At 48.9% G+C, this 57671-nt stretch carries 38 protein-coding genes and 1 pseudogene (2 of these 39 cut by a window edge); 19 read left to right on the forward strand and 20 right to left on the reverse strand.

Annotated features, from left to right (window positions below):
- From tkt to BUB81_RS20370, 5 genes and pseudogenes are all read left to right on the forward strand, one after another.
- A protein-coding gene (gene tkt / locus BUB81_RS20350) for a transketolase (protein ID WP_073325195.1) crosses the window boundary here: on the forward strand, window positions 1-176 show its final stretch. 1846 nt of this gene lie to the left of the window's left edge; only the last 176 of its 2022 coding nucleotides appear in the window; its start codon lies beyond the left edge, outside the window; its stop codon occupies window positions 174-176.
- A complete protein-coding gene (locus BUB81_RS20355) occupies window positions 169-1164 on the forward strand; it encodes an aldo/keto reductase (RefSeq protein WP_073325196.1) in 996 nt (331 codons plus the stop codon). The genes tkt and BUB81_RS20355 overlap by 8 nt, the downstream gene beginning before the upstream one ends.
- Window positions 1165-1352: 188 nt before the next feature.
- Window positions 1353-4076: a glycoside hydrolase family 3 C-terminal domain-containing protein gene (locus tag BUB81_RS20360; protein ID WP_073325197.1), complete on the forward strand. Its 2724-nt coding sequence runs from the start codon at window positions 1353-1355 to the stop codon at window positions 4074-4076.
- A 3-nt stretch (window positions 4077-4079) separates the two neighbouring features.
- A pseudogene (locus tag BUB81_RS22435) lies at window positions 4080-5198 on the forward strand (endo-1,4-beta-xylanase).
- A 105-nt stretch (window positions 5199-5303) separates the two neighbouring features.
- A complete protein-coding gene (locus BUB81_RS20370; protein ID WP_073325198.1) occupies window positions 5304-5732 on the forward strand; it encodes a hypothetical protein in 429 nt (142 codons plus the stop codon).
- On the opposite strand, the gene BUB81_RS20375 is transcribed toward BUB81_RS20370, so the two are convergent.
- The 11 genes from BUB81_RS20375 to xylB form a co-directional block, all read right to left on the reverse strand.
- Window positions 5725-6492 (reverse strand): hypothetical protein, encoded by a 768-nt coding sequence (locus tag BUB81_RS20375; protein WP_073325199.1) that lies wholly within the window; start codon window positions 6490-6492, stop codon window positions 5725-5727. The genes BUB81_RS20370 and BUB81_RS20375 overlap by 8 nt on opposite strands.
- Window positions 6493-6625: 133 nt before the next feature.
- A complete protein-coding gene (locus BUB81_RS20380; RefSeq protein WP_073325200.1) occupies window positions 6626-8122 on the reverse strand; it encodes a tryptophan halogenase family protein in 1497 nt (498 codons plus the stop codon).
- Entirely contained in the window at window positions 8119-8871 is a 753-nt protein-coding gene (locus tag BUB81_RS20385; RefSeq protein ID WP_073325201.1) for a SapC family protein, read from the reverse strand. Before BUB81_RS20385 ends, BUB81_RS20380 begins: the two co-directional genes overlap by 4 nt.
- A 74-nt stretch (window positions 8872-8945) precedes the next feature.
- Window positions 8946-11999, reverse strand: a complete 3054-nt coding sequence (locus tag BUB81_RS20390) for a TonB-dependent receptor (protein ID WP_073325202.1) — start codon at window positions 11997-11999, stop codon at window positions 8946-8948.
- Between the two features lie 323 nt (window positions 12000-12322).
- Window positions 12323-12985, reverse strand: a complete 663-nt coding sequence (locus tag BUB81_RS20395; protein WP_073325203.1) for a DUF6445 family protein — start codon at window positions 12983-12985, stop codon at window positions 12323-12325.
- On the reverse strand, window positions 12982-14484 hold the full coding sequence (locus tag BUB81_RS20400; protein WP_073325204.1) for a tryptophan halogenase family protein: 1503 nt from the start codon (window positions 14482-14484) through the stop codon (window positions 12982-12984). Before BUB81_RS20400 ends, BUB81_RS20395 begins: the two co-directional genes overlap by 4 nt.
- 75 nt (window positions 14485-14559) lie before the next feature.
- Window positions 14560-17889: a TonB-dependent receptor gene (locus BUB81_RS20405; protein WP_084526769.1), complete on the reverse strand. Its 3330-nt coding sequence runs from the start codon at window positions 17887-17889 to the stop codon at window positions 14560-14562.
- A gap of 356 nt (window positions 17890-18245) precedes the next feature.
- Window positions 18246-19982, reverse strand: coding sequence for a glycoside hydrolase family 9 protein (locus BUB81_RS20410; protein ID WP_084526770.1), 1737 nt, complete (start codon window positions 19980-19982; stop codon window positions 18246-18248).
- Between the two features lie 56 nt (window positions 19983-20038).
- Window positions 20039-21943 (reverse strand): sialate O-acetylesterase, encoded by a 1905-nt coding sequence (locus BUB81_RS20415; RefSeq protein ID WP_073325205.1) that lies wholly within the window; start codon window positions 21941-21943, stop codon window positions 20039-20041.
- Between the two features lie 100 nt (window positions 21944-22043).
- Entirely contained in the window at window positions 22044-23366 is a 1323-nt protein-coding gene (xylA, locus tag BUB81_RS20420; RefSeq protein WP_073325206.1) for a xylose isomerase, read from the reverse strand.
- A gap of 110 nt (window positions 23367-23476) precedes the next feature.
- Window positions 23477-24934 (reverse strand): xylulokinase, encoded by a 1458-nt coding sequence (gene xylB, locus BUB81_RS20425; RefSeq protein WP_073325207.1) that lies wholly within the window; start codon window positions 24932-24934, stop codon window positions 23477-23479.
- Between the two features lie 174 nt (window positions 24935-25108).
- Between xylB and BUB81_RS20430 the strand changes: the two genes are divergently transcribed.
- From BUB81_RS20430 to BUB81_RS20445, 4 genes are all read left to right on the forward strand, one after another.
- Window positions 25109-26314: a XylR family transcriptional regulator gene (locus BUB81_RS20430; protein ID WP_073325208.1), complete on the forward strand. Its 1206-nt coding sequence runs from the start codon at window positions 25109-25111 to the stop codon at window positions 26312-26314.
- A 206-nt stretch (window positions 26315-26520) separates the two neighbouring features.
- The gene (locus BUB81_RS20435; protein ID WP_073325209.1) at window positions 26521-28188 is read left to right on the forward strand and encodes a glycoside hydrolase family 43 protein; all 1668 of its coding nucleotides are present in this window, start codon (window positions 26521-26523) and stop codon (window positions 28186-28188) included.
- Between the two features lie 11 nt (window positions 28189-28199).
- Window positions 28200-31064 carry a glycosyl hydrolase 115 family protein gene (locus BUB81_RS20440; protein WP_073325210.1) on the forward strand — a complete coding sequence of 955 codons (2865 nt, stop codon included), beginning with the start codon at window positions 28200-28202 and terminating at the stop codon, window positions 31062-31064.
- Between the two features lie 347 nt (window positions 31065-31411).
- Window positions 31412-32320, forward strand: coding sequence for a LysR substrate-binding domain-containing protein (locus tag BUB81_RS20445; protein WP_073325211.1), 909 nt, complete (start codon window positions 31412-31414; stop codon window positions 32318-32320).
- A 119-nt stretch (window positions 32321-32439) separates the two neighbouring features.
- On the opposite strand, the gene BUB81_RS20450 is transcribed toward BUB81_RS20445, so the two are convergent.
- Window positions 32440-33063, reverse strand: coding sequence for an ATPase (locus BUB81_RS20450; protein WP_139241648.1), 624 nt, complete (start codon window positions 33061-33063; stop codon window positions 32440-32442).
- Window positions 33051-33305 (reverse strand): hypothetical protein, encoded by a 255-nt coding sequence (locus tag BUB81_RS20455; protein WP_073325213.1) that lies wholly within the window; start codon window positions 33303-33305, stop codon window positions 33051-33053. The genes BUB81_RS20450 and BUB81_RS20455 overlap by 13 nt, the downstream gene beginning before the upstream one ends.
- A gap of 212 nt (window positions 33306-33517) precedes the next feature.
- Here BUB81_RS20455 and BUB81_RS20460 point away from each other — a divergent pair, with 212 nt between their 5' ends.
- The gene (locus BUB81_RS20460) at window positions 33518-34315 is read left to right on the forward strand and encodes a hypothetical protein (protein ID WP_073325214.1); all 798 of its coding nucleotides are present in this window, start codon (window positions 33518-33520) and stop codon (window positions 34313-34315) included.
- A 219-nt stretch (window positions 34316-34534) separates the two neighbouring features.
- On the opposite strand, the gene BUB81_RS20465 is transcribed toward BUB81_RS20460, so the two are convergent.
- From BUB81_RS20465 to galB, 3 genes are all read right to left on the reverse strand, one after another.
- Complete coding sequence (locus BUB81_RS20465) at window positions 34535-35797, reverse strand: glycoside hydrolase family 5 protein (RefSeq protein WP_217653486.1); 1263 nt, start codon at window positions 35795-35797, stop codon at window positions 34535-34537.
- A 168-nt stretch (window positions 35798-35965) separates the two neighbouring features.
- Window positions 35966-37150: a helix-turn-helix domain-containing protein gene (locus BUB81_RS20470; RefSeq protein WP_073325215.1), complete on the reverse strand. Its 1185-nt coding sequence runs from the start codon at window positions 37148-37150 to the stop codon at window positions 35966-35968.
- A 27-nt stretch (window positions 37151-37177) separates the two neighbouring features.
- Entirely contained in the window at window positions 37178-39895 is a 2718-nt protein-coding gene (gene galB / locus BUB81_RS20475) for a beta-galactosidase GalB (protein ID WP_073325216.1), read from the reverse strand.
- Window positions 39896-40085: 190 nt separating this feature from the next.
- Here galB and BUB81_RS20480 point away from each other — a divergent pair, with 190 nt between their 5' ends.
- A complete protein-coding gene (locus BUB81_RS20480; protein WP_073325217.1) occupies window positions 40086-41078 on the forward strand; it encodes a Gfo/Idh/MocA family protein in 993 nt (330 codons plus the stop codon).
- 76 nt (window positions 41079-41154) lie between these two features.
- Here the strand turns inward: BUB81_RS20480 and BUB81_RS20485 are convergent, their stop codons facing one another.
- Both BUB81_RS20485 and BUB81_RS20490 read right to left on the reverse strand, forming a co-directional pair.
- On the reverse strand, window positions 41155-42567 hold the full coding sequence (locus BUB81_RS20485; protein ID WP_073325254.1) for a sugar porter family MFS transporter: 1413 nt from the start codon (window positions 42565-42567) through the stop codon (window positions 41155-41157).
- 17 nt (window positions 42568-42584) lie between these two features.
- Entirely contained in the window at window positions 42585-43703 is a 1119-nt protein-coding gene (locus BUB81_RS20490) for a glycoside hydrolase family 43 protein (RefSeq protein WP_073325218.1), read from the reverse strand.
- A gap of 260 nt (window positions 43704-43963) precedes the next feature.
- Here BUB81_RS20490 and BUB81_RS20495 point away from each other — a divergent pair, with 260 nt between their 5' ends.
- From BUB81_RS20495 to BUB81_RS20505, 3 genes are all read left to right on the forward strand, one after another.
- Window positions 43964-44497: an RNA polymerase sigma factor gene (locus BUB81_RS20495; protein ID WP_162359764.1), complete on the forward strand. Its 534-nt coding sequence runs from the start codon at window positions 43964-43966 to the stop codon at window positions 44495-44497.
- A gap of 69 nt (window positions 44498-44566) precedes the next feature.
- Window positions 44567-45562 (forward strand): FecR family protein, encoded by a 996-nt coding sequence (locus tag BUB81_RS20500; RefSeq protein ID WP_073325219.1) that lies wholly within the window; start codon window positions 44567-44569, stop codon window positions 45560-45562.
- 202 nt (window positions 45563-45764) lie between these two features.
- Window positions 45765-48518, forward strand: a complete 2754-nt coding sequence (locus tag BUB81_RS20505) for a TonB-dependent receptor (RefSeq protein WP_175555843.1) — start codon at window positions 45765-45767, stop codon at window positions 48516-48518.
- 84 nt (window positions 48519-48602) lie between these two features.
- Here the strand turns inward: BUB81_RS20505 and BUB81_RS20510 are convergent, their stop codons facing one another.
- Together BUB81_RS20510 and BUB81_RS20515 are read right to left on the reverse strand one after the other, a co-directional pair.
- A complete protein-coding gene (locus tag BUB81_RS20510; RefSeq protein WP_073325221.1) occupies window positions 48603-51353 on the reverse strand; it encodes a TonB-dependent receptor in 2751 nt (916 codons plus the stop codon).
- On the reverse strand, window positions 51350-52441 hold the full coding sequence (locus BUB81_RS20515) for a Ca2+-dependent phosphoinositide-specific phospholipase C (protein ID WP_073325222.1): 1092 nt from the start codon (window positions 52439-52441) through the stop codon (window positions 51350-51352). Before BUB81_RS20515 ends, BUB81_RS20510 begins: the two co-directional genes overlap by 4 nt.
- Window positions 52442-52670: 229 nt before the next feature.
- Between BUB81_RS20515 and BUB81_RS20520 the strand changes: the two genes are divergently transcribed.
- The 5 genes from BUB81_RS20520 to pspA all read left to right on the forward strand — a co-directional run.
- Window positions 52671-54449 (forward strand): metallophosphoesterase, encoded by a 1779-nt coding sequence (locus BUB81_RS20520; RefSeq protein WP_073325223.1) that lies wholly within the window; start codon window positions 52671-52673, stop codon window positions 54447-54449.
- Window positions 54450-54582: 133 nt separating this feature from the next.
- Window positions 54583-55629 carry a tRNA dihydrouridine(20/20a) synthase DusA gene (gene dusA / locus BUB81_RS20525; RefSeq protein ID WP_073325224.1) on the forward strand — a complete coding sequence of 349 codons (1047 nt, stop codon included), beginning with the start codon at window positions 54583-54585 and terminating at the stop codon, window positions 55627-55629.
- A gap of 190 nt (window positions 55630-55819) precedes the next feature.
- Window positions 55820-56098 carry a hypothetical protein gene (locus BUB81_RS20530; RefSeq protein WP_073325225.1) on the forward strand — a complete coding sequence of 93 codons (279 nt, stop codon included), beginning with the start codon at window positions 55820-55822 and terminating at the stop codon, window positions 56096-56098.
- 592 nt (window positions 56099-56690) lie between these two features.
- Window positions 56691-56969, forward strand: coding sequence for a hypothetical protein (locus BUB81_RS20535; RefSeq protein WP_073325226.1), 279 nt, complete (start codon window positions 56691-56693; stop codon window positions 56967-56969).
- 626 nt (window positions 56970-57595) lie between these two features.
- Window positions 57596-57671 carry the beginning of a phage shock protein PspA gene (gene pspA, locus BUB81_RS20540; RefSeq protein WP_073325227.1) on the forward strand. The gene runs 593 nt beyond the window's last position, so 76 of the gene's 669 nt are visible here — the first part of the coding sequence; the start codon lies at window positions 57596-57598; its stop codon lies beyond the right edge, outside the window.

The following is a 57671-nucleotide window of genomic DNA, read 5'->3' on the forward strand; positions in this document are numbered from 1 at the left end:
ATAAAGACTTCTGGTATAAGTATGTTGGGACAGAGGGCGCAATAATTGGGATGGACCGATTCGGTGAATCCGCACCGGGTGGCGTATTGTTAACGCACTTTGGTTTCACGCCCGAAAACGCAGTGCATACAGCACAGGCGCTATTGGCAACGACGAACGGAGATAGCAATGGGTAACACATTGGTAACGACACGACAATTGGGCCGCACGGGCATGGCCGTCAGCGAAATAGGATTAGGCTGTTGGCAACTGGGGGGCGATTTTGGCCCGGTATCGGCTGCCACTGCAGAAGCGGTGATTGAGCAAGCGGTAAAGGAGGGTATTAACTTCTTTGATACCGCCGATGTGTATGGTGACGGGATCAGTGAGCAGTACCTGGGTAAACTGGTAAATCAACTCATGCCTGAGGCTGTCATTGCCACTAAATATGGCCGCGCGGCCGGCACCTACCCGGATGGTTACAGCCTCACCGACTTACGCGACAGTGTTCGTCGAGCGCAGGATCGCCTGCAGCGCGATAGTCTCGACTTATTGCAACTGCACTGCGTACCAGAACGCGTGTTGGCTGAGCAGCATATCTTTGACTGGCTCCGCGAAGTGCAGCAGGAAGGGCTTATCAAAGCCTTTGGCGCCAGTGTCGAGACCCACAAAGAAGCAGAGATATGCCTTGAGCACAGCGACCTGCAGTCACTGCAGATTATCTTTAACCTGTTACGACAGCGCCCAATTGAAGCGCTATTCGACAAAGCACTGGCGCAGCAGGTTGGGATCATTGTGCGATTGCCACTGGCCAGTGGCATGCTAAGTGGAAAATTCAGCAAGGATACTGCGTTTGCCGAGACCGATCACCGCAATTACAACAAAGACGGTGAAGCCTTCAGTGTGGGAGAAACGTTCAGTGGTATCGCCTTCGACAAAGGCCTCGAAATAGTGGAAACCCTGAAGCAGTCAGTGCCGGAGGGCATGACCATGGCGCAATTTGCTATGCGCTGGATACTGGATCACGAAGCCGTGACCACCATTATTCCCGGTGCAAGCTCTGCGTCACAGGTGACACAAAACGCCAGGGTAAGCCAACTACCGGTGGTCGACAAGGCAGTTCACGAGACACTGTTTGCATACTACGAGTCAGACATTGAAAAGCACATTCGTTGTCCACTGTAACCCTGCCTGTTTGACTCAAAAATTATAGTTTTATCATACATTAAGGTGCGTCGAGTCGGCGCGCCTTCGCTTTACTAAATCCTGCCTGATAGCTTTTTTTTACATCTCATTTACGTTTTGCCGTAGGCGAATTGTACCTGTCTGAAGTTGCGGTATCGTGCTCTCATACTTCCCAAGGTGATTCAACTATGAAACAACACACGTTTGTAACTCCCGTGGCCACTGCAGTAAAAAAAGGCCTCGCATTAACGCTTTTTCCCGTAGCACTGATGCTAACAGGCTGTTCGCAGTCGCAAGCTCCGGCGAACCAGGCTGAGCAGTCGGTTCAGCAACAACAAGCCGATTACCTGAATACAGCGTTACCCCTAAAAGACAGGGTAAAAGCGTTAGTAGACAGCATGACACTGGAAGAAAAAATAGCGCAAATGTACAACGATGCACCGGCTATCGAGCGCTTAGGTGTCCCCGCTTATGATTATTGGAATGAGGCGCTGCACGGTGTCGCGCGCGCCGGTGAAGCCACCGTGTTTCCCCAGGCGATTGGTATGGCAGCTATGTGGGACCGTGAGTTTCTGAATGACATCGCAACGGTTATCTCTGACGAAGGGCGCGCTAAACATCACGCGTTTAAGGCACAGGGGATTTCTTATCGCTATGCCGGGTTGACGTACTGGTCGCCGAACATCAATATTTTTCGCGATCCACGCTGGGGCCGGGGTCAGGAAACCTACGGGGAAGATCCGTATTTAACCGGCGAATTGGGTGTTGCCTTTATTAACGGTCTGCAGGGGGACGATGACACTTACCTGAAAACTGCCGCCACTGCCAAGCACTTTGCGGTACACAACGGCCCGGAAATTACCCGTCACTCAGACAACTACGTTGTATCAGACAAAGACCTTTACGAAACCTATCTGCCTGCCTTTGAAAAAGCGGTCGTTGATGCGGATGTGGAAGCTGTCATGTGCGCGTATAACCGGGTTAACGGCATGCCGGCCTGTGGCTCTGACATGCTGCTGAAAGATATACTGCGCGCAGAGTATGGCTTTGATGGCCACGTTATGTCCGATTGTGGCGCGATTGCCGATTTTTATGATCGCAAAGCCCACGCCTCAACACGCTCACCGGCTGCGGCTGCAGCGTGGGCGGTGAACAGCGGTACCGACCTCAACTGTGGGGTTGGCACCTTAAGCAGCTTTGCGAATCTGAGCTTTGCTGTGCAAAAAGGTTTCATAGATGAGTCGTTAATTGATCAGGCGGTAACCCGCTTATTTATGACTCGCTTCAAGTTAGGCATGTTCGACCCGGATACCAGCGTGCCTTACGCCTCAATTCCTCTGGATAGCGTGGGGTCACAGGAACATCTGTCGATGACACAACAAGCCAGTGAAAAGTCTCTGGTACTGCTTAAAAACAATGGCGTACTGCCGCTCAAGCCGGGTGTTAAGGTGGCGGTGATTGGCCCCAATGGCGACAACCAGGATGTACTGCTTGGCAATTACAACGGTTTGCCAGTCAATCCGGTAACGGTACTTGATGGGATTGAAAACGCAGTAGGACCGGAAAACGTAACCTATGCACCAGGCAGCGCGCTGATTGCCGATATCTACGGTCATTGGCAAACTCTGGACAGCGACGTGATATTCCACCGCGACGAACAGGGGCAGTTACAGCCGGGCGCACAGGTGTCCTACTTTGCCGTTGAGCGCAGCAAAATGACCGACTTTTCCCACCCGCATTTCCCCGCCACTATGACCGGTAGCGCCGCGGCGACAGAAACGCTGAGTGAGCTAACGATACGCAACATGCATTCGCCGGTGAGCGGCAACATGCTTGAAGATTACGGTATGGTAGTAAAGGCAGAGGTGGTGCCGCGTGAAAGTGGCAGTTACCTGTTCGACGGAAAAGGCACAATTACGTTAAATGGCAAAGCCGTTGAAGGTGCGGTCGCGCTTGAAGCCGGACAATCTTACTCACTTGAGATTCAGCACATCTTCGCCACCGATCCTGTATCAAATACGGCAGACAATCTGTTGAGAGAGTGGCAGCTGCGTTGGGTAAACCAGAGTACGAGCCTCTTGGCAGACGCTAAAAAAGCCGCTCAGAATGCTGACGTCATTGTAATGGCTGTGGGTATATCTCCGCGTATTGAGGGCGAGGAAATGCCCGTTAAGCTGGATGGTTTTGACTATGGAGACCGTTCCAGCATCGCGCTGCCAGCTGAGCAACAGGCACTGATTAAAGCGATGCATAAGCTGGGTAAGCCAGTGGTATTGGTGAACTTCAGTGGTAGTGCCATGGCGTTGAATTGGGAACAGGACAATGTCGATGCGATTGTTCAGGCGTTTTATCCGGGAGAAGCTACCGGTACTGCATTGGCCCGGGTATTATGGGGTGAGGTAAGTCCGTCAGGTCGCCTGCCCGTTACCTTTTATCGCAATTTAGAGGGCTTTGCGAAGTTTGATGATTATGACATGACGAATCGTACCTACCGGTATTTCGAAGGGGAGGTGCTGTACCCATTTGGCTATGGCCTGAGCTATACCGATATGCAGTACAGCGCCCTGCAGGCACCATCATCGCTGACGGCGGGTGATGACCTGTCACTGTCGGTAACACTGAAAAACGCGGGCAATTACGATGCAGAGCAAGTAACGCAGTTGTACGTCCGTATGCCTGATGCGCCGGTACGCACGCCGAATGTGAGCCTGAAAGGCTTTACCCGTAGTGCGCTAAAATCGGGGCAGGAAGTAACAGTAAAACTGAGTGTCCCTGCTGACGAGCTAGTCTATATCGACAATGACGGTAAGAAAGTCCCATACCAGGGGCGTCTTGAGGTCTTCGTCGGCGACGGCCAGCCGGGGTTTGCTAAAGGGGATAAGATCACTGAAACAATCGTGGTGGTGAAATAGCGGATGGCTACAAAAATAACCCCTTTTGCGATATCTGCGTTATTGGTTGTGCTTTCAGGTTTCGCCAGTGCGGCACCTGAAGGTATCGCCTCTGTTTATGAAGACAGCTTTCTGGTGGGGACGGCCATTAAATCCAGTGACCTAAGAGGAAACCTGCCTGCAAAAAACTCGCTGCCGTGCTCGGAGTTTAATGCGCTTACGGCAGAAAATGCCATGAAGTGGCAGCATATTCAGCCTGCCCCCGGACAGTTTAACTTTGCGATGGCTGACCAACTCATTGCACTGGCGCAGCAATGTGATGCCCGGGTGATCGGACATACCTTGTTATGGCATCAACAAACACCCGCTTGGGTGTTTGAAGATGAGCAAGGCAACCCTGTGAGTCGTGAGGTGTTGCTGGCACGATTGCGTGAACATATTCATACGCTGGTAGGGCGCTATAAAGGCAAGGTGTACGGGTGGGACGTCGTCAACGAAGCGTTGAATGAAGATGGCAGCCTGCGCGATACGCCGTGGCGACGCATTCTTGGTGATGATTTCTATGTCCATGCCTTTCGCTTTGCTAAGGAAGCAGATCCTGAAGCCCAGCTGTATTACAACGATTTCAACATGTAGAAGCCCGCTAAAGTGGCAGGCGCGGTGAAATTGGTAAAGCAGTTGGGTGACGCAGGGATTAAGGTAGATGCGGTGGGTATGCAAGCGCATTATTCGTTGTATTACCCGTCTTTGTCTGACATTGAACAAAGCATGAAAACACTGCGTAATGCGGGTGTACGCATTGCGATTACTGAATTGGATATCTCGGTATTGCCGCTGCCAGATGACGCTTTCAGTGGGGCCGATATTACTCAGAGCTTCGCTGCGCATCCGGTTTATGATCCGTATGTAGAGGGGTTGCCCGCCACACAGCAACATCAGCTTGCCGAATTGTATCAACAGTTATTTGCTTTGTTTCTCAAGTACGCCGACAGCGTAGACAGAGTAACTTTTTGGGGCACAACGGATGCCGATTCCTGGCGCAACAACTGGCCAATACGCGGACGTACCGATCATCCTCTGTTGTTCGACCGCAATGGTCGCCCTAAGGCGGCCTATGAGGCGATAACCCGGCATATTGACTAGACAGCAAGCGAGTAGCAGTCAATTGGGGCATAAGCGCAATTTTGTTTACGTCCTGTTGATTTGCTACTCTGTTGCTAACGCTTAGCAAGGAAGCCGAATCAACCAATGTCTGAGTTAAATCCCAAGTACATCGTTGCCGTTGCAGAGCAATTGTCTTTTGTCAGTGCGTTTTTAGGCGGTATCTCTGCCACCATCCTTATTACCATTGTGGTATTTGTGTCGTCGAAGAAATCCGTTAGCTGGATGATTGCCGCGTCGGCGCTGGCCGCCTGTAGCTTGCTGGTGGCCGTTATTGCATCCTGGCGGTTGATTATCTTGCTACATCCCGAACTTCCCATCGCCGTTGAGCCATTCATTATTAAAATACTCTGGTCAGGGATGTTGCTGGGGTACAGCCTTGGATTTTTGTCGCTGCTTGCATGTATTGGTTTATCTGGCTGGCTGCGCTCTAAAAGAAGCGGGTTAATTACCTCGGGCACCGCGTTAGTTGCCGTGGTGTTTTTTGTGCTTGCCACGCCATTTGGTGCTAATTAAACGTCAATATCAAATAGAGCCAATAGCTATCATCTTCTTTCACGAAGAAAATGGGAGAGGAATTGTTTAAGTCAAACGGCTTTTGTTTCATGAACTCAATATGTAGCTCAATCGCAGATTGTTGTGCCGGGCCTGTTAGCGTCGCTTCGCACATTTTCTGAATACACATGACCTGCAATATTTCAGTTGCAGGGTCGTTGATGTTGGTATTTATGAAATCAGTCACTATTTGCTCGGCCTGATATCGCCAAGCGATATCTGTTTCTAGGGGTGTTTCAGCCGTTGGTTTAGTCAGGAGTGGGCTCTCAGATGATACTTTGTCAAACATAAAATCACTGGCTTCCCCCAGAACGTCTTGCATGCGGGCTTTTAAATCTTCTGAGTATCTTTCTTGCCACTCTTTTAACTCACGCCGGGCCAATGAGTCGGTAGTGATAGGAGTGGGCTTTGTGGTGGCTTCCTGTGGTGAATTGGTGCGAGTAGTCGATGTGGAATCAGGATTTGAATATTCGCTTTCAGCGAACATGTCAGAGCCGTTATTTGACAATGGTTTTACAGGTTGCAAACCGTCAGCGTCATAATGCTCATTCTTCCGTGTTTGGGGCGATACGGACGGTGCTTCAACATCTTGTTGAGTTAACGCATTAGGTTTGTCCTGTTTAGTATTGCTGTCGATGTCGGACGCCGCTTGATTTGTGCCAGTCCAATACCCTAAAGAAAAAGCGCCAAGTATTAAGATTAAAACTAAACCATATTTCATCGTTATTGCCTCCTGCATTGATGTACTCGTACTTTACTTATCGTTCAGATGAAAATCGCCAGCTAATAGCGCAGACTGGTGCTCATCTGGTTCAAGTGGGCCGAACAATCTTAGATAAAGTCTTAATATAAGTTTAACGGTTTTGCCCACAATACTGCGCGACGAACGCTTCGTGATCGGGAAGCTGCGCCACGCGCTGACTGATTTCCATCTGGCCTTTTTTCAGTGCCCCGGCTAACTGTTCGTCACTCATCATTTTGGCTGCAGGGTGCCAGTTTTTGGGCAGGAGTCCCTGACCTAACATGACCTGCGACCAAGAGTCGACCCGAAACAGTTCGTTGGCTTTCTGAAACGCATGACCGTGTTCTTTGAACAGCTCTATGCGCTCAGACAGTGAGTCGGGGATGACCATGTCTTTACAGGCCCGCCAAAACGCGGAGTCATCGCGTTGTGTAACATGGTAGTGAAGCACAATGAAGTCGCGAATGCGCTCGAGTTCGATTTGTGTCTGCGCATTGTATTCGTCCTGCAAATGTTGGTAGTCACCGGAATACGGGAATAACTGCATGAGCCGGGTAATACCCATCACGATTAGGTGAATGCTGGTGGATTCCATGGGCTCTACAAAGCCGCTGGACAAGCCAATTGCCACACAGTTTTTATGCCAGGCTTTTAACCGTCTGCCGGTGGTAAATTGCAATGAGCGAACATCCTGTAACGGTGTATTGCGCAACAACGCGGTAAACGTATCGTGGGCAGTTGTTTCGTCGAGGTACTGGCTGCTATACACAAAGCCATTGCCCATGCGATGCTTCAGCGGAATTTCCCAGCGCCAGCCGGCACTGTGGGCACTGGCTATGGTGTATGGTTTTAGCGGTGGGGTCAGTTCGGTTTGCACTGCCAGCGCGCGATCGCAAAACAGCCAGTGAGACCAGTCTTCATAACCCACGTCGAGGGATTCGCCCAAGAGACGGGCACGAAAACCGGTACAGTCGACAAATAAATCACCGTGTAGATTGCCGGTCTGCCTGAGCTGCAGCGCGTCAATATGACCGGCGTCGTTTAGCGTTACCTGCTCAATCGTGTCTACTACATGGTTCACACCAGCTTGCACAGATATGTGCTTCAGAAATGTGGCGTACGCGCCGGCGTCCAGGTGATAGGCGTAATTCAGCGGTGCATTTTGCGCAGAGGTATAAAACTTATTGGCTTTGGCCGCTTCCAGCTCCAGACAGTAACTGCCGTAATCGGTGGCGATACCGCGGTCCAGTCCTTCACGCCAAAAGTGAATAAATTCAGCCAGCCAACTCGATTGGCCTGTTTGCCCGAAGGAGTGAATATAGCGTTGATTTAACTGACCAAAGTCCGCAAATTCAATGCCCAGTTTAAACGTGGCGGATGTGGCGCGCATAAACTCTGCTTCGTTTATTCCCAGTAATTGGTGAAATACCCGCAGTGGGGGAATGGTCGCTTCGCCCACGCCAATCGTCGGTATGTCCGACGATTCAACGAGTGTAATGCGTACCAACGGACCGAGCTTTCTGGCTAGCGCAGCTGCCGTCATCCAACCGGCGGTGCCGCCTCCGGCAATGACGACATGGGGTTTGGTTGCGGGCTGTGTGCTGTTCATGTGCGACTGTGCTCCAGAGCATTTTTCATATCAATTAACCAAGACAGATTGTGCAAAGAGGATTGAATAGCGTATACGTGAGCCAGCCAGCCTTTTTGATGCAGCGCTGCTAGCGTGTCAGCAGGTAAATTGGCAAAGGTCTCTTTGCAGATAGTCTCGTGTCCTTGAATTTCCAGCTTGTCGCCATTGTTTAACGTGATGGCCAGATTAATCGGCGTAAGCAGGGACAGCTTGTCCAGTTCCGCGTAAAACGCGCTGGCTTCATCCTGACCTAAATGCAGACGGTTTAGCGTTGCAGCCACTTGTTGCAGGTAATCACTCTCTCCGCCTTTTTCAAGGAAGACAGCTTTGCTGCCGGTATTGTCGGTGGCTTGCATGATCCTTGGGTGGTCCATATCAACGTGAATGACGGCGTCGTTACCGCCATGTTGTTGATAGCCAATCATGAACGGGCCTTTGGCCAACAAGCCTGGTACATAGCGTGCCATCCAGCTTCCGGCCATGGGCGGCTGAGGGTAGTGTTCATTTAAAAACAGGTTCTCACCGCTCACGAGGCCCAGCAAAGCCACTGCCTGCAGGCCGTGTTCAGCATGACGGCGAAACAACACGGGGTATTCTTTGTGAAGCGCGTCGAATTCGGTTGGAAATACCAGGACGCTGCTGATGTTGTCACCAAAGTCAGCGCTGTAATGCGTCTGCACGCGAAGGTCTTTATGCGTAATATTATTGAGTAATTGTAAGGTAGCCATATCGTGTCCAGGCAAGTAATGAACAAACAACGAAGCCGGGCAAGAGCCCGGCTGCGTGTTTACAACACAAGATATCAGAAGTTATAGCGTACACCCAGCTGATAGCGGGCCCCTAAATCTTCCAGATACCAAAGTTGATTGCGGGTACGGCCGTGCTCACGACGGTCTTCTCCCGTGATGTTGATACCTTCAACAAACACGGTGAGCTGCTCGTTAACCGCGTAGCTGACGTTGGCATCGATTTGCGCATAGCTTTCAACGTATGTGGGGTTATTCGAGCCGCGGTAGTTGATGCGGTTCAAATACTCATCACGCCAGTTGTAGGCTACCCGGGCAGTCAGGCCATCCTTGTCGTAAATAAACACGAAGTTGGCGGTATCGCTCAAGCCTGCAAGTGCAAACTGAGAAACGTCCGGGCTGCCAGTGTTGTCGAAGCCGATGTCACCGCGAACCAGCGTGTAGTTTGCCTGGAAGCCAAATCCGGTTTCACCAAAGAAGTGTTGCAGTGCAAGCTCGGCACCGTACAGTTTGGCTTCTTTGTTGTTTTGCGGCAGGCTGGTGCGGAATACCATTTCCGGATCGCCCGCTTCCGGTACAATATCCCATCCGGGAGTTTCACCCAGTTGCAGCAATTGTTCAGCCGAACCTGTGTAGTCGTCTGCGCCGTTCGGGAATGCTTCCGGTTGCTCCAGCAGCACCATCATCGCGAACAACGACGTATCGTCTACCGCGAAACCTCGCTCTCTTAATGCTTCGGCCGCTGCAATAGCGCGTGGGCCATTGGTTTGGTCAAGAATACCAAAGAAGGTGCGATCTTCCTGGCCGGTACCAATAAAGTTGGCTACGCGTTTCTCGAAGAAACCAACAGACGCATAGCTGTTTTCCTCGAAATACCATTCGGCAGACACGTCAAAGTTGTCTGACTCCAGCGGTAGCAGAGCCGGGTTAGACGAGCTGGCTGTTGCACGGGTACCGTTGAGCGTTGAACCTGAGGTGCCAAAGCCACTTGGTGAAACGCGCAGATCGCCATAGCCTGCCCGGGCAATCGTTTTGCTGTAAGAGAAGCGGGCTTTTACATCGTCGGTCAGCATGATGTCAAAGTCCAGGCTGGGCAGCAGGTGATCGTAATCCGCTTTTACTGACAGCGGGATGGTGTCAGTGCTTGGATCGGTATACAGGCTGAAGTCGTTGTTGTTTTCCCAAATCAGGTAGCTGGGAGGGGTTACCAACGACGTTGAGGTGACGTCGGTTTTTTCGTAGCGCACACCTGCCAGGAAGTTAGCTGGCATACCACCGAGTTCGCCACTCATGTGCACCTGGAAGTACGCCGCAGTGGTGTCTTCTTTCACTACATCGTTGTTCGAGAACACGCTGCTTACACCGAAGAAGTTTGCGTCACTTGGGTACAGTGCAATGCCTTCGCGAGCCAGCGCTACCGGATCAGCGATAAAGCCCATTCCCTGACTTTGCCCCGTGTTAAAGTCTTCAAACATGGCGCCGACATTGATTGGTTGGAGTAAGCCGTCTGAGAACTCGCCAGGATTTGCGATACCCCAGTTGCCTAAGGTCATGTTGTCGCCAGCCGTTTGACGAGCTACCATTTCCATTGCGCGGGTTTCGATACCGAAGTCGATTTCGCCATCGTCAAACATCCATTTACCATCGAGTTTGATCTGGTTAATTTCAGTGGCCTGCGAAGCGTGGCGGAAACGCAGAATCGAAGAGCCTACGTCGCCGGCGTCAATGATACCGTTGCCATTACCGCGTGCACTGTCGTCGTAGACGTTGCGGTAAGTGGGGAGCTCAGTGTCGTACCACCATTCACGCGAGGAGACGCTGGGGGCACCAATACCCACGGCAATTTCACCTGAGGCTGCGTTATCACTAGGGCCGCTGGGTAAACTTTCCATTTTAGAGTGGTGCGCATCTAACGAGAACATCAGGTTGTCAGAGGCAAAATACTCCAGGTTAATACCAGCAGAGTTCAGTGTATTGGTTTGTTCACGCCATTGTTGCTCGTAGCCTTCGTCAACCGTACCTGGGTATGACTCGGCAATGTAAATGGGCGTAGCGACCGGGCCATCGTCGAAGATTACCGAGGTGACATTAGAGCCGTTTTGTACCCAGTTGGTGATTTCACCACGATGCTCCTGAATCTCGTTTTCCGCATACAGGTAATCGAAGGTAGCAACCAGGTTATCTGACGCTGCATACTGCAGGGTTAACTGTGCGTTAGTCCGCGTACGTTCAGTGTCAGAAAAGGCGTAGCGCAGGTCATTGGGGCGCGCATACAGCTGGCCAACGTCCGGTGCATTCTGGTAGATGTCACCGCTGTTGTTGAACAGCGTGTCCGGGTCGTTCGGGTCACCCCACACGCCAATATTCCAGTCATTCACGGTGGCGCCGACATAGCCAGAATGACGTTCCTGAATACTACCCGTCAGTGCGACACCAAATTTTGCGTCGTCGTCAGTCCAGCTGACTAAACCAGATAGCTCAGGCGTCACGTCGTTACCTGCGCGGTTGGTGGTGTCGTGTACTGCTTTAACGCCCGTCGTTGCGCGAAATCCGGGGGTATCCAACGGTCGCGCCGTTTTAATATTTACTGTCGCGCCGATACCACCGGTGGCAATATTTGCCTTACTGGTTTTGTAGACTTCAACGCCGCGAATACCTTCAGATGCCAGGTTGGCAAAATCAAATGCACGGGTGCTGCCACCGCGTGTGGTGCCGTCGGCACCGCTGCCGCCACCATAGGTTTGGGCTGCTGGCATCATACGGCCGTTCAGAGTGATCATGTTGTTGCTGCCGCCAAAACCACGCACGGTAATTTCGTTACCTTCACCATTGGTTCGGCTAATTGATACACCGGTAATACGCTGGAGTGACTCGGCGAGGTTGGTGTCCGGGAATTTACCAATGTCTTCGGCGGAGATGGCGTCTACAACACCAATAGACTCGCGTTTTATTGAAGCGGCTTCTGCCAGACTCGAACGCAATCCTGTCACTTCAATGACTTCTACCGGGTCGGTGGATTGCGCGATGGCGGGAAACACAGTGGCCGTGCCAAGCAATACGGAGACTGCCTTGGTGACCATGGATTGTTTAAACTGATGTGGCTTTTTCATCTGTTGTGTCCTGTTTGGGATTACACTTGTGCCATTCCCGCCCGTTACGTCCATTCCCTGTGGGCTAATAACCTATCAGCATGAAAATCGGTTTTTTGAATGTCGGTAGCAGGCGATAAGGTGAACGCAACACACCTGTATCGCGCCTGTTAATGGCTTGTTAACTTTTTCATGTTGAGGGGGCGTACAGCCATTATTTTATTTGGTATATCAGGTGCTTTTTTTGTAATCACTGATCGCCAAAATATTACTTAAAGTGACATTCAAATTATTGATTTTAATATTTTTGTTGATTTGCGTTGTTTTGATTGGATATGCGTGGATTATCGCAAAAATGCCGTTACCGTGAAGCGTCCGGTGTAGGGATTCAGGTCGGGTATGAAATTGGCTGGAATATCCCCTGAGTGAAGCAATGCACAAGGGTAAATTACCGCGCGATTAAACGCACATGGCACCTGAGCAACACGCGAGAATAACCGGGTGTCTCCGTTAATATAGCCTGGTGTAACCGGCAAGGCGGCCAGTTCAGCGTCCAAACTTTGCTGATAACGATTAAGTGTTGCTTCGGTCACTGCTACCTGACCGGTCGGGTTATAACGGTAAATACTGGTGCCACCAAACGCCGGTGAACACAAGTAATGCACAACCGCGTATTCGTGAGAATACGGACGGTCGAAATGCGGAATAGACTGTTCCGTTGTCAGCTCAGCGGGCGGTCGCGTTACCATCGCAAAGTAAGCTTCGCCATCGCTTAGCGTGTCGGCGATTCTACATTTTTTTAAAGCCAGATTTATGGTGGCCAGCGCATAACGCAGGTAGCCAGCAGGGGCAGGCATTCTTAGCCCCGGATACAGCAGTTCGTCTTTTGGGGCTTTGCCGTTCGACAACGCGTAATCCACTAACTTGTGTGGTCCGGGCATAAAGTCGTCAATAATGACGACCTGAAATTCAGTGCCCGGCACAGGCAGCGTTGAGATACTCGTCATGGTTTAGCCGGGCAGGTATTGGCAATAAATTCAGCGTGTGACGGCATGTAGTCTACTGACTTTCTAACCACCCGTTGAATGCCTTCCAGACGTTTGGCTAATTCGTCATCCGGGAATATATCTGCGAGTGCGTTATAACCCTCAGGACGCAGTCCCTGACCATACATGACCTCAAACCAGCTTAAGTCATTGAACAGTTCATTGTTGAAACGGTTAATGCGGCCATTGGCTTTAAACTGATCGATTTTTTCCTGCAGCGTGTCTGGAATTGACATGTTTTTGCAATATCGCCAGAACGGCGTGTCTTCGCGTTCTGTTACGTGATAGTGCAGGATCAGGAAGTCGCGGATACGGGTAAATTCAAAATCCATTTGCGCATTGTATTCGTCAATGTCGCTCTGAGTGGGCGTTTGAAACGGAAAGAAACTAAAGAATTTGGAAATGGCAACCTGCACCAGATGCAGGCTGGTGGACTCCAATGGCTCCATAAAGCCACCGGCTAGCCCAACGGCCAGACAGTTCTTGTGCCAGAACTTGTTGCGCTTGCCGGTAACAAATTTAATTAACCGCGGGTCGGCAAGTAACTCTCCGTCGATATTTTCGCGCAACGTGCGTTCCGCGTCGTGATCGCTCATAAATTCACTGGAGTACACATGGCCGTTGCCTACCCGGTGTTGTAAGGGAATTCGCCATTGCCAGCCGGCTTGCTGAGCTGCCGCACGGGTGAAAGGCCAGGGTTCCTCGGTGAGCGCTGACGGCGCGGCAACGGCGCGATCACAGGGCAGCCAGTGGTGCCAGTCTTCGTAACCAGCCTTCAGTGTTTGTTCAATGAGTAATGCGCGGAAGCCCGAGCAATCAATAAAGAAATCGGCCTGATGTTCTTCGCCGTTTTCTAAGATCAACGAGCGAATATCGCCATTAGGGTGTTGTGTAACCTGAGAAACTTTACCCTCGGTGCGCACCACACCATGGCCTTCGGCGCTCTCGCGTAAGAATTTCGCATATAGCCCTGCATCGAAGTGAAAGGCGTAGGCGATATTGGACAGCGGCGAGTTACCGGCATCGAACGGTCGCATAAAGCGCTTCTCGTTACAGGCTAGCGATGACAGGGTATATTCGTCAAGTGGCGCGGCTTTGCCTTGTTGGCGCATCTTCAGCCAGTAATGGTAGAAGTGCACGCCTTCCATGTTTTTTCCTACTTCGCCAAACGCGTGGTAGTAGCTGTGACCAACCTTACGCCAGTCTTTAAACTGAATGCCTAATTTAAATGTGCCTTTCGTTCGCTTGATAAAGGTGTCTTCATCGAGCCCGATGAGATCGTTAAACAACAGAATTTGCGGTATGGTGGCTTCGCCAACGCCGACGGTACCAATATCTTCTGATTCAATCACCTGTATTTCGCAGGGGTGATTTTTGAGAATTTTACCCAGTGCCGCTGCGGTCATCCAGCCGGACGAGCCGCCGCCGAGAATAATGATTTTTTTGAGTGGTGAATGCATAACGAACCCCAAAAACGAAAAAATCAGGCTGGCGCAAAAGCACCCGCCTGATACGGTTTACAACAGTGGTGCAAACTAGAAGTTTGCACGCATCACAAAGGCAACCCGACGGTCTGACTTAAACCATGAACGGCCGGTTTCTAGCCCCTCATTGTTTAACACCATAATGGTTTCAGACTGTGAATTGGTCAGGTTTGTGCCCTGAATACCCACCGTGACATTCTCATTCCAGTTATAGAATATCGAGCCATCAAGCTGACCGATGTCATTGTAAAACAGCGGTGCTTTAGAGATAACGTCACGGGTTGTTAACAGGTAACGCGAACGCCAGTTATACGCTAAACGTGCGCTCCAGCCGTCTTTTTCGTACATGGCAACAAAGTTAGCCGTGTGCTTAGACTGACCTTGCAACGGCACATTGTCCAGACTTACACGAATACCGGTATCGGTGAAGTCATCACCCAACCAACTTTCGTCTTCAACGTCGACTTCGTTGTTCGGTACACCCGATGCATCGATGTAAGTGTACGTTGCCTGAATACCCAGTCCGTCAAACGGCGCGGGCAGCATGTCGTAGAATTGCTGATACGCAAATTCCAGACCGTCCATTTTGCCTTTACCGCCATTGGTGGTAGAGCTAAGCAACACGTTTTGTGTGCGACCCGTTGTCGGGTTGGTGTATTCCTGTACAGACGCGCCCTGAATAAAGTAGTTTTTCAGGTCTTTGTGGAAGTAAGTAACACTTAACTGACCTACATCTGCAAAATACCATTCAAGCGCGATATCGTACTGTGACGACTCCATTGGTTTCAGGTAAGGGTTACCACCTGAGCCTGTCCAGGCGGGTACATATGCGGTTTGTACCAGGTTAGTACCTGGCTCTGGCGGATTATCCGGGTCCGGATTAGAAATAGGACGAACTGCCTGTACCGATTCATTACCCAAAGACGCTCTGTTGCGTACGTCACCCATATCTGGCAGCGCTACCGCTTTAGAGTAGGCGAAACGCGCAATCAGGTCGTCGGCCACTTCCATTTTAAAGTTAAAGCTGGGTAACAGCATATCGAAATCAGTTTTGGCCGACAGGCGTTCTTCAGCATCATTACCAAAGGCTCTCTCTGAGTCAGACAGGTAATTCAACTGATCGCCAATCCAGCGGTTTTCTTCGGCTGCCAGCGCCTCTTCCAAATCGGCGTAGTTACCCGCTGCAACCTGGTCGTTTAACCAGTTAGACACGATTTCGCCAGTGAGTGGGGCACCTTGTAGTGATTCTGGTGGTAAGAAATCAGGTACCAAATCCGGGAAGGTCACCGCGCCATCCGCACTGCGGTCAAGTTTTACGTAACGCAAACCAACGTTACCGCTGTAGCGCAAGTCCCCGGTGCCTTCAAAGTTAACCCGTAGGTAAATGGCTTTGTTGGTTTCGGTGGTAATGTTCACTTCACCAGGCGTAAAGATGCCGTATTTTTCATCAACACCAGGTCTGTCCGGATACGGCTCCCAGGTACCGCCTGCAGACATGTATGGGCGAGCGCCGTTAATGATAGAGCGAACATAAGCTTCCGTTGCGTGGATAGTCTGGTTGCCCGGAATATTGGCTACGCCACCACCGTGGAAATCAGACCAATCCACGTATTCAAAGTTGCTTGAATCTACCGGGATAGTGTCTAACCAGCCAGCAGGCGCAGCACCGGTAAATTCAGGGGCTAACGAACCCCAGTTCCAGCTGGTAGAGCGCACGGTTTGTTCGCGTTTGGCATAACGTACACCGGCCTGAACCGACGTGAAAATACCATCGCTATCCAAGTGATAGGTACCGTCTAATCGCGTCGCGATTGAGTCACCTTCAGAGCGCTCGTAGTGATCCATTGCGCTTCGTAGGAAATAGGAAGTCGGGTCCTGGAAGTAGTTGGTATCGCCTGCAGGATCATCAGTAAAGCCCGGGTAAACACCTCCGGCATATACGTCTGGATTTGCATCACGATAACCAAAGTAGGGTTCCAGCAACGTCATGGTGGGTGTGCTGCCTGTTATATCATAGTGCTGACCCGCAAAAGCGGCGGTGTGCACAACGATATCATCGTCTTTGGTTTTAGCTTTGATGTACTGAATGTCACCTACTAGTTCGAGTGCATCCGTAGGCATCCACTCTAAATTGAACGACAGGTCTTCAACCAGGGTATCGGTTTGTTTTACACGCGAATCAAACTGGTATGGGTAACCAAACTGCGGACGGCCGCCGCTTTCCCATGAACGAATGACACGGTCATTGTTACCGTCGGATGCACGCCATCCGTCAACACCCTGAACCATGGTACCAGAGCCAAACAAGCCGTTATCGTCGAATGTAAATTCGGTGCCATCCAGCGCCCGGGTACGGCGGTTTTCGATGTTGTAGTAACCACCCTGATATTTAACGGCCTGCTCGTGCCATGACAGCGATGCGTCTGAACGAATGTACTGCATGGTCGCTAGTAGGGTTTCGTCTTCATTTTCCCACTGTAGGGTACTGGCGAAACCTTCACGTTTACGGTCATCAAATTTCTTCAGCAGGTTTGACGCGTTCGGAATCCAAACAGTGCCGTTGTTGTCGTCGCCAACAAAGGCTTCTGCACCGGCCAGGTCGCGTGCGTAATACTGCACGAAAGCGTCAGACTGGATACCGTGTGACTCACCGTATAATTGTGAGTTGGCATAGTTAACCAGGAAACCAATTTCACCGTTGCCATCAAGGTCAAATCGATCGCTGTATAAACCAGAAAAGGTAGGGCTGCCTTTCTCGGCAAGGTCGCCGTATGAATAATCACCACCAAACGCGATTACCCGACCGTCAGAGTCAAACGGCTTACGCGTCCGCAAGCTTACGGTACCACCGATACCGCCTTCAATCATGTCGGCTGTCTGGTTTTTATAAATATCCACACCGCCCATCAGTTCGGGGGATACATCCTGAAAAGAAAGGCCCCGGCCACTGTTTGCAGTAAAGGAGTCACGGCCGTTGAATTCACTTCGTGTCTGGGTCATACCACGAATGATGGCGCCGCTGCCTTCTACGCTAAAGTGGTCTGGGTCGTCGGGACCGGCAAACCGTTCAATGGAAACACCCGGCAAACGCTGGATAGCTTCCAGTACGCTGCGGTCAGGCAGTGTACCAATGTCATCGGCAGTAATGGCATCTACCACCGTGTCTGAAAATCGCTTTAAGTTCTGTGCATTCAGCAGGTTACCGCGAATACCTTTTACTTCAATTGTTTCTACTACTTCTTCATCTTCTGATGCTTGTTCTTGTGCTGCAGGGGCTTCTTGCGCCCATGATGAGTGTAAAGCAGACAAAACGGTTAATGCCAAAATGGACTTATTAAATGGGTGTGCAAATCGCTTATTGTGTGCCCGTGCTTTAGCCATTATCACGTCTCCGTTGAGATTAAATGGAATAGTTATGTCCGTTTTTCGCTCTGTCACTGCTCCCAACAGCAGGTAAGACAGATGTGAGAAATGGTCCGAGCATAGTGATGGAGTCAATAAGAACTATCAATGGAGTGTTAAAATATCACAACGTGAAAACAAATAATCGCAACAAAATATTAACAACAAACATAATAGACATTCATTTTGTGAATCGGTTCATTTTTTGTCTTTATGAGTAATTCACGGATTTTTGCATTGTTTTTTGGTGATTTTTGATGGTATTTGAGTGTTTTTATGAAATTGCTTCGCAGTGAAAGTGACACGTTTCACTGCGAAGGGTTCAGCGTGGAAAGTTAGTAAAGATTGTTCATTGCCGCCAGGGTATAAACCAACGGTGCATTCCAGTTTATTGCTATTTCGTTGGATGCATAGCTGCACCAATCATCTACATATGACTTCGCGGGGAAGTCTGAGCTGTAGTCACAGCCATCCTGTTGGCCACTGTGAGGACCACCTGCAACAAAGCCTGGAACCGGATCTGCTATGGTGTCGGCTTGTGACTGTCGATGGTGAATAAACCGAGGTGGTTTAGTGCCGAAACCGGTGACAAAGCTATAGCCGGTTGGGTTTTTACCCAGCACATAGTCTACCAGGTGGCTCATTGCAGTACGGTAGCTGTTGTTCTGAGTCAGTGAATAGGCGGTTGCCAGGATCATGCCGTGGTTCATAGCAACGCCATTGCTGCCCCATACAAAATCGTTTTCCCGCATTGCCACATGGAAACCAGAAGTCGCATCCACATCTACCAACTGGTCTGCATAGCTAAGAAAGTCGCTTTCTAGCGTGTCATACAGACTGGATGATAAGCGCGCTTTGCCTTCTTTTAACAGCGACAAATACGCCAGCCCCATCGTGCTTCCCCAATTCGGGGTAGAGGGCGCACCAAGGTGGGTATTTAGCGCATCCAGATACACGGATTTGCCTGTTGTAATTAACAGTTCACTGGCCGCCCAGGCGAATTCATCATCAAAGTTGCTATCGCCATATTCTCCCGTGCTTACATTGTCAGGGTTTTTATAGGGCATGTCAGGATTCTCGACCGCCCATTTCCACGCGTTTTCAGCAGCACTCTGATAGGTGTTGGCAGAAGCGGGAAATACCCGAGCAGCAGTGGCCATTACGGCGGCAAAGTTAAGCGCCGCTGCTGTGCCTTTCCCTACGAAATAACGTTGCTCGTTGGCCTCGTGTGGCATCACGTCCGGCGCAAAGTTCAGGGTGGTTAACTTGTGAAAGACGCTACCATCCTGATCCTGCATAGTCGCCATCCAGTCCAGGTTCCAAAGTATTTCATCCAGCATATCGGGCTGGGTGTTGGTAGACTCCGGAATATTCCATTGCCGGTTGTCGTAAAAGTCGCTGAAATCCAGGTAAGCACGTAAGAGTGTGTAAGTGGAGATCCCGGAATTTACGATGTACTTGTTGTAGTCACCGGCATCGTACCAACCTTTGGGGCTTGGGCGTACATCCGAGGGATTATCAAGAACCGCTGCTTGCGTATCCGGATGACCAGCCGGGCGTTGCCATTGTCCGGCAAATGCGGGGTCGAGCGCTATGCCTGCGCGATTAAAGTAATAGGCTTTAATCGCGGCATCGTGAATGTCTCCGTACGCATTGTCACGAATCTCGAAGCTGATACTGTTATTGCTGTCTGCCAAAGTCAGCCGGTAATTGCCTGTTTGGGAGAGCGCACTGACATCTATTATAGCTGCGCTTTCACCTGCTAACGGCCACAGGACCGGTTGCCCTGATTCGCCGCTTAATACCACCTGATTGGTGTCGATGCGGGTCACTTCAAAGCGCTGAGAAGAAATCGTTGTTACGACGATTTCTTTGGCCTGGTCAGGAATAAAACCGACCTGATTAGTATACAAGCTGATATTTTCAGGCGGCGCTTCTGTTCGCGGCGGCGAAGGTGTGCCATTGCTCTGCGTGCTTCCTCCACCTGAGCATCCTGCTACCACTAATGCTATTGCGGTAAATACTGCCGAGCGTGTTAATCTGTGTCCAGTCAAAACTCTTTTGTTATACATGTGCCCACCTGTTTGATTAAATTATTGTGTGTTTTTAATTATGACCATTGCGTAATTTATGGCGAAACAGTGCGTTCAAATGGCGGCGCAGGTAAGCCTGCCCGGTTGTATAGCCCCGCAGCCGGATTGTCTCCCCAGGCGTAACGTACTGTAGTCGGGCTAACGACATCAGGGTGCTGAAGCGTGATTTTATTACCGCTTAGTTGCACGTTAGCCCAGTGAAAACGGCCATCTTGTCCGGCAATAGCAAAGCTTCTTCTGAGTGATGTATTGGCATGCAGCCCGTCATCAGCATGGGCAAACGTCAATGTTAGCGTGTTGCCGTCGCGGGTAATGCCTGAAACTTCAGGGCCGCGGTATGTTACCGGATGTTTATAAACCAGGTGTTGGGCAGCCAGAGCAAGCCTTTGCCCTACTGCTTTTTTGTTTACCGGGTGTATGTCATTCCATTCACCAATATCAATGGTCACGATCAAGGCAGTATTGTCGAGTTCAGTGCTTTTGTATTGTTGATCGCGCAAGCGTGCCCAACTGCTGTCTGTAGGCTGTTTGTGACGATCCATAAAATTGGTGAGTTGCACTATAAAGAAGGGGAGGTCAGGTTGTTGCCAGCGCGCTCGCCAATGAGTCATCATTGACGTCAGCTTGTCCCGATAATCTTCGGGTCGTGAGGCATTCGATTCGCCCTGATACCAAAGTACCCCGCTGATTGGGAATTGTGTTGCCGGCGCTATCATGGCGTTAAACAACCCCATTGGCTTCCAGCGAATAAAGGTTGTTGAAGGCGTATTTTCTGTGGTTGCCGCGACTTTATACTGCCAGTCGCCTGCCAGGCTAATCCGCGCCTGGTCGTTCCCCAGGAAATACATTTTATCGGGCACGAACCCAGTGCTCCCGCCATTCGAGACAACGCGGATAGCAATCACATTGTCGCCTTTTCTTAGTGCTGAAACCGGTACGGTATAACGGCGTGGAGGATACTGATAGGTGGTGTTACCGACTTTTTGCCCGTTCACATAAGCCTCATCCGCATCGACAATTCGTCCCAATCGAAGTGTCAATGGTGCGTCAGGCACTTCAGCCAGAAAGACGTGTTTGCGCAACCACCAAACGCCAGCGAAACCTGACTCACTACCGGGTAGGTTTCCTGGTACTGTCAGAGTTTGCCAGTCCTTGTCGTCCAACGAGGGGGTAAACCAAGGTGTATCTTTCAGGCCTTTATCCAGCTCGTGTAATGCCTGATACCAAGCCTGCTGTGCGGCTTGTTCTGTTTGCTGCGTTGTCTGAATGTTTTGCGGGTTGGCAAAGTATTCGCCTGCTGCAATGTCTTCCGGGTAATCCGTTAACAGCGATTTTGCCATCCATGCTTCAATGGGAGAACCGCCAAGTGACGCATTCACAATGCCAATGGGCACGCCTTCTGATAAGTGAAGTTCCCGGGCAAAATAATGTGCTACCGCCGATAATTTCGCGATATGCGCTGGCGTGGCAGGCAGCCATTGACCGGAGGAGTAATCCTGGTTTTCGCCGTCAAAGCGATATTCATCGGGTACAGTAAATTCTCTGATAAGCGGATAATCTGCGTCTTTCACATCGTCGGGATACGCTTCCTCAACGCGAGCCATAGGCAGTTCCATATTTGACTGACCGGATGTGAGGTAAACATCACCAAAGTAAAGGTCGCGAATAACCTGAGTTTCTTCTGCTTCGACCTTGAGTGTATAAGGGCCGCCTGCTGTCTGAGCGGGTAGTGAGACAGACCATTGCTGATTGGCGGCTGTGGCCTCACCTATCAAAGTATCGTTCAGCCAAACTTTAACGGTTGTTGCATCGGTAGTGCCCGTGATCGGGATTGCCTGATGCCGTTGCAGCACAGCGCCATCGGAAATCAGTCGGTGAATAGTCAGCGCCTGAGTTGGCAAGCTGATTAATAACGCCAAAAGCAAATAACCATAACGCATGGCTTACTCCTTGATAGGCAGAGGGGGATGAGGTTGTATATCAGTGTCCGTAAAAAGCATGAAGCCTGCCGGTGTTATGCGGCAGGCTTCAAAGCGGGAGCTATCGGCCAAACAATACCTGATTGACCTGGTTTTCCAGCAGTTCCTGCTTACCGGAAACCTGTCTAGGATCCAGATTACTGCGGGTTGCCAAATCAGCCAGTGACGCCAGCGAATATTCGCCGCCCAGGATTTGTTTACCCATGGCGTCGTCCCAACCGGCGTAACGTTTTGCTTTTGTATCGGCAATAAAGTCGTTTTCGATGATAGCGGCAGCTTTCTTCAGACCCAGCGCACAAGTGTCCATACCACCGATGTGGCCGTGGAACAGATCGGCCGGATCAGTGCTTTGACGACGCAGTTTGGTATCGAAGTTGAATCCGCCAGACGTATAACCGCCGTTTTTCAGGATTTCGTAACAAATCAGTGTCATTTCCTCAACGCTGTTCGGGAACTGGTCCGTGTCCCAACCCAGTTGCGCGTCGCCGCGGTTGGCATCGATAGAGCCAAACACATCAAGCGCGAATGCCGTGGCAATTTCGTGGTGGAATGAATGGCCGGACAACGTAGCGTGGTTGGCTTCAATGTTAACCGCGAATTCTTTTTCCAGACCAAACTCTTTCAGGAAACCATACACAGTGGCGGTGTCGTAGTCGTACTGATGTTTAGTTGGCTCTTGTGGCTTAGGCTCAATCAGTAACAAACCGTCGAAACCAATTTTGTATTTGTGCTCTACCACCATATTCATAAAACGACCAAACTGTTCTCTTTCGCGCTTCAAATCGGTGTTTAACAGCGTTTCGTAGCCTTCACGGCCACCCCAAAGCACGTAGTTTGCGCCGCCCAGTTTCTTGGTCGCATTCATGGCGTGGAATACCTGAGTTGCAGCACGTGCGAAAATGGCTGGATCCGGGTTCGTCGCAGCGCCTGACATGTAGCGCGGGTGACTGAATACGTTCGCGGTACCCCACAGTAACTTCATACCAGTTTCTTCTTGCTTGGCGCCAAGAATGTCCGTCATTTCGCTGAAGTTGCGGATGTAGTCGTTAATACTGTCACCCTCGGGAGCGACATCGATATCATGGAAGCAGTAAAAAGGTGCGCCCAGTTTGCTAAAAAACTCAAACGCGACATCGGCTTTTTGCTTGGCGCGTTCCATGGCATCACCAGGTTGCAACCATGGGCGACCGAACGTACCGCCGCCAAACACATCTGCGCCGTCCCAGCAGAAGTTATGCCAGTAGCATGAAGCAAAGCGCAGGTGCTCTTCCATAGTTTTGCCTAACACCACTTCCTGGGGGTTATAGTGTTTAAATGCCAGTGGGTTAGTTGACTCAGCACCTTCGTACTGGATAGCGCTGATGTCCTGAAAGTAGTCTGCCATAATTAGCTCCAAAATGTGGCCGAATGGCCCGTTGAATAATGATTGCAAATAATGTTTGAGCGCAACCAATTCGACAATTATGTTAATTTGAACGTGTCTTGTGTTTTTTGTTAAAAATGTGATTCAAGGCTGAAATACAATTCGCGGAACTTCTGACGTCTGTGACGGAAGTAGTCCTGTAGTGTCGGATCAGGCTCATAAGCACCGACTTTTTTAGGTACCGGGCAGATATCAGAGATTGGTGTTAGCGGATTCACCGCAACTTGAGCGAGACGCGCTGCGCCTAAAGCCGGGCCAACATCGCCGCCTTCGCGGTAATCCATCGCTATGCCAGATACATTGGCCAGCAGCTGGCGCCAGTACACACTTTTAGCCCCCCCACCAATCAGACTGATGCCATCGACACTTACGCCGCTGTCGTGAACCACGTCAATGCCGTCGGCCAATGCCATGGATACGCCCTGAATAACAGCCTGCGCCATCTGTGCCCGGGTTGTTGATGCTGTGATGCCGAAGAAACCTGCTTTGGCATTCGGATTATTGTGGGGAGTACGCTCACCGGTGAGGTAGGGCAGGAAAAACGGAATATCCGGATCGTCTACACGGGTATTGTTCACTACATTATTGATTAAACTAGCCACGTCCTGATAACCGGCGTTGCGGGCATACCAATCAAGACAGCTGGCTGCGCTCAGCGTAACAGACATCAGGTGCCAGCGGTCCGGCATGGCGTGACAAAAGCTGTGTACGGCAGAGTCAGGCTTACTGCGGAATTCGTTGGTAACCGCGAAATACACGCCTGAAGTGCCAAGCGACAGCATGGCCTGGCCCGGCTCTACAATGCCACAGCCAATTGCGCCTGCTGCGTTGTCACCTGCACCGGCGACAATAGCAACCGATTTCATGCCCCATTTTTCGGCCAGTGAATTGTGCAGATAGCCGGTGACCTCATTGCCTTCATAAAGCTTGGGCATATGCGATTCATTCAGTCCGCAGGCCATCAGCATGGATTTGCTCCAGCTGCGTTTACCTACGTCCAGCCAGCTCGTGCCGGCACTGTCAGACATATCCGAGGCATACTCGCCGCTGAGTTTGAAGCGCAAGTAGTCTTTAGGCAGCAGTACTTTGGCTATCTGCTTGTAAATGTCCGGCTCGTTGTCTTTTACCCAGAGCAGTTTAGGTGCAGTAAATCCCGGCATAACAATATTGCCGGTGATTTTTCGCGCACTCTTTACGGTTTTTTCTATTTCGGTACATTGTTTTTCGCTTCTGCCGTCATTCCATAAGATGGCTGGGCGTAAGACTTTACCCTGACTATTCAACAGAGTCGCACCGTGCATCTGCCCGGCAAGGCCAATTGCCTTTACACTTTCCAATGGCATTTTGCTGGCAAGATGGTCCAGTGTTTTACAGGTTGCCTGCCACCAGTCTTCAGGCGCTTGCTCTGACCACAGTGGCTTGGGCATGGATACTGACAGCGGTGCGCTTGCCGATTCGATAACCTGTCCGCGTTCATCCGTAACGATGGTTTTTACACCTGAGGTGCCTAAGTCTATTCCTATATACATATCTATCTTTTCGAGTAAAACGTTATACCGCGTATGCTGATTGCGAAAACATCAGATCGCAATTACGAAAACTTGTTATTATTTTGTTAATTTAATTTCGATGTATTAGTATGCTGGTTGTAAGTAAAAAACATAAAAAATATTTACTGAATTTAGTTCAACGGGGCACATCACATGTTTGAACAAAAACACAGCATTACATTGCTATTTAACGCCAATAAAGTATACGACCGCCGGGTTATCGCCGGTGTTGGGGATTACCTGCAAACGTCTAAGGTAGACTGGGACTTATATCTGGAAGAAGATTTTATGGCCCGTCTCGAGCATCTGGACGAATGGAGCGGTGACGGCATTATTGCCGATTACGATAATCCGGAAATTCAGGCTGCCTTGCAGAAAGCCAAGGTGCCGGTAGTGGGGATCGGTGGCTCGTACGCCAACCCTGCTGATTATCCGGACGTTCCTTATGTGGCAACAGATAATCACGCGCTGGTACAAGCGGCCTTTGAGCATCTTCGCCAGAAAGGTATTCAGCGATTTGCGTTTTATGGCGCCCCGGTAAATGAGCACGCGCGTTGGGCACAGGAGCGTGAGAATGCTGTGTTGGAAATTACCCGCTCTCAGGGGTACGAATGCTACGTGTATCGTGGACACCCTGTGCGTCCTGAGACGTGGCAATACACCACCAAGCGTTTGGCAGACTGGTTGAAAAGCCTGCCTACACCCATTGGGATTATTGCCGTGACCGACTCGCGAGCTCGGCATTTACTTCAGGTGTGCGACCACATCGGTATGATCATTCCGGACAAGATGTCGGTGATTGGTATTGATGATGACGAGTTAGCCAGATACTTAAGCCGCGTGAGCTTGAGTTCAGTACGCCAGGGCTGTTTTGAGTTGGGGGAGCAGGCAGCGCGCCTGTTGCACAAAATGCTCAAAGGGCATAACCCGCCGAAAAAGCCGATTTTAATTGCACCTGAATGTGTGGCTGAGCGACAGTCGACCGACTTCAAAGCCATCAGCGACCCACATGTAATGCAGGCAATGCACTATATCCGTCAGAATGCCTGTCGAGGCATTAAAGTGGAGCAGGTGCTGGATTATGTAGGTGTATCGCGTTCGAACCTAGAAAACCGGTTCCGTGAAGAGCGTGGGCACAGTATCCATACGGAAATCCACAACGAGAAACTACAGCGTGCCTGTAAGATGCTGGAAAACAGTAATGAAGCAACATCGCAAATTGCTAAGATATGCGGATACCCGTCATTACAATACATGTATGCCGTATTCAAAAAGCACTTCAACCAGACGCCGAAAGAATACCGTGATGCTATGAAAAACAATGACGAAGAAGACAGCCTGGTATTGCAAGTGTCTTAAAGTCCAGTGTCAGAGGGTTAACAAAGCGCCCGCTTCGCGTGTCGAAGCGGGCGTTTTTTTATTTCAACGGGCCAATCAGGGCAATAACATTTCATTCACAAAAAACGCAACTACGAAAGTTTTATTTCATAAAGCCGCTTCATTGAAGCGCCGCGCGCTTTCACGTTAAATGCCAGATTACATAACGTATTGAATGAAGTTATAACGTGAAGAAAAAAGTGATATCAGCGCTCTCGCTGATAGGTTTGTATCTGCCGGGGGCGTCAGCAACTGACGCAGTAGAGTTCGACTGGTTTCGGTACGACACGCCACCCGCGCTGTACGAAGTCGCAGAGTCGCAATTTAAAAACCCGGTATTACCGGGATACTACCCTGACCCATCGATTACAAAAAAAGGGGATGACTACTACCTGGTTAATTCCTCTTTCTCGTATACCCCGGGCTTACCGGTTTTTCATAGTAAAAATCTGACTGACTGGAAGCTTGTGGGTTATGCGTTGGATCGCGCTTCCCAGACCTCATTTGCCGGACTTGGGATTTCCAGAGGCATTTTTGCTCCCACCTTGCGCTACCACGAAGGTGTGTTTTACCTGATTACCACGGCGGTAGACAGTGGGGGAAATTTCATATTAACCGCGACGGATCCTGCGGGCCCATGGTCTGAGCCTGTCTGGCTGCCAGAAGTGGGGGGAATTGACCCGGATATCTTTTTTGATGAAAACGGAAAAGCCTACATTGCCCACAATGATGCGCCACCGGGGGAGCCTTTGTACAGCGGTCATCGGGCAATCTGGTTATGGGAGTTTGACCTGACTACCATGAAAGTCGTGCCGTCGTCGCGCAAGTTGTTAGTAAACGGCGGCGTGGATATTAGTCAGAAGCCAGTATGGATTGAAGGTCCGCATATATACAAAAAAGACGGCTGGTATTATTTAACCTGCGCAGAGGGTGGAACCGGTCCACAGCATTCCCAGGTGGTATTTCGAACGCGTTCGCTGAATGATGCGTTTGTACCTTATCAAAACAACCCTATTCTGACCCAACGGGATTTACCGTTGCCTCGGCCTGATGCGGTAGACGCTGCGGGTCATGCTGACTTTATTCAGGGCCCAGATGGACGCTGGTGGAGCGTCTTCTTAGCGACACGTCCTTATTTAAATGACTGGTATAACACGGGCCGAGAAACCTTCTTGCTGCCTATGACGTGGCAGACGGGGTGGCCAATGATACTGCCATCCGGTAAGCCGATACCGGTCACCTTGCCTAAACCCTACCCGGACATTAAAAGCGAAAGCACCGCATTTTACAGCTGGCGTGAAGACTTTACGGATGTGGAATTGGGATTGCGCTGGCAAGGTCTACGGAGCTTTAATCGGGACTGGGTGCATATTCAGGGCGGCCGGATGAAACTGACGCCGTTGCGTGAACCGCTTACCAGTAAAGGTGATGTCAGTTATTTGGGCGTACATCAATCAGCCGCAGAATACGCGGTTGAAACCGAGATGTATTTGCCTGAGAGCACGGGTGTGAGCGGTGGGCTTGCCGCTTTTCAAAGTGAGGCATTTCACTATTATTTTGGTGCGCGTTATACAACTGCCGGCACACAGCTTTTTGTAGAGCGCACAGTCGACGGCAAAACCTCAACGGTTGCTACGCATAGACTGAAAGAGATGCAGCCTGACGCGATAACCCTGCGTATTCGTGGTGATAAAGAGCGGATTTATTTTGATTTTCGCACATCCACAGGATGGACCTCAATGCTGGAAAAAACGGCAAATACATCCTCGCCGGCGATGGATGCGACCTGGTTAAGTACAAATAAAGCCGGTGGCTTTGTAGGCACAACGCTGGGCCTGCACAGCCGAAAAGACTAACGGAGTAAGACATGTTTAAGCAGTGTATTGTTATTATTTGCGCCCTGGTTGTCAGTGCGGTATCACCCGTTATGGCTTATGTGTCTTTTTCACCGGACTCTCAGTCATTTGTGGTGGCAGATAAGGCGAGTGGCAAGGTCGCGAGTATTTGGGTCGACTCGAATGCCAGCCCCGGCATTCTTCTGGCAGCGAAAAACCTGCAGTCTGATATTTACAAGGTAACCGGCCTTACTCCGGTTATTGTCCATGATGCCCAGGCGCTATCCGGGCAGGTGATCATCATTGGTGAGCGAGGCGCTGCTGCACCTGTCGATCGGTTATTTGCTGACGGTACCCTCAGCATTGAAGAGAATGCCAATCAATGGGAAGGCTATCAGCTGGCTCACGTACAACACCCATTTGATGGTGTGGAGCAAGCCTGGGTAATCAGTGGGTTTGATCGTAGAGGCGTCATTTACGGCATCTATGATTTGTCGGAAAAAATGGGCGTATCACCCTGGTACTGGTGGGCAGATGTGCCAGTCGTGCAGCGTGATGGTGTGTACATTACCGCCGGTTCACAGGTAAGTGATGCGCCAAAAGTGAAATACCGCGGCATCTTCCTGAATGATGAAGCGCCGGCATTAACCAATTGGACCCACGAAAAATTCGGTGGCTACAACGCGACGTTTTATCGCCATGTGTTTGAACTTTTGTTGCGTTCAAAAGCTAACTTTTTATGGCCCGCGATGTGGAACAATGCATTTGCCGATGACGATCCGCAGAACATGTATCTGGCCCATGAAATGGGCATAGTGATGAGCACATCACACCACGAGCCCATGATGCGAGCCGATAAGGAATGGAATCGTTATGGTAGTGGCCCCTGGGAGTATTCGACAAACCCAGACAAGCTCTATGAGTTCTGGGTTGAGGGTGCCAAGCGTTATAAAGACAAGGACGCAATTTTTACCATGGGCATGCGAGGACAGGCTGATACGCCAATGAGCGAAGGCGAGAATATTGGCCTGTTGGAGCGTATTGTTGCCGACCAGCGGGAAATACTGGCTAAGCACATAGACAAACCAATCGATGAGATCCCTCAGGTTTGGGCATTGTACAAAGAAGTGCAGGGCTTTTATGAACGCGGTATGCGTGTACCTGACGATGTAACGTTACTCTGGGCCGATGATAACTTCGGCAACGTACGCCGTTTGCCTACCAGCGACGAACTTGGACGACAAGGCGGGGCGGGTGTGTATTATCATTTTGACTATGTCGGCGGGCCGCGCTCATACCGCTGGATCAATACTGTGCCGTTGGGCAAGGTGTGGGAGCAAATGAATCTGGCCTGGGACTATGGTGCAGACCGTATTTGGATCACTAATGTAGGCGATCTGAAACCAATGGAGTTACCCATTAGTTTCTTTCTGGCCCAAGCCTGGGATCCTTCGGCGTTTGATGAAACTTCGCCGGCCAGCTTTACTCGTGAGTGGGTACGTAAACAGTTTAATGGTCAGTACACAGACGAGATTACCCGGTTACTGAATACCTACACATTGCACAACGGCAGAAGAAAACCCGCCGCGATTGCGCCCGATACTTACAGTGTGCTGAATTACAACGAAGCCAGTCGGATCAGCGCAGAACTGGCGGACGCAGCTGCGCTGGCAGAGAAAATCCATGCAGACATTGACAGTGCCTACCGCGACAGCTTTTTCCAGTTGGTCGGCTACCCGCTGTGGGCTTCACAAACAATGTTTGAGCTGAATCATGCACAGGCGCTTAATCGCCTCTATGCAGAACAGGACCGCAGCACCACAAACGAGATGGCGGCAAAAGTAAATGGCTGGTTTGCCCGGGATGAGCAGTTGCGTGATGCTTATCATGAGTTGAGAGGCGGCAAATGGAATCACATGATGTCGCAACCGCATATCGGGTTTGTACACTGGCGTAATCCTCCTGCAAACCTGCCGCCTGTTGTTCACACCAAAGCCTTGGCTACGCCTGCCGTGGCTGATATGGGCGTCTCCGTGGAAGGTAGTCGCTTGTACTGGCCGGCAAACGAAGGGCAGGGTAAACCCCTGACATTGCCCACGTTTACCTCTTTTGGCGAGTCATCGCGCACCGTCACCGTGTATAACCGCCAGGGCAAGACGTTTAACTGGAAAGCGAAAACGTCTCACGACTGGATTCTTGTCGATAAACAAGGCGGCGCGTTAACTGCAGAAGAGCAGGTATCGGTCAGCATTGACTGGCAGAAACTGCCCGCAGGCGAGCACACCGGCAGCGTATTTGTGTCTGGCACTGGGTGGGGTGGAGCAAGTATTGACGTTGTTGCGGTTAAACCCGACCTGTTACAGAGTCCGCAGCCTGGCGACTTCATTGAAGGCGACGGTTACATCGCAGCCAATGCCACCAGTGCAACCATTCTGAATGGCGAGGCGGGCGAATGGCGCCGGGTATCGTTGCACGGGCGCACCGGAGCAGCGATGCGTACGGCTGTCGAACCCCATGCCTTACTGGATACCGGAAACGCACCAGCATTACAATTCCCATTGTATTTTACCTCGAGCGGTGAATTTTCACTGTCTTTGCAGTTGTCGCCGTCGTTGCCCTTTGACGCGGCAACCGGCATACAATTGGCAATTGCATTGGATGATAAGCTGCTGGGTACAGTGAGTTTACCTGAACAGTCAGACAAGAAAGCCTGGGAGCAAGGCGTGCTAAATAATGTGAAAACCCTTACTTCAACATTGCCCGTTGCTAAACCCGGACGCTATACCTTAACGGTTTACGGTTTGACACCGGGCGCGGTGTTGCAAAAGGTGGTAGTGGATACCGGTGATCTTAAACCCAGCTATCTGGGTCCATTAGAGCGTCGTTATAAACTATAAGCGCAATCAAGGCGGGGGTGAACAGTAGTGGCGCGTTCATCCCCGCGTTGTTGTCTTGCCGGGTTTCATTATTTCACAACACTCCATGAAGATAAGCTAAGCTTATTTCCAATGATGCTCAGCCAGTAGTTTAGTTTTGTTTGGTTGCGGTAATTGTTTACCAGCTGATGAGCACAGCTGTCTTTAGACTCTGTCTCACGGTGCTTTATTTCTAAGGTGCTTTCTTTGTTCATCCTGCTTATTCCTTGTAAGGGTGACGGTATGAACAGTGTGGCGGTTTGCCCTTTACATCACCAACGATCAATCCTAACATCACATATAAGTACAGGTTATGTTATTGGGGTGGCATGGATAAGCGTCTCAGGTGGCTGAACAACCTGCTGTGTTTTGAGGTAGCGGCGCGGCATCAAAGCTACAGTAAAGCCGCAGAAGAACTGGCGATTTCACAAGCGGCTGTGAGCCAAAAAATGCGTCAGTTAGAAGACTGCCTGAACGTAAGGCTATTTACCCGGCAAGCGCGAAATATGGCGCTGACTGCTCAGGGTAAAGTGTTACTGGCGTCTTGTCAGCAAGGTTTTTCCGATATCGTAGAAGGGCTGAATCAGGTTCAGGAAGCGCCGGTAGAAGGTGCGCTAACCGTCAGTTCTACACAGGCATTTTGCGCCTTGTGGCTGGTTCCGCGTTTAATCGACTTTTACACCGCACAGTCGCATATTAATATCAACGTGCTGGGCTCAAACCGGGTAGAGGATCTCAACGATGGGAAAATAGATGTCGCTATTCGCTTTAGTACCAGCAGTACGCATTTACACAAACCATCACTGGTGGTTGAGCAAATAGGCGACAATCCGGTATTCCCCGTCTGTGCACCGTCTGTTGCGGCCCGGTTATCTGCAAAGCACCCAAAAGACCTGCTATCTGCAAGACTCTTTAGTCTTGCCCATGAAAATAGAGTGAATTGGGAAACCTGGTTCGAATCTGCCCATGTAAATATTCATCAGACTTCATTGAATAAAACCGAGGTTACCTCGAGCGATCTGGCGTTAAGCGCTGTGTTGGCCGGGCATGGCGTGATGCTGGCTTCAGACATTATGGTTGGGGAGTACCTGAAGTCCGGGCAACTGTTGGTCCCGGTGGACTTCCCACATCCGGTGAGTTGGAAAGCACACTTGGTTTACCTGAAAAATTCCCCGAAACACAAACGTATCAAGGTGTTCTGCGACTGGCTGAAAGCGCAGATGCCGTTTGAGCGTTAGGGTGCAGAGAAGTCTTAGCTCTAATGATTTGAGCTGTAATTAGCTGATTACAGATTGGCGCTGTTTGGCAGGTGCCTTACGTGGTTAGGTGAATATATAAAGGGTTTAGGAGCAGAGAATTAGCGTAGTATTCGAATTTTATCTTTTTGCCACCTGAGCAAAATATTCGTTCGAAACCAGCCAGGCTTGACCAAATCATATTCCTTCTCTTTAACATCAAGAAAGCCATTTGGATTTATTTCTGCGATTGGCACAAGCAAATCGGTATTATCGAAAAAATAAACACGGTGACATTGTGAAGCCATATTGAACAGGTTCGATAAACTGCGGTTATATCTTGAGCGAATTTTCTCATCAGGCACAGGGTGACCACCTAATTGTACACGCTCATCAACGCGATCGACGTTAATTTCCGGATCAGCAATGCAAACATAGTAAAGGTAAGATTTAAATCCAAGAGCATTAGCTTCCATAATGTACTCTAAATGACTCTGGTGGCTCATAACAGATTCATAGCTATGGGATACTTTTTTGGATAGCCACATTTTCCGTTGGCCTGTGGCTATAGTCTGAGCAAGTTTCGATCTTTTTAGCGGATCAGGTTCATATTCGAGAAGTGTTAATTCAATCTCATCAGGATTGACATATTGGCCCAAAGGAACATCATATTTGTCTCTCAACTCGTTAGTTAACGTTGTTTTCCCTGAGCCATTAGGGCCAGCAATCAACCTTAACCTTGGCATAAATCTGATTCGAGTGGAGGAAAATTATCTATGTCATTTCTTTCACGAATCAGTTGTTCTGAGCCATCGGGATTTCGCTTAAAAATTTTGCCATTTTTCGCATAGGTGTAACTTACGCCGCGAAGCGAAGCTTGTTTTCGCGCAGTTCGAGATGCGTTTAGACCAATTTTGGTCAACGTAACAAAGTCGTTCAATGGATCTTGCCGTTTTACTACAGACACTTTCTTTACTGATTTGGTCATAGTTATCTCCAATTTCAGGTAAAATCATTGTATCCAGCAAACATTATAGTGGCAAGTTGAAGGTGGGTTGAGAAAATACAGGGATTAGTTAACTGCTGTTTGCACTACACATCAGTATGCAGTTCGTTGCAATGATGAAGTTGAATTAATGATGTGTGATTATTGAATTACCAAACCCGATATAGGTTATCGTTTGAGCGAGAGGTCAAGGAATGAATGCAATTGATGAATTAACTATTAGATACAATCTTTCGAAGGGTTTAATTGACTTTGATAGATTAAATCAGGATTTGACTGATCGTGAAATTTCTTGTGCCTTTGGTGGATTGGACTACGATACTTACAGGGTATTCATCTACTCAATTGCGCTTGGAAAGGCACCTGACAATTCATTGCTCACCCGCTTAAACGATGCGACGCAGCATGTAGTAAGGATTTATCCGGAGCTAACAAAATGCTACACCTCCTCGGTGATTTTTCGTAATTTACTGATGCTCGGAGAATATGAATCTATCAATGCGTCGGCACGTGACTTATTGGATTCTTATAGAGCCTGGAAAGGCTACGGAGGCGCGCCGCTAGGCGCGAGTGTGGTGGCCGCTGCTTTACTGTTAGGCGAGCCACTCGCCCCCTTTTATTTACCGGCGTTAGTAAAACGTAAAGTTGTGCACAAAGATTTAATACCGCTGATTGAGGAGGTTGAAGTTGGCTTTGTCAATTCAGATAAAGTGCACATTGCTAGCACTATCGATAAAATATTGTTGCTCCATGTTAAATCCATCCGAAAGATCGATAGAGGTACGTACCCGGAGCAAATCGATATATTTAGCGTCTTCGGACGATTAATTGCCGAAGTTGCCGCATTGAGAGGGTTCGATATCTTCGATTTGCTCAAGGAGCGTTGGCAACTATTAAAAATAAGAATCATGTATCCACCAGAAGACTTGTCTATCCCGGCTGATACCAAATTGCCGATTACCGTCGATTTACTGACTGCATGTATTAAGTAAATTTTGTGAGGTATGTCGTTGAAACAGAGTGTCTGACAAATTTCTATGCGAATTGTTATAAGTACCCGGGAAGAGTGTTAAAGAGTCTCTTGAATTTGTAAAGGGCGCAGGACTAAAAGTGAAATACAGTTGTGTGTGGTTCATAAAAATAGCCTGCCAACAGGACGTGGCAGGCTATGTCCGGTAACCCGCAGGCGGGTTACCCTTCCCAAACTGGTATTACGGGGCGGCTTGTTCACCGGCTAACAGCGCATCCAGGGTTTGTTGGTCGAAAACGGTATTCTGCTGACGGTTGAAGATACCTGAGTTCAGGGCGTCAAGACTGCCGTTGTCCCAATAAAAGGGTAGCAGGCCGTTACGCAGCGCCGCTTCAACTACGTACTGATGGTAATAGGCCCGACTGTCTAAATGACGTTGGAGATCGTCACCGGTCAGGTTGGTGCGTCGCATGGCCGAAAATTCCCCCAGAATAACCGGAATGCCCATATCAACAAACTGCACTTTCATTAACGCAAACTGCTCTTCCAACAGTGTTTCGTCACCAAATGTCGCGTTGCGTTCAGGTTGAGTATCTGAATGATAAGCCTCGCCCCAGAAGTAAAATTGAGCCCCCCAGCTTTCGTCTTCACGCATTAAGGTGAACTGATAGGGCGTGTAAAAGTGGACTTCTGCCATCAGGCGATTGGTAATGGTATCGACCGGCATATGGGTCCAGAGATCGTTCGTTTTTTCAATATCGGTAGTGGGCCCCTGGACCACTAAGGTTCGGTAGGCATTCTTACCACCGGTTTCGCGCACCGCGTCGACAAAGGTCTGATGGTATGTCAGTAACACTTCCATTTGTTCAGCATCTTCAACGGCGGGTTCGTTAGCGCTGGCAAACAGGAGTTTTTGGTCGAAGTCGCGAAGCTTAGTCGCAATTTGCTGCCAGAATGCGCGTTGTTTGGCATTCACATTGTCCTGTTGTTCAGTGGTGACGTTATTTTCCAGCCAACCGCCATCCCAGTGAATGTTTACCAGTACATAGAGATTTTCATCGATACACATTTGCACGACCTCATGCACGCGGTCTAACCAGGCGTCGTCTATTTTTGCGCTGTCCTGATCGGCGTATTGATCCCACGCCAGAGGAATGCGAATGGCATTAAAACCACTGTTTTTGATCAGCTTAATGAGCGCAGCAGAGACTTCCGGGTTTCCCCAGGCCGTTTCACCACCGGTGGCCTCCATGGTGTTACCAATGTTCCAGCCCAGTCTGATATCAGCGGCAATTTGCTGAGCATCTTTTTCCATGCCCGTCATATCGGCAGGCTGTGGTGTGGTGTTGTAGTCCGGATACAAGGTATCTGGCGTGCCGCCGTTGCCAGGATTGGACGGAGCCGGCGTATTAGGCGTAGGAGGCGTTTGCGTACTTGCGCCACCGCCGCCGCAGGCAAACAGGAACAGGGTGATAAGTAGCACAATACCGCTGCGATATGTCATGGAACAGGCCTCTGATTATTGTTTTGGCGAGTTGTGTTTCGTGTTTTTATGTCAACTCACTTGTTGGTATGAGGATGTCAGGGTACTCAATGTTATTGTTTTAACATACACGTAGCTCACTGTATTTATTGTGATTTGCAAAAATTGTTAGTTTATTTGCGATTAGTGTTAGTGGCTGTTCTGTTCGCTTTTGGGAGAGCTGGCTTTATCGAAGTGTTGTTTAAAGGATTTCGGTGTGCAGCCGTATTCCTCTTTAAACAGTTTGTTGAAGTACGAGATATTTTTATAGCCAACGGCGTAGGCAATATCAGCGATATTACCGTTGTCGGTAATTGAAAGTAAGCGACTGGCTTCGGCTAAGCGAAGCTTATTCAGGTACCCCGTAAACGTAAGACCAAGTTCAGCTTTCAACAGCTCATTCATTTTGGTGCGATTGATACCGAGGGCATTGACGGCCATGTCAACGTTGAGTTCCGGATTTGAGAAGTGTTCAGCCAGATAACGGATAATTGAATCACTGGGGCTATTGCGGTGAGGGGCTAACGAGAGTTGCTGATAAGCAACCAACGGGCGCTCGCTTAAGATTTTGTGTTGTAACCCCGACACCAACGCGTGGCCATGGGCACGCACAAACCAAACGATATAGCCAAGCCAAAGTAGTATCAACAGGCCTGCTGTAAGGTACAACGTTTGCCAATCCTCACCGCGCAGAGTCAGGGAATTTACCTGTACCCGAATCGTTTCGTTGAGCGGGCTTTGTGCCGTGGTGCCGAGTTGAATTTTCGCGACCTGCTCCAGTGAATATCCGTTGTCGGCAAGATTCAGGTTAAACATATGGAGCCACCACGCCGGCAGGGTCATATCGGTAAGGTCCAGAGTAACGGGTTGCCATTGGCTACTGCAGTTAAAATAGCTATGGGGGGCCCGGTAAGTCAGATAGTTATGAGGCTGGGTAATGACCGAATCTACCGTGTACACAAGCATCGTCAGTACAGTGTTGGTGGAGCACTTTATTTGAAAGGTGATGTGTTGATAGGCGCTGAGATCACGGTGTATACGCTGGTTGTTGGCATCGTGAAAAACCATGGATACGGCAGTATACGGGCGTTCTATCGTCTCGGTTAAGCGCAATTCAGCATCCAGTAAAAAGCTGTCGTCACTGAGGAAAGCGGTTGAGCTGCCGCCATCATACTGGTCGGTATCCGTTTCACTGAACCAACCATAGGTGCTTGCTTGTCGAGGCATGAGCGGACTGCTCAGAAACGTCTGGTCGAGAGCAATCAGAACCAGAACAATACTGGTAACAAGTAATATAAGCAGGCCGTAGAGAGCCCGCTTATAAAAACCGATCATTGTGGCTGCCTCTGTTTCATATGCAGGCTATTTCGACCGAATCCGCAGTGACGTGGTGCCCAGTTCCTTATTGGTCGCGGTAAGAATGATGTCTCCACTGTCGTGGTTTTCACTCTGAATGATAACCAGTACCTTGCCACTAAACGCATTGCGCTGGTGTGACACAAATGGCGTAAAGTCAGTGGAATCGCCGTTGTCGGTGGCCACAATGCGCCCAGGTCCACTGAGGGTAAAGGCAATGTTGTGGGTCGCAGTAGGAACGAACCGGCCCGCCTCATCAACAATATCTACCGTAACGAATGACAAGTCGCGACCGTCGGCATGAATAACACTGCGGTCGGCAGATGCTGCAAGGGCTGCAGCAGGGCCAGTAGTTTCAACCCGCTCATGGGCCCATGGCTTACCGTCTTTATAGGCAACTACTTCCACACTGCCAGGTGTATAGCGAATGTCATCGAACCGAATGCGGTATGCCAGTGGCGCTTTCTTTTTACGCCCTTTGGACTCGCCATTGATAAATAACTCTACTTCATCACCTGAGGTAAATACATGAATAGGTGTGATTTCGCCCTCACGGCCCTGCCAGTTCCAATGAGGCAGGATATGCGCCATAGGGAGGTCTGGCCGCCACTGACTTTGATACAAATAAAACCGGTCTTTCTTGAAACCAGCCAGATCGATCATGCCCGAATAGGAACTGCGCGCTGAATAGTAAGGCGTGGGCTCTCCGATATAATCGAATCCATTCCACACAAACTGCCCCGCAACGTATGGATGTGTATCGATATAGCGGAATACCTTGTCGGCAGATGAGCCGAAGTCGACGGCATGTAATTCATAGCTACTGACCTGATGAATACGGGAGTCTCCACCTCGCCCATCGCGCACAGGTGCACTGAATTCCGGTGTAACAGGGAATAAATAAATCCCGCGGGAACTGAAAGCTGAAGCCGTTTCACTCGACAAGATAACTTTGTCCGGATGGGCCTTGTGAAATGCCGGGTAAGAGGGGGGCGTGCGAATGCGATTAGTCCCTTCGAACTCAGGTGCCTGTCGTATTCCTTCGCCCTGATAGTTGAGACTGATTAAATCCATTGCTGCACTGAAAGGAAAATCTGCTTTCGCCCAGTTCATTGATGCGGTGACAGGGCGCGTCGGGTCTTCACTTTTTACAATGGCTTTTAGTGCCAGCGCCACTTTTGCGCCGTCTTCGCCAGTGTACTGCTCACCGACTTCATTGCCGATATACCACATGATCACGGAAGGATGATTTTTATCCCGGCGCACCAACGCGCGTAGATCCTGTTCGTGCCAGTCGGCAAAAATCAGATGAAAATCAAGCGGCGTCTTTTTCTTATACCAGCTGTCGAAGGATTCGTTTAATACCAGGATACCCATTTTATCTGTGAGCGTAAGCAGTTCTGGGGCGGGGGGATTGTGCGCCATGCGAATCGCGTTCACGCCCATTTCCTGCAATATTTCTAACTGACGCTCTGCGGCACGTAAGTTAAACGCCGCGCCCAAAGCGCCTAAATCGTGGTGTTGATTGACGCCTTGCAGAGGAGTGTGCTCACCATTAATAAACACCCCTTTATTCGGATCAAATTGCAAATCCCGAATGCCAAATGCCGTGGTGTACTGATCGAGCACGCTGCCGTTTTCTTTAAGGGTGGTGACAACGGCATAACGATGGGGTGTTTGTTGCGGGGCAGGTCCCCACAGTTTGGGATTAGCCAGTTTGGTGAATGAGCTTGATGTTTGATCCCGGCCCGGCTGCACAGTGACTATTTCGGATGTCAGCGTTTGCACTGGTGTGCGGCTTAATTGATCATCGACGGACAGTTCATAAATGGCGTGTTGCATAGTGACCGTGCGGGCAGATGAAGTATTATTTGTTAATCCGGTCTTAATGGATATATCCGCGCTTTCGGCAGTGACATGGGGCGTAATAACTTGTGTGCCCCACTGGCTAACATGTACCGGTGAGGTTTTTTCCAACCACACGTTGCGGTAAATACCCGCTCCCGGATACCAACGCGAAGACTGAGGCGGATTGTCTAAGCGAATAGCCAGTTGATTTGGGCGGGTGGTTGACACATAGGGGGTAAGATCCAAACGATACGAGCTGTATCCATAAGGCCAGCCGCCCACTAATTTTCCATTCAACCACACCATGGAATAAGACATTGCGCCGTCAATATGCAGGTAAATTTGCTTACCTTTGTCGGTATCTGAAAGAGTAAATTGCTTGCGATACCAGGCCACACCATGACTGGGTAAACGCCCCATACCCCCGCCGACTTTTGGGTTGTCGCCGGTGTAAAACGGACCTGCTATTGCCCAGTCGTGGGGTAAGGTGACTGCCTGCCAGTCGGCATCGTTAAAGTCGTGCTGAACGAACGGGAAATCCTCACCCGGGTTACCTGCCGGTCGGGTGTGTCGCTTGGCTGGATCATGAATAAATGCGTTTCCGGATGGCAGTATCCAGGGCTTTAAAATATCGGCCTGACTGGAAATAGAGACTGCATCGGTGGGGCGCGTATCGGCAGCCTGACTATCATTAAATCCCTCTACTGCGGGACGGGTATCATAGATTAGCGTGTCGGCTTGCTGGTTGTCGGCATACCGGTAAAAACGCCAGTCGTTATTCAGGTCTACCCGTTCCCGGGGGGACGCTGTTAGGCTTGAACTTGCAATAATAGCGACGCAAGCAACCAGCCACTTGGTAAACTTGTAATCAGGCATGCCTTGTTCCTTTTTATCATTTGTAATACAAGTAGTTGTTGCCAATATACAGGCATGGCGTACATATAAAAGGCAATTGCAGATTAAGTAATTGCAATACGAAATTTCTGAAACCGACCTTTTCCTTTCCCGGTAAAAGGCAAGGTAAGCTTGGTGTTTTAGTGGGTGTAAACAGAACAGGAAATTCAACATGACATGCCGTTGGGGCGTTATAGGCCCGGGTAATATTGCCCAAACATTTGCCGATGCGTTAAAGGTCTTACCGCAAGGTGAGCTTTACGCGGTGGCTAGCAGAAATACTGAACGTGGTCAGGCCTTTGCCGACAAGAATGGCGCAAGCGTGCTGCACAGCAGTTATCAGGCATTGGTTGACGATCCTATGGTTGATGTGGTGTATATCGCCACACCGCATAGCCATCATTATCCGGTCGCGCGACAAGTACTGGCTGCCGGCAAACACTTGTTGCTGGAGAAACCGCTTACGGTTAATGCATCCCAAACCTGTGAACTGGTGGCGTTGTCAGAACAACATAAATGCGTGTTCCAGGAGGCGTTATGGAGCCGCTTTATGCCTTGTTTCGCAACGGTAAAAGCATGGATTCAACAGGGGCGAATTGGCCAGTTGAAATACATTACGTCGCAAATTGGCTTTAAATTCAGTGGCGACGCTACGCACCGATTACTCAACCCCGCTTTAGCAGGTGGCAGTTTGCTGGACCTCGGGGTATACAGTGTCAGTATCAGTCAGTACCTGTTGGAGGAAAACCCTGTTCAGGTGAGTGCTATAACCACACCAGCAGGCGCACCAGTGGATCACAATACATTTGTGACCATGCAGTATGCTTCTGGTGCGGTGAGCCAGTTTGTCAGTACCATTAATGCCCAGTGCAGTAACGTGATGACCATTCACGGCAGCAAGGGGTTTATTCATATTCCCGGGCGTTTCTGGGAAGGCCTCGGTTGCAGTCTGTTTGTGGATGACGAGTGTATTGAAGCACAATCGTTTACCCATCGTGCTAACGGGTTTGAATATCAAATAGAAGCAACCATGCAACTGATTGCTGAGCAGGAGAGCAGCGATAAACGTATGTCTCATACCGACAGTGTGGGTGTCATGGATACACTGGATAGTATCCGTAACACACTGGGCCTTAAATACGATAATGACATAGAAACGTTATAATCGGGCGGAACGCGAAAATAAAAAAGCCCGGCGCATGGGGTCAAGTCATGGCCGGGCTTTGGAAACAGGAGCGTCGTTACCCTTCCATATGCTCCAATTCTTTGCCTTTGGTTTCGTTGACTAACTTCACCACGAAGAATACGGAGAGCAGTGCGAACAACGCATAGAAACCGTAAGCACCCGCCAGGCCAATACCCGCTAATAGCATTGGGAAAGTAATGGTGATCACGAAGTTAGAACCCCATTGCACCAGTCCACTGACGGCCAGGCCTGAACCCCGGATCTGATTCGGGAACATCTCACCCAGCATTACCCACATCACAGGTCCCCAGGACAGGTTAAAGAAGAACACGTACATATTGGCAGCTACCAGTGCTGTGGTGCCCCAGTCACCCAGTACCAGTTTGCCATCAGGTGACTGACTGGCATTCAGGAACGCAATGACCATTACCGACAAGGTAATTGCCATACCAACCGAACCCCACTTTAACAGTGGTTTACGGCCAATTTTATCGATAACAAGCAAGGTGATAACACAGGCTGCAATACTAATGGCACCACTTAAAACATTGATAAGCAGAGCATCTGATTCGGAGAAGCCAACGGCTTGCCACAGTACCGCGCCATAGTAAAACACCACGTTAATCCCCACTAATTGTTGGAACGCGGCGAGGCCAATACCTACCCATACAATCGGACGGACTTTACCTGTTGCCTTTTCTTTTAAGTCTGACAAACGCGGCTGGTGGTCGCTAGCCAGAGACTGCTTTATTTCCGCCAGTTTCAGTGTGGCGGCCTCGCTGCCCTGAAGTTTAGTCAATACCTGCGTGGCTTTATCAGTTGCACCACTGGATACCAGAAAGCGCGGGCTTTCAGGGATGAACCACAACATAAAGAAAAACAAGAATGCCGGGACGAGCTCGATCCAGAACATCCAGCGCCAGGCTTCATAATTCATCCACAGCGTGTTGGTTGAGCCAGCCGCTTCACCCGCCAGCAAGTAGTTGCTCAAAAAGGCGGCGAACAAGCCACTGATGATTGCGATCTGTTGAATGCTGGTAAGCATGCCGCGATAACGGGCTGGCGAGACTTCGGAAATGTAGGCCGGCGCCATCACCGACGCAGCACCCACGGCGAGGCCACCAAGTACACGGTATATAACAAATTCAAATGACGACGTTGCAATGCCAGAACCCCAGGCACTCACAATGAATAATACCGCGGCTGCAATTAACAGCGTGCGACGTCCGTATTTGTCGGCAAAGCGACCGGCGAAGAACGCGCCCACCGCACAACCCAACAGCATACTGGATACATTGAAACCCGTACCGGCACTCGCCGAATTAAAGGCTTTTTGCAGACCGTCAACCGTGCCGTTAATAACGCCACTGTCAAAGCCAAACAAAAAACCGCCGATGGTCGCAACAATACTAATGAATACCACAAAACCAATGTTGTCATTGCTGGTGGTGGTATCGGATGAATTCATAGTCGTTTCCAACATGATTACGGCTCCAGGTACGGATCGATGGTCACGATGGTGCCATCCGGGTTGTAAGTAAGTTCAGTCATTTTCACGCTGCGCAGGTGCGTTTTACCGCCAGATAGCGAGCTGTCGTGATAGAACAGGTACCACTTACCTTTAAATTTGGCGATAGAGTGATGGTTTGTCCAACCGAGTACGGGTTTTAGGATGACGCCCTGATAGGTGAATGGGCCATACGGGTTGTCGCCAATGGCATAAACAATTTTATGGGTGTCACCGGTGCTGTAGGAGAAGTAATACTTACCCTGATACTTATGCACCCAGGCGGCTTCAAAGAAACGGCGGTCGTTGTCACCCTGTAAAATAGGCGTGCCGTCTTTATCCAGAATTTCCACTTCTTTTGGCGCTTCGGCGAATGACAACATATCGTCCGCCATCTTGGCAATGCGCGGTTTTACTGCAGGCGCATCGTCAGCCGGATATACATCTTCTGGGTTGTAGGTGCCGCCTTCATAGCGCTGCAATTGCCCACCCCAAATGCCGCCGAAATACATGTAGTAACTGCCGTCGTCGTCTTTATAGACGGCGGGATCCATACTGAAGCTGCCTTCAATGGGCTCTGGTTGTGCGGTAAACGGACCACCAGGCTTGTCGCTGGTTGCTACGCCGATGTGAAATACATCCTGTTTGTCCTTTAACGGGAAGTACAGATAATAAGTACCGTCTTTATAGGCTGCGTCAGGCGCCCACAACTGGCGGCCTGCCCAAGGAATATCTTTTACTGAAAGCGCGACACCGTGGTCGGTGACTTCGCCACCCACTTCGTCCATAGACAGCACATGGTAATCGCGCATGTCGAAGTGATCACCGTTGTCATTTTCCGGAATGCCAGACTCCACATCATGTGAAGGGTAAATGTAGAGACGGCCTTCGAATACGTGCGCTGAAGGGTCGGCAGTGTAGATATGCTCAACCAGTGGTTCGGCTAAACCACTTTTATCCTTGCTTGCTGTTTGTGTAGCTGGCGCTGCTGCGCTACTGGCAGCAGTCTCTGCCTGGTTAGCGGGTCCACAAGCACTAAGGACTAACGCGGATACTACTGCGGAAAAAGTTAATTTGTAAGAATGTTGAAACGTCACAACACGCTCCCTGAATGTTTACTGATGTTAGCTTGGCATAATGCAGTGATGAGACGACTTGGGCAATGTTACCAGCCTGTAAAACAAGAAAAAGATAAAGTGGTATCGAATAACATAAAATTTACATGGCGGCATTGCAAACTTTGTGTGGCATCGAGCAACGGGCAAGACAGGTTGAGGTTTCATAGAGCCCTGATCATCTCATTGTCACAAATCTGTATTAATGTTGCCGATTCTGTATTTTTCGGGTGAAGACTACCTTGAAAGACTCCCCAAATGAGGCTGATTGGCAAGGCTTGGTAAAATCAACGACAGACCACACTCAAAATGCTTTAAAAGCATTTATTTGTGGTTTGACGAGCGACCCTGTTGTCGCTGAGGATGTGTTACAAGAAACTTTATTACGCACCAGTAAAAGTGTGAAATTTGCAGAGCTTGAAAACCCTCTGGCATACATGATTACTGTTGCCAAGTCAGTACTTTATGATTTCCAACGGAAAGCCGTACCGAATGCGGTAGAGTGGCACTGCGTAGATATGGAGGCCGCCAATGATAGCCCGGATACCCAGTATCAAAATGCGAGTAAATTGGCTTTTATCGAAACAGTTTTAGCGAATATGTCCGCTTTGCGCAGAGATGTTTTTATCATGCGCCGGGTCGACGGTATGAGTCGCGACGATATTGCAACGGCACTCGATATCAGTGTGGAAGCTGTGAAAAAGCACCTGACCAGAGCTATGGTTGAACTCACTTTGCGATTGGAAGAAGCGGGTTGGGCTGATGGTACAGAATAACTTTAATTTATGTCCCCGAATGGTGAAAAATCGCCTCTACAAAATGGGTATAGGGCAACAGAGGCACTGATGGCAAGTAAGGATCATTTAGAACAGGCTGCAGACTGGTTTGATCGCGTTGAAGAATTGGATGAGCATGGCAAACAGGAATTGTCACTCTGGTTAACTGTACCTGAGCATCAGTTGGCTTTTACCCGTATTGCCACTGCAATCGGGCAGCCTGATGTCGCGTTGGCGGCCATTGAGTTGGCTAAGCAAAGCGGCACAGAGCACGGATCGAACACGCCTGTTGCTGTTACTACGCCTGGCAGAAAACGCCGTTTTGCTGGTGTGTGGTATGGCTTGGCTGCCAGTGCGGCAATCGTTATGCTGATAGTTGGACTGGGAGAAGTTAACGAGGCGACCAAAGACATGCCGTTGCCGGTAAAAAAAGCCCAACACAGTCAGGAGTTAACGTTATTCACTCCCAATGCATCGCCAAACTCTACCGTATTAAAAGACGGATCTGTGGTCTATCTCAGCGGAAATTCATCACTTGAAGTAAATCACACCGAGATATTACGAGAAGTAAGACTCAACAAAGGGCAAGCGTATTTTGATGTAGCACATTCAACAGAGCGACCTTTTGTCGTGAATGTCAATGAAACTAAAATTCAGGTTGTGGGGACGGCGTTTGATATAGATAAGTTGGCGCACCAGACCGTGATTAGAGTTTATGAAGGTGTGGTACGCGTTTTTGCTGACAAGTCACTGACGGTCATTAAAGGGGAAGGCGTCGTCCTTATGGATGGGAATTGGCATCATACTTTTCGTATCGATGACAAACTGTTGCCGGAGTGGCGCAGTGGTTGGCTGGATGTAGACAATCAACCTGTTGATGTTGTTGCTGAGCAACTTTCAAGGTATCTCTCAAAGCCTGTCCGTGTCGAAGGTCAAACAGGAAAGCGCATAGCAGGACGTTTTAATTTAGTAGATGCTGATAAAAGTCTAAAACTGCTGGCTGCCTCAGATGGTTTCACACTGGAAGAGCGCAGCGACATATTCGTACTAACGGTGTCAGACTGACCGGCTTGTAATGGAGAGGTGTTCATTGCGGGCCGGTGTAAATCGTTTGTTCTTGATGGTACTGGCCGCCGCTTTTTTCATAGTGGCACCACATGCCAATGGATCTTCGAACGATAAGCAACCCGTTAAGCGCATCTATACTCGAGTCCAAAGTCTGGGCGAAAGCTTACGTGAATTGTCAGTGCGTTTTGGGCAGTCTGTTATGACAGAGAGTGCCGAATACAACGCCGTCACCGCACCAGCTCTTAGTGGTGAATATACGCTCTCCCAGGCGCTAGAAATATTACTGAAGCCTACCGATTTACAGTATCGAATTACCAGCAATGGTGTCATTGTCGGACGTGTAGAAAATACGGTATCGCAAACACCAATCGAAGAAGTTTCGGTAACAGGGCTTCGGGCATCTTTGGGGGCATCTCGTGAACAAAAGCGTCGTAATGATGTTATTTCTGATGTCATCGTTTCAAGTGATTTAGCAAGCTATCCCGATCGTAATCTCGCCGAATCCATGCAACGCATCCCAGGGATGTCAATTACCCGTGAGGCTGGTGAAGGGCGGCAAATAATGCTGCGGGGGCTGAGTCCGGATTTTACATTGGTGATGCTAAACGGCATGACAGTGCTCGCTAACAATGATTCACCTATGGACAGTCGTCTGCAAAAGCAAAGAGATCGCTCATTCGACCTGAATTTATTTGCTACCGATCTGTTTAGTGAAATTCAGGTGTTAAAAACCTACGATGCAGAGCTTCCCACTGGCGGCATGGCAGGTATTGTTGCACTTTCAACCGCCCATCCTTTTGATCATCCAGGACTACATTGGAATGTGTCTGCCCAGGGAGGGAATAATCAGTTTGTAAACTCTTTGTCCAAGCGAATATCTGCCATGGTGTCGAATACTCGTGGACACTGGGGCGCGCTATTTTCTGTAGTCTATGGGACGCGCGACTATCAGGAAATGGGGGCGAATACCTTCCGCTGGCGACAAATCAGACCGGATGGCGCTGATATATCAGCACTGAGCGCCAACATTGCAGAACAGTGGCAGAATGGCGAGCTTTTCGTTCCTCGGGGAAATCGCTATTCGGTTTGGCAAAGCGACATGGATCGCACAGGCATTGGCGCTTCAATTGAATATAAATCTGACTTTGCTCATGTTTCGCTAGATTGGCTTTATGGCAGGCTGAGTGGGGAGCGATTCGAATATCATCTCTACCCAAGGGGCTATCGTTCCACTCCGGTCATCGAAAATGAAACGCGGGTTGTTGATGCTGTTGTTAATGAAAAAAATGAACTTGTTTATGCCGACTATTTAAACGGGCAAGTGGGCACGGAAAGCCGTTATCAGCAGGTGGCGACCAATTACAATCAATGGGTAATAAATCTGACTAACCAGTGGGGACCGACGTTAAAAGGTAAAGGCGTTATTGGCTGGGAGCAAGCGCGTTACGATATGCCTCAAAGTAACAAGGCTTACATGCAGGGCGCTACTGATATTTCAGTAGATTACCGCGGAAAATACTCACGTTTTGCCAACATTAATTACAAGGCGGATCTTACTCAGGCTGATTTTTGGCGAATGAAAGAACTGGATGCCGAGAGTTATTTTGCGACCACAGCGTTCTTCAATGCGCGTTACGTAGTTTCATACGCAGAAGATGTCAGTAGAGAATGGAAGGTAGGCGTTGATTGGGTGTCTTTCAACAACCAGACAGATCTGTTTGACATACAGGACCTGTTAATGAATGACTGGGAAAAAGGGAGCTTGAAGAGCACTGTACCAATTGAATTGAGTCGTCCACTAAACTCGCACCCGAGACTGAGTTGGCTGACGTTAGACACCAGTGCCGTGTTTAATGCATTTGGGTTGCCAAACAATATAGGCGCCTTAAAGGAATCCGATGTTGCTATGCGGGCTGAGCAGAGAGCAGAGCGGGATGAAATTAACGAGCATAGGTTGGGCCTGTTTTCGTCTTTAACTCTAGGTTCAGGTAACTGGAAGGTGAATCCCAGCTTGAGAATTGAGCACGAAAACATAGCCGTAAGTGCATCAGATACCGAGCCTGAATTGCATCGCTACTTGAGCCGAACACATTGGCTTCCGGCTCTTAATCTTCGATATTCAATATCGGCGGAAAGCATGCTGCGGTTAGCCTTGAGCAGAACATTGGGGCGACCGCAGTTGGACGATCTTACCACCAGCGTCCGGTACGACGAAGAACAGAATATTCTCTATGGTTACAATGAAAAACTCAGGCCTTACAGTGCTTACAATCTGGACATAGCGTGGGAAGAATATGCATCTGACAATAATCGATTCGCTATTAATGCATTTTCGAAGTTTCTTGACGACTACATTGTTTATGTCAACGAAACTAAGCCTGTTTCTGAACTAGCTGCTTACAATGGAAGTATATCTCTTCCAGATGCAGGTGAAGTCACTCTGGTGAGTGCAAAAAACGCAGAGCAGTCCTGGTTGTACGGTATTGAAACCAGTGCAGAAATTGACATGACCTGGCCTGGGAATCCGCAAAATCACTTTGGTGTTGTTGGAATTGTGAGTTATACACGGGGTAAAGTACGATACTACAATACCGACACTGGTGAACTATTATCGGTTAAAGGGTTGCCCTTTTTATCTCCCTGGCTCGCGAATCTGACTACATATTGGGAAAGTTACGACCTGAGTGTAAGGCTGTCAGTGACCTATCGGGATGACTATGTTGCGCGCGTGGACAGCCGAACACTTCAGGACGAAGATGAAACAGGTTTTGAAGACAGTATGTATGTGGATGCGGTAGTGGCCTGGCATATAGGCGATAAATGGGAAGTGCGGTTTGAGGCAACAAACCTGACAAATCAGCGAGAAATTCAATATTCAGATTCAGCCCATCGCCCCTACAATACCGCTGTAAGTGGAAGAGATTACTATGTTGGGATAACTTATCGATACTAGCTGAATTTGTTTATTGCCGGTGGGAACTCGTTGTTATTGAGATAAGGGCCTTAAATAAGACCCTTTAACGCGTGCGTAATCTGGTTACAGTGAGTAAGTCACACCCAGATAAAAAGTACGACCGCTAAGCGTTGTATTGTATAAGCGGTTATCTGAGTCTGAATATTGTTCTTCGCGTTCATCGCTGAGGTTTATGCCTTCAAGGCTAACCTTGAGCTTCTCATTGATGTTATAAAACGCTGAAAAATCCCAATACGTTGTGCCGTGAAAACCTGCTTCATCCTGGTCACTACTTGATGTTTCAACCTGAGTCAGGTACTCATCCCGATGCGCTGCAGATACGCGCGCGCCCCAACTGTCAGTCTCATAGTAAACAGTTAAGTTGTACGTGTTTTTAGATAACCCATAAAATGGTCGCGAAACCTGAACTGCCTGCCCGTCTACCAGAATATTGTGGACTGACTCACCATCGGCGTAGGTGTAATTGGCTATCGTTCCAAGCTTATCAAAGGGAGCGGGAAGAAAATCAAAATCTCTTTGGAAAGCTGCTTCCCAGCCATTAAAGTCACTGTCTTCCAGGTTTTGTGGCTGAGAGACGTTATACAGCGTGCTGACTGATTGTGGGTCGCCGTTTTCGTCTACCGCACCTTCAATCAAAGCAGAAGGATAGCCGGTTTCACCATAAGGCGTTGGTATAGTAACGGTGGCGATAAAGTTATCTATATTCTTTTGGAAATAAGACAGTGAAGCATACCCGACATCATCGAAGTAGTATTCGATGCCTGCTTCAACGTTCAGTGTTTCGAATGGTTGCAGTGACGGGTTGCCCGAGCTAATTGATAAGCCACTTGAACCAGCCAGAGGATCGGTATTAATGCTACCGCCTACTGCCAGATTGTTCAGCGTCGGACGGGTCAGGTTTTTTCCTGCGCTGGCGCGAAGTACCAGGTTATCGTTCGCATACCAGGCAACATTCATTGATGGCAGAAAGCCATCATAGTTACTGTTTATCGTGACGTAGTTGGTGTCATTCACCAGTCCGGTAGAAGATATGTCTGTTTCATAGTAACGAATGCCAATATTCGCTCGGAGAGTCGTTTCACCTAACATCATGTCGAGATCATAGAGTGCATAGGCAGCTTTGGTTTCTTCTTCTACATTGTTAGGCGTGCGGCTCATCGTGCCATTGCGATCAATATTGAAATCAGACAACACTGCATTGACATCAGTGCTCAGCCAGGACTGGCGTTCATGACTGTTGTTAACGTAAACGTTTGCAGCATCAATGACATCGTCAACGTCGCCTGACTGCCAAGCGCTACGAATCAGGTTATCGGTTTGCAGATAATTGTCGGTATGTTTGAATTGCTTGTACGACAATCCGAACTTAATACTGCTGTCCTCATTCAGGAATAGGTCGGCGTCAATTTTGGCTACATCAAAACTGTTTTCTACATAGTTTTCCAACAAATCGATTTCATGGTACCGGAATGCATTGATATCTGTTGGGTCATAGCCGTCAATGTAGGTGTTTTTACCGTAGAAGCGGTCGGGGCGATAATCTATCGTCATATTGGCAAATGATTCAAGATATACCTTGGCGCTATTATCTTCATACTCACTTTTCATATGACCGACAAGTGCTGACACTGCGAGATCTGCACTAATAGTCCAGTCAGAATTAAATACCAATTGGGTAATTTCAGTTTCAGCGGATTGATCACGGCTTTCTGAATGCAATGCGGTATTACTCCATTCAGAAAAAATCACTTCATTATTCTGATTGTATTCAATGTTGGTAAGCGCAGAGCAATAGTAGCGAGCCCCCTCATCATAGTCGGGCCCTGTGCATCCTAAAGCTGTGGAGCTTGAGCCACGGCTCTGTAGATGGAATTCAGCCCGATCGTTTTCAAGTTTGCCATACAGGGCATCCAAACCAAAAGACAGCTCGGTAGACGGTCGATACTGTAACGCAACGGTCGCACCAATGCGGGTTTGGTCGCTGTTGAAAAGCGAATAACGGCTACCCCGAGAGAAGCGCAGTTTACCGCTGTTTACGGCGGCTTGATCGTCTTCTGACAAGGCCGAAATATCTGAGCCTTGTGCATCTCGAGGTCGCCAACGATAAGTATTGTAACCTTGTTCACTGGTATCCCGGTTGCTATAGGCGATGGAAAAAAGGGCGCCAAACGTATCCCAGGTGTTTGAGACCAAAGCGGCAATACGTGGACTGGTATCGTCAGTATTCGAGTTCTGACCGGCCTGAGCATTGATTGCCCCTTTAAATCCGTCATAGTCAAATGGCTTGGCGGTATGTAGCCCAACTGTTCCGCCTATACCACCTTCATCCATATCGGCAGAATATGACTTCTTCACATCGATTTGATTGAACAATTCAGAGGCAAAGATATTAAAATCGAATGACCTCGAGTTGTTGGTAGTGCCGCGACTGTCCATTGGAGAAGATGATGTACCCAGTGCTTCCATGCCATTGAGTTGGACCTGGGTAAAGTCTGCGTTGAGGCCTCTAAGTGATATTTGACGTCCCTCACCAGCTTCACGCGTGATGGTAACACCCGGAACCCGCTGTAAGGATTCGGCCAGATTCAAACTGGGGAAATCGGCAATATCTTCTGCGAGTATTGTGTCCTGAGAGCCTAATGCGTCCTTTTTTAAGTCTTTCGCTTTAATCAGAGAGCTTCGGAAGCCGGACACTTCGATTTTTTCTATAATCTCTTCACCTGCTTGTTCTTGTGCGAGAGTGATACCTGAGACACTGCCCAGTACACTGATTACCGAAGCAGCCAGTGCGTGTTTTTTGAATGGAGCTTTCATCGTTTTTCCTGAGTTAAATGTTGAGTTTGGGATTTAGTAAAAAAAGGGTTTGTGCGCAGTACTGCCCCTTTGGCAAAACTGACTTCGTATTTGTCTCGCAAAGCCTGGGGAGAACCGGGATAAAAATCGGTAGAAATTATTTGAGCGCCACTGCTGAACGCGGCCTTTCTTTGTTTGCTTTTTTCCTGTCTGGAGGCTGAAAAATCAGCATCTGCTCGGGTACGTACCAAAAATCCATCAGACACCAATTGAAGAATTTCGCCGTGGTTGATGACAGGATCGTTCACAATCATGATGGCTGCGCCAGAGTCGTCTGCAGGCAACGACGTGAACATTGCGCGGCCAGCGAGTCCGGCATGGCCTTGCATAAAACGCTTGGTCTGCGATTTGTTGCCGTCGAATAGAAACAGAAACTTTCCTCGCAAGACCGACACGTCCGGCCAGCCTGCATTGACTATTGCTTCTCGCAAAGTTCCTCTGCTGCCCCTGATTGCGTCTGGTGTAATGAGTTTATCTTTCATCTGTTCACGGATAACCTTGTCCAGGTCGTTAAAAGTCTGCGCTGTGAATGGGCAGGGCGCCGGGCGCTTAATAAATGACGGTTGGCTTTCTTTCGCATTCATTATGACAACAATGGGAAAGTGCTTAGGGTGGTCATCGGACCATCGAACAAGTTTGGAAAGGCAGCGCGTTAAGTCGAAACAGTGGGACTTCATGTCGACGTGCGGAATATGAAGTACTTTGAATCCTGGCTTTGAAAGCTGTTCGATTTCCTGGTCATTTAACCAGTTTTCACCAAAACGAACGGCGAGCTCGGGATGACTGTACCGGTTTCCATGTACGTCATTCACAACGTCAATTTCGAGTTGACGAAGACCTGAGTCAAGCTGAGCCTCGAGAGAAATGTGACCGTAGTTCAGCTGAGTTGCCGCATGTTTATCCAAACCTACTAAATACTGATAAACCGATTCGGGTAATGCTTTTTTGTAGCTGTTATGAGATCCAATCCACTGATAGTCATTCAAACTTGCAGCACTAACAGTGTGAACAAAGCTCAAAGTAAAAAGCAGAATTGTCGGAATTTGCATGAATACCTCCTCACAGGTCATGTGCGAGGAAGAGGAGCGGAATACCAATTCGGGGACAGGTATATATTGCTAAATCATTAATTTTAATGAAATTGTCATATTTGAGATTAAATTTTTATTACATACAGCGACAGCTGTCCCCGTTTTTGGAATACCTAAGTCAATGTTAGTTGGGCAGGTACTTTTTGGGTATCTGATAGTGCTTTATTGGTGATCTGGGGCATGAGAAATGGGACGCATTTTGATTCGAACTTTGTATGTGGCAATTTCGTATTTTGTTTTGACTGGCTGCGCTATTGATAATGCAGAGCCGCAACATGAACTAAGTGGGGGGATTGAAGAACAGCCAAAAACAACAATCGCTTTTCTGGCTGATATCCATTTACATGATGTCGTTGCCAGTGCAAAAAAGCTGGATACGTCGGATCTACCTCGTCTTGCAAATGGGTCGCCAGTGTTGATCCGCAGTATGCAGGCGCAATTGCACTCTACCAGGCTGTTTAACGAAAATTATTTCGTCCTTAGAGCGATCCTGGATGAGCTTGCTAACAAGGGGATTGAGTTAGTCGCACTCCCCGGTGATTTCTCGGATGACGGTCAGCCCGCAAATATTGAAGCGTTGGCCAATTTACTTGATGAGTATCACACTCGATACGGTATGCGCTTTTTTGCTATTAACGGTAATCACGATCCTGTCAGGCCTTTCACCCGGCCAGGTGGTAAAGTAGATTTTCTCGACAAGCACGGTAAAGAGGTCGTTGTAGCCAGTAATGACCATCCAAAGTGTATTAGTAATACTGCCTGGCAATGTTCTGATGCGTTTCGCGAGTGGGGGTATAGAGAAATTGCTCGCACACTGATTCAACATGGATTCTCTCCCTCATCCGAAGATCAGTATTATGAAACGCCTTTTGGCACAACTGATCTGGATAAAAGAGGGTGGCAGTGGTGTGAGAACGACAGCGACGACGCGTGTGTTTTTATGCCCGATATGAGTTACGTGGTAGAGCCACAAAAAGACATATGGCTATTGGCTATAGATGCCAATGTTTATGAACCTGTTGGGAAACTTTCAGACCGAAAATTCAAAGGCTCAGGAAATGCAGGCTATAACGCCTTAATGGTCTACAAACCTGAACTTATAAAGTGGATAAAAAGTGTCGTTGAACGAGCTCGTCGAAAGGGTAAACGGTTGGTTTCTTTCAGTCACTTTCCCATGGCTGATTTCTACGATGACACCAAAAATGAACTGGTGACTTTATTCGGCGAAACGAGTATGCAGTTGAAACGAATGCCAACGCCGGAGACGACAGCTGCGCTGGCGCAAACGGGTTTGCGTCTTCACATGGCCGGACATATGCATTTATATGACACCCATACGCCCGGATCCGCAACAGGGCTGGTAAATGTTCAGGTTCCGTCTCTAGCAGCGTGGGTGCCGGGTTATTCATTGGTTACCCTGAACAGCGACAACTCTGCTGATGTCGATACTGTTATTCAGTCTTCAGTTCCGGGGTTCAACAGCCTGTTTCCAATATACAGGAAGGAACGGGAGCAACTTAGGATAAGCACAGATTCAGCTTGGTGGCCCGACATACTTGAAGCGGATGATTACCTGATGTTTACCGATGCGCATTTACGAGGTGTTGTTCATCATCGCTTTGTTGGTAAAGAATGGCCGAAACCTTTGGCAAAATACATTTCTGAGCATTCAATCGCTGATGTTATTACGCTTTTATTCGGGGAAGTATCCATCGACATAGCAGATAAAAAAACACTGGAAATGCCGGCAATGACACTCGCCTATGATTATTATCGGATACGGAATGCAGGACGATTTGTTGATTTAAAGGGGCGTGAGGCGCTTTATGAACGTTTAGGGACAAGGTTAGAGAACACGACGAATTCAATGTCTGGTATGCAACTTCAGATAAAACAACTACTAAAACTGCTCGCGATCGCTAACCAAAGACAGGATCCTACTCACATTCATGTTACTGGGGTGTAGCGACATATTGCCTGCTTTTTGACCATGTCGTGCGCCAGGTAAATGTGCTAGTATTCGCGCCCCGCATTTAACTGTGCCCGCTGGTGTCAGTTTGCGTCTTGTAAGTTAACCTGAGATATGAGAGATAAACGCAGTGTCTGAAGTTGAGAAAAGTAAGGAAAATATCGGCAGGCAAGCCATTAACCGGTGTATTTCTGTCGCCCCCATGCTGGATTGGACTGACCGCCATTGCCGCTATTTTCTGCGATTAATATCTCGTCATACATTGCTCTACACTGAAATGGTGACAACCGGTGCCATCATCTTTGGCAAAGGCGATTATCTCGGCTTTAACAACGAAGAACATCCTGTTGCCGTCCAATTGGGCGGCAGTAACCCTGACGACATGGCCCGCTGTGCTGAAAAAGCACAGGCTTACGGCTATGACGAAGTGAATATCAACGTTGGTTGTCCGTCTGATCGTGTTAAAAATGGCAGTTTTGGTGCGTGTTTAATGGCACAACCGGAGGTGGTTGCCGACTGTGTTAGCGCCATGCAAAAGGCAGTGGATATTCCGGTTACGGTTAAGTGTCGCATCGGTATAGACGACATGGACGAATACGAGGACTTCAGCCGCTTTATTGATGTGGTTGCCAATGCCGGTTGCGATACGTTTATTGTGCACGCGCGCAAAGCCTGGCTGCAGGGATTAAGTCCTAAAGAGAATCGTGACATTCCGCCGCTAAACTACCCGCGCGTGTATCAGCTCAAACAGTCTCATCCGGAACTCACCATCGACATTAACGGCGGAATCACAACACTGGCACAAACTGACGAGCATCTGCAACATGTTGATGGCGTAATGATTGGTCGTGAAGTTTACGCAAATCCCTATATTTTAGCTGAAGTAGACAAGCGTTATTATCAGGACGATACGCCGGTATTGACCCGGGAGGAGATTGTTGCGGCGATGCAGTCGTATATTGATCGCCAGGACGCTCCTTACTTCAAGCCTTGGCACGCAGTGCGTCATATGCTCGGTTTATTCCAGGGCCAGCCCGGTGGACGAGTATGGCGCCGTTACCTGAGTCAAAATGGCACTGGCAAACAGCCTGATCCCCAGCTGCTCACGAACGCCTTAGCAGCAATGAAAGAAACTGCGCAACGGGCTAACGACTATCAATCGTCCTCTGTTGGTTAATTTAACCACAAGGTTGGTCTAATTTGCTAAAAAATGGATCGTGTGATTTTTGTACAGTCTGGGTGGTTCGGTACGGGATCTAAATTAACTAGTTAAAACAATCGGTTAAATTTTAAAGACGATCTGGCACAGGTTTCGCTATTAAGTTGGCAACATAGACATTGTTCAACTAAACGAAGAGGAAACCACCATGAAAGTTAAATCAATTGTTATGACAGCTGTTGTTGCGTTAGGTCTTGCTGTAAGTGCTCAGGCAAATGCTGAAGAATCTGCGGTACAGCGTTTAATGGGAAGCTTAATTTCAAACGCAGTCACTGCTACGCAGGCTGAGATTGCACTGGAAGTTCAGCAAAACATTGCCAATACTACTTACCACTTGTCACTGAATGACATGCCAGTAGGTAAAGTGTCGGTACAGGAAATTGCCTCTAACGAGGTGAGCGAGGAAGACAAGAACACTGCAGAGTAATGGTTGGTATGCGCATGATGTACGCACAGCCATTACTGATCAGTTATGTACTGTTTCTGCCGGTGTTGATATTTAGTATCTTTGCGTTTTTGCTCTCATTGGTAAATACCGTGAAGCAAAAGATAAAACCGCACTTCACCAGCAAATTAAGACAGATTCGAAGGCACAGGTAACCGTAAAAACGTTACCTGTTTTTGTTTGTAGCCCTAACAACGTTGTAGATTTAGCTCTCATTGCTTTAAACCTCCCTATCTGATTTCACACTTCTGCACATAGTCCATTCGCTGTTTATCCATTGCATTCCCAAACCTGTTCCAACGTTTTTAGCCTGGTTTTACATAATAGTCCCAGCAGCGCCGTGGCGAGCCTGGCACGTTGATTTTTAGCTGTGGTTAAATTAACCAATCGAGTGGTTAATTTCACTACTCGTTGATTTGTTTAGTTTAGAGGAATACGTCCTAGAAAATTTAAAATTCAATAAAACGCAATAAAAACAGTTGTTTATGAGTTTTTTCAAAGCTGGCACAGCTTTCGCAATCAGTTATAGCGTAAGCAACTTAATCTTTTATTTATTATTGAAAAGGAAATTATCATGAAACTTAAATCAATCGTTGTGACTTCAGTTATCGCTTTAGGCTTAACTATGAGTGCTCAGGCAAACGCTAATGAATCAGCCCTGCAACGTTTAATGGGTAGCCTGATTTCAAGCGCAGTCAGTACAACACAGGCAGAGATTTCAAACAGCGTTCAACAAAACATCGCAAACGTGACTTACCATTTGTCACTGTCTGACGCTCCGGTAGGCTCTGTGTCTGTGCAAGACCTGGCAAAAGTAGAAGAAGTGAAAGAAAGCAACACGGCTGACGAATAAGTACCAAGGTAAGCATGATGTACGCTCAGCCCTTACTCATCAGCTATGTATTGTTTTTGCCGGTAGTGAGTTTCAGTGTCTTTGCTTTTGCGCTGTCGCTGATAACAACGGTAAAACAAAAAATTAAGCCGCATTTTGCAAAACATGCAGGCAATCTGGGACTCTCCCGAAGGTACAGGTAACCGTCAAACGTTACCTGTTTTTTTATGTGCGGAAACCGCAAGCTGCTTCGTTAACTTCCCTGTCAGTACTCTTCGATCACCCACATTCTTTAACCTCTGTTTTTGCTGGATCCCAACCAGAACCCGGCTGCGTGAAGGCATATCACTTTGCACCCATTAGCTGAACGCGCTGGGTCAAAATCAATTTTGGCTACGCATGTTTACGCTGAGTGAGCTCACACAAATTCTCATTAATAGCTGCCGAATTTATACGTTGGTGAATATCGCTAATAGCTTGGTCAATTTGACTAATCTGTTTAACGATTCAGCATGAAACGGAACGGCTAGAACATCGGGAATCAATAATTTTCAATAAAAACAATAGGTTAAAAGTTGGCACGTGAATTGTAATCCCTATAGCAAGTATCAAGTAATTTTGAATTGAATCAAACTGGAGGCTACACCATGGGAATGTTCACAAGAATCAATGACATCATCCAATCTAACATCAACGCACTACTGGACAAGGCTGAAGACCCTG

This window comes from Marisediminitalea aggregata (assembly GCF_900129565.1).
GTDB lineage: Bacteria > Pseudomonadota > Gammaproteobacteria > Enterobacterales > Alteromonadaceae > Alteromonas > Alteromonas aggregata.

Excerpts from the sequence above, each read along its gene's own strand:
- BUB81_RS20505 (WP_175555843.1), top strand. The coding sequence starts at position 45,765 with ATGACAGAGAGTGCCGAATACAACGCCGTCACCGCACCAGCTCTTAGT.
- BUB81_RS20500 (WP_073325219.1), top strand. The coding sequence starts at position 44,567 with ATGGCAAGTAAGGATCATTTAGAACAGGCTGCAGACTGGTTTGATCGC.
- BUB81_RS20405 (WP_084526769.1), bottom strand. The coding sequence starts at position 17,889 with ATGGCTAAAGCACGGGCACACAATAAGCGATTTGCACACCCATTTAAT.
- BUB81_RS20395 (WP_073325203.1), bottom strand. The coding sequence starts at position 12,985 with ATGACGAGTATCTCAACGCTGCCTGTGCCGGGCACTGAATTTCAGGTC.
- BUB81_RS20370 (WP_073325198.1), top strand. The coding sequence starts at position 5,304 with ATGTCTGAGTTAAATCCCAAGTACATCGTTGCCGTTGCAGAGCAATTG.
- BUB81_RS20445 (WP_073325211.1), top strand. The coding sequence starts at position 31,412 with ATGGATAAGCGTCTCAGGTGGCTGAACAACCTGCTGTGTTTTGAGGTA.
- BUB81_RS20485 (WP_073325254.1), bottom strand. The coding sequence starts at position 42,567 with ATGAATTCATCCGATACCACCACCAGCAATGACAACATTGGTTTTGTG.
- BUB81_RS20515 (WP_073325222.1), bottom strand. The coding sequence starts at position 52,441 with ATGCAAATTCCGACAATTCTGCTTTTTACTTTGAGCTTTGTTCACACT.
- BUB81_RS20470 (WP_073325215.1), bottom strand. The coding sequence starts at position 37,150 with ATGATCGGTTTTTATAAGCGGGCTCTCTACGGCCTGCTTATATTACTT.
- BUB81_RS20375 (WP_073325199.1), bottom strand. The coding sequence starts at position 6,492 with ATGAAATATGGTTTAGTTTTAATCTTAATACTTGGCGCTTTTTCTTTA.
- xylB (WP_073325207.1), bottom strand. The coding sequence starts at position 24,934 with ATGTATATAGGAATAGACTTAGGCACCTCAGGTGTAAAAACCATCGTT.
- galB (WP_073325216.1), bottom strand. The coding sequence starts at position 39,895 with ATGCCTGATTACAAGTTTACCAAGTGGCTGGTTGCTTGCGTCGCTATT.
- BUB81_RS20385 (WP_073325201.1), bottom strand. The coding sequence starts at position 8,871 with ATGGCTACCTTACAATTACTCAATAATATTACGCATAAAGACCTTCGC.
- BUB81_RS20530 (WP_073325225.1), top strand. The coding sequence starts at position 55,820 with ATGAAAGTTAAATCAATTGTTATGACAGCTGTTGTTGCGTTAGGTCTT.
- BUB81_RS20380 (WP_073325200.1), bottom strand. The coding sequence starts at position 8,122 with ATGAACAGCACACAGCCCGCAACCAAACCCCATGTCGTCATTGCCGGA.
- BUB81_RS20390 (WP_073325202.1), bottom strand. The coding sequence starts at position 11,999 with ATGAAAAAGCCACATCAGTTTAAACAATCCATGGTCACCAAGGCAGTC.
- BUB81_RS20410 (WP_084526770.1), bottom strand. The coding sequence starts at position 19,982 with ATGTATAACAAAAGAGTTTTGACTGGACACAGATTAACACGCTCGGCA.
- BUB81_RS20455 (WP_073325213.1), bottom strand. The coding sequence starts at position 33,305 with ATGACCAAATCAGTAAAGAAAGTGTCTGTAGTAAAACGGCAAGATCCA.
- BUB81_RS20450 (WP_139241648.1), bottom strand. The coding sequence starts at position 33,063 with ATGCCAAGGTTAAGGTTGATTGCTGGCCCTAATGGCTCAGGGAAAACA.
- BUB81_RS20415 (WP_073325205.1), bottom strand. The coding sequence starts at position 21,943 with ATGCGTTATGGTTATTTGCTTTTGGCGTTATTAATCAGCTTGCCAACT.
- BUB81_RS20440 (WP_073325210.1), top strand. The coding sequence starts at position 28,200 with ATGTTTAAGCAGTGTATTGTTATTATTTGCGCCCTGGTTGTCAGTGCG.
- BUB81_RS20480 (WP_073325217.1), top strand. The coding sequence starts at position 40,086 with ATGACATGCCGTTGGGGCGTTATAGGCCCGGGTAATATTGCCCAAACA.
- BUB81_RS20430 (WP_073325208.1), top strand. The coding sequence starts at position 25,109 with ATGTTTGAACAAAAACACAGCATTACATTGCTATTTAACGCCAATAAA.
- BUB81_RS20400 (WP_073325204.1), bottom strand. The coding sequence starts at position 14,484 with ATGCATTCACCACTCAAAAAAATCATTATTCTCGGCGGCGGCTCGTCC.
- BUB81_RS20510 (WP_073325221.1), bottom strand. The coding sequence starts at position 51,353 with ATGAAAGCTCCATTCAAAAAACACGCACTGGCTGCTTCGGTAATCAGT.
- BUB81_RS20360 (WP_073325197.1), top strand. The coding sequence starts at position 1,353 with ATGAAACAACACACGTTTGTAACTCCCGTGGCCACTGCAGTAAAAAAA.
- BUB81_RS20465 (WP_217653486.1), bottom strand. The coding sequence starts at position 35,797 with ATGACATATCGCAGCGGTATTGTGCTACTTATCACCCTGTTCCTGTTT.
- BUB81_RS20520 (WP_073325223.1), top strand. The coding sequence starts at position 52,671 with ATGGGACGCATTTTGATTCGAACTTTGTATGTGGCAATTTCGTATTTT.
- BUB81_RS20460 (WP_073325214.1), top strand. The coding sequence starts at position 33,518 with ATGAATGCAATTGATGAATTAACTATTAGATACAATCTTTCGAAGGGT.
- BUB81_RS20355 (WP_073325196.1), top strand. The coding sequence starts at position 169 with ATGGGTAACACATTGGTAACGACACGACAATTGGGCCGCACGGGCATG.
- xylA (WP_073325206.1), bottom strand. The coding sequence starts at position 23,366 with ATGGCAGACTACTTTCAGGACATCAGCGCTATCCAGTACGAAGGTGCT.
- BUB81_RS20535 (WP_073325226.1), top strand. The coding sequence starts at position 56,691 with ATGAAACTTAAATCAATCGTTGTGACTTCAGTTATCGCTTTAGGCTTA.